The sequence below is a fragment of the Robertmurraya sp. DFI.2.37 genome (assembly GCF_029211245.1).
GTDB classification, from domain to species: Bacteria; Bacillota; Bacilli; order Bacillales; family Cytobacillaceae; genus Robertmurraya; species Robertmurraya methanolica_A.
On record NZ_JARGEJ010000001.1, the window covers coordinates 173,015 to 230,685 of the forward strand.

The window sequence follows — 57,671 nt, forward strand, 5'->3', positions numbered from 1 at the left end:
ATTAAAGGATCAATATCCCTATCGTAGAAATTATTGATGGCGCAGGAACCGGCAATAATAAGAGCTGAACCTATAAGTGTATAAAGAACAATATCAAGATTGGCTAAAAATCTTGCTTCGGTAAAATAAAGTGCCAACCAAAGACCAGTAAAAGTAGTAATCATATTTGAATTTACAATTCCGACTTTTATCAGCGCTAAAAAATCCTTCCATGCACTTGTTTTTGGTATCACCGCTTCTACATTACGCGATGGCACTTCATTTAAAGCCCTCAAATTACTCATTTTTCTTCCTCCTAATGACCTGTCACGAAGACATCTTAAAGATGTTCGGGCAACTATCAATAATCCCGTTCTTGATCAATGTATTTCCAACGGAGACGAGGGTATCCTTTCAAATTTTTTTCAGGATAATTTTTTCACTATTTACATAGTGTTAATGTTATTTAATAACCGTATTTAATAAGGTTTCCTGTCTCTTTATTAAACCATATTTTAGCATGAACTGTGAACTTTTTTTGAATATTTTTTGCCTAATTTGTGAACTTTGGATAAAACTTCTATTTTTACTTGTTATTTTCTTACAATAACAATGTAATAAACTTAAAAATAGTATCCTTAATATTATGTATGCATCCAAAAATGAATCGAGATTCTCCTGTTATAACACAAGTTAAACCAGTATGAAATTTACTCTTATATATTTCTAGCAAACTCTTATTCATTTTGCAACCTTTTTACTATAATAACCTTGTTTAATTTACATACCATTGTAAATTTCGTTATTTTTGTGTACTATCAAAAAAGTGGTGAAAAAAAAAGAGGTAAATCTGTTCTTTTGCTAAAATATTCGTTATATTGTTTACAAACAGTTTTCTTTGAAAGCAAAATGAATTTTTTATGATAGAACTTTTTCTTTTCTTTAATGAAAACCCCATAATTTATTATTTCTAAATGATAATAAAATTTCTTCAGAAATTCTTTTTTGTTTACTACTAAAAAAGCGTTCTCTTACAAATGACAAATTGATCTTAATTAAAGTAGGTGTTTTAAATTGAAAAGGTCACTAAAATGCTTTGCTGTGCTCACCACTATCGGAATGTTGTTCATTCTTCTTGGCGGTGCACTAGTGACAAAAACAGATTCTGGAATGGGCTGTGGTCGCTCATGGCCATTGTGCAATGGGCAACTCATTCCAACCGATATTACAATGGAGTTAGTGATCGAACTCGCCCATAGAGTAGTATCAGGAGTTGTCGGTTTAATGGTGCTTATTTTGTCCTATTGGTCCTGGAAAGCGATTGGGCATATTCGAGAAACTAAATTCCTATCTTTGCTTTCTTTCTCCTTTTTAGTATTACAAGGACTAATCGGTGCAGGGGCTGTCATATGGGGACAATCTGATTTCATTCTTGCGATTCATTTCGGAGTCTCGCTCATCTCATTTGCGGCAGTATTTCTTTTAACTTTGTTGATTTTTGAAGTCGATAAAAAGTTTGCAGCAGAAAAACTAGTATTAGACGAACGAATGCGCAAGCATATTATCGGAGTTACGTTATATAGCTTTATCGTCGTATACACTGGGGCATTAGTTCGCCATGTCAATGCTAGTCTAGTTTGTCGAGATTGGCCATTGTGCGTAAACACAGCGCCGAATATTCCTATTTCCTTTCATGAATGGGTACAAATGGGACACCGCTTTGCGGCAGCGTTAATATTTTTCTGGATTGCTTATATTACCTATATGGCAATTAAACATTATAAGCACCAAAAAGTAGTGTATTGGGGCTGGATCGTATCTTTTATTCTCGTTACTCTCCAAGTAATTGCCGGCGCACTCGTTGTATTGACGAAATTGAATTTATTTATCGCGCTATCACACGCATTTTTTATTTCTTGTCTCTTTGGTGTTTTAAGTTATTTTATTCTGCTAACATCAAGAAGCAAGAAAAACGAAATCTTATTAAAACAACAAAACTCTAATACTTCTCAAATTGAACAATAAAACGGCAGCGAGAGCATGTCTCTCGACTGTCGTTTTGTGTTTATAGATTTTTGATTAAACTAAAAGACAGTGGGCTACCACTGTCTTTTTCGTCACCTTTATCGTATTTCATTAGCGGTTTTTCTTTTCTTATTTGGTAAGCTCAATCAGCAAATCACCTGTTTGGATTGCCTCCCCATTGGAAACAAAGATGTCCTTGACAATACCGGAAAATGGAGCTTGTACCGTTGTTTCCATTTTCATTGCCTCCGTAATCATAAGATGATCGCCTCTTTCAACCTTCTCCCCTTTTTCCACAATAACTTTTATCACTGTTCCAGGCATGGAAGCGGCGATATGCTGCTCATTTTTCGGATCTGCTTTCACTTTTGAGACAACCGTTGATTTGATACTCTCATCTTTCACAATCACCTCTCGCGGCTGTCCGTTTAATTCAAAGTAAACAATTCTCGTTCCATCTGGTTGCGGTTGTCCCACAGAGACTAATTTTACAATTAACGTCTTTCCTTTTTCAATTTCAACCTCAATTTCTTCACCTAATCTCATTCCATAAAGGAAAGTAGGAGTGTCTAAAACAGAGACATCACCAAATTTATCTACTGTAGCAAGATATTCTTTAAAGACTTTTGGATATAAGGCGTATGCGATCGCTTCAAAGCTGGTTACCGGTCTTCCCAAGTCTTTATAAAGCTCAGCCTTAATTGCCTCAAAATCAACCGGCTCTAATAATTCACCAGGACGAACCGTAATTGGCTCTTTTCCTTTTAGAATGACCTTTTGCAGTTCTTTAGGAAATCCTCCTGTCGGCTGCCCTAAATAGCCTGAAAATAATTCGACAACTGAATCTGGGAAATCTAGGCTATCACCTTTTGCAAGAACATCCTCTTCGCTTAACTCATTTTGCAGCATGTATAAAGCCATATCACCTACGACTTTTGATGAAGGAGTAACCTTGACAATGTCACCAAACATTTGATTAACACGAGCATACATTTCCTTGACTTCGTCCCATTTATCACCTAATCCAACTGCTTTTGCCTGCTGCTGAAGGTTACTATATTGTCCTCCCGGCATCTCATGCTGATAGATCTCCGTATGTGGCGCCATCATTCCACTTTCAAAATCCTGATAAAATTTCCTTACATCCTCCCAATAATGGGATAACTGTTCGAGTGCAGAAATATTAATTTTTGGCTTTCTTTCGGTTTCTTCAAGAGCATAATATAATGAATTAGCACTTGGTTGTGAAGTTAAGCCTGCCATCGTGCTTAGAGCAACATCAACAATGTCAACACCTGCTTCGATTGCCTTCGCATACGTGATAATGCCATTTCCACTTGTGTCATGCGTATGGAGATGAATCGGAAGATCTACTGTTTCCTTCAACTCAGATATCAATCTATAAGCAGATTGCGGCTTCAGCAGGCCAGCCATATCTTTTATTCCAAGAATATGCGCACCTTGCTGCTCTAGTTCCCTCGCAAGATCTTTATAGTACTGCAAATTATACTTTGTCCTAGCTGGATCTGAAATATCTCCCGTATAACAAATTGATGCTTCAGCAATTTTTCCTGTTTGTCTAACGGCATCAATAGCTACTTCCATTCCTTTAACCCAGTTCAAACTATCAAAAATTCGGAAAACATCAATGCCGGCGAAAGCTGATTTTTCTACAAATTCGCGAATAACATTATCAGGATAGTTTTTATAACCGACTGCATTAGAAGCCCTGAGAAGCATTTGCAAAAGTACATTCGGCATTTGCTTTCTTACTGTTAGAAGCCGTTCCCAAGGATCTTCTTTTAAGAAACGATAAGCAACATCGAATGTTGCGCCGCCCCACATTTCAAAACTAAACATTTCTGGAAGAAGCTTTGCCGTCGGTTCAGCAATATGTTTAATATCCGTCGTTCGCACACGAGTTGCCAATAGGGATTGGTGAGCATCGCGAAATGTTGTATCTGTTAATAGCACTTTTTCCTGCTTTTTAACCCATTCGACCAGTCCTGCCGCACCTTTTTCATCTAAGATTTGCTTTGTACCACTTTGATAGGGAGCGGTTAATTTAAGTTTAGGAATTCTTGGTGTATCGAAAACTGGCCGTTTTTTCTTTTCGATGCCAGGAAAACCGTTCACTGTTACATTCGCTATATATGTCAGCATTTTAGTTCCCCGGTCTTTGCTTACAGGGAATAAAAACAGCTCTGGTGTCTTATCAATAAAAGAGGTATCATATTCACCCGAACGGAATTTTTTATGCTTTACTACATTGACTAAAAATGGAATATTCGTTTTAATGCCACGAATCCGAAATTCTTGAAGATTCCTGACCATTTTCGATGCTGCATGTTCAAAGCTCAATGCATGTGTCGAAAGCTTTACTAGCAATGAATCATAGTATGGAGTAATAATGGCGCCCGCGAAGCCGTTTCCTGCATCTAAACGTACACCGAAGCCTCCACCAGAACGATATGCATTAATTCTACCGGTATCAGGCATAAAGTTATTTAATGGATCTTCTGTAGTTACACGAGATTGGATCGCGTAACCATGGATTTTAATATCTTTTTGCTCAGGTATTGCTACTGTTTCAGAGTGGAGGGAATGACCTTCTGCCACCAAAATTTGCGACTGAACAATATCAATCCCCGTTATCATTTCGGTAATCGTATGTTCTACTTGAACGCGTGGATTTACTTCAATAAAATAGAATTCTTCATTGGCAACAAGAAACTCTACCGTTCCTGCATTCAAATAATTGACGTTCTTCATGAGATTAACCGCAGCAACACAAATTTCTTCTCGCAATGAATCAGAAATTGATACACAGGGAGCAACTTCTACCACCTTTTGATGACGGCGTTGGACCGAACAATCTCTTTCATATAGGTGGACAATATTACCTGCTTCATCTCCAATGATCTGCACTTCAATATGCTTCGGATTTTCAATAAACCTTTCCACGTAGACTTCATCATTCCCGAACGCCGCTTTCGCCTCAGACTTTGCCCGATCGTACGCTTGTTCTACCTCATCTATGCTTCTGACAATCCTCATGCCACGACCGCCGCCGCCAAGAGATGCCTTAATGATTATTGGAAAACCATATTTTTGCCCAAATTCGAGCACCTCTTGTACATTTGAAACCGGACCATCACTGCCAGGAATGACAGGTATTTCAGCTAGCTGCGCCTGAGTACGCGCTTTTACTTTGTCACCAAACATATCTAAATGATGCGATTTTGGACCGATAAAAATAATTCCCTCATCCTCGCACCGTTTAGCAAAATGAATATTCTCCGATAAAAAGCCATAGCCAGGATGAATCGCATCGACGTCACTAGCTTTTGCAATTTCAATAATTCCGTCTATATCTAGATAAGCATCGATAGGTTTTTTTCCTTCACCAACTAAATAAGCTTCATCCGCTTTGTAGCGGTGATAAGAACCGGAGTCTTCTTTTGAGTAAATAGCCACTGTACGAATATTTAATTCGGTGCAGGCTCTAAAAACACGAATTGCAATTTCTCCTCTATTTGCAACTAAAACCTTGTTAATCTTTCTAACCATAAGAACACCTCTTTTATCGATATTTTTCTTTTTCGGCTTTATAGCACACTAGCAATTTTTAATTGCAATTCTAGTCAGCTATTTCAATGATCTTACGTTCATAAAAGCGCAAATTTTGAAATTATTAAAATATATAAAATTTTATTATTATATTCTACTATAGTTAGATAGAATTGCACAACGCTATAAAAATGACTCGCCAGCAATTAGCTCATTTTATTCATAATTCAGCCATACTTCGCGCTCATTTGCTATTTTTCCATAAAAAGCTGCCATTAGTGTTGTGCAATTGTTATTTAATCAAAAAAACAATCATTACGCTTTAAATCCACTTTTTTTATTGGAGGTGACGGTGGCTCCTTCCATATTAACTTTGGATTTATATTTTGCTTCGTAATTAACAAACATAGAAACATTAACTAAAATCCCCATTGCAATTGATAATTGCAGTAGGGATGAACCGCCATAGCTTACAAATGGAAGAGGAATTCCCATAAGTGGAAAAATGCCTGAAATTCCAGCTAGGTTGATAAATGTTTGAATTCCGATCATACTCGCAATCCCAATCGCAAGAAGGCTTCCAAACGGATCTTTCCCCTTTAATCCGATAAAGAGTCCTTTTAATACGATATAACTTAATGAAAGAAGAACAAAACCGACACCAAACACACCAAGCTCTTCGGAAATGACAGCCATAATGAAGTCTGTATGCGGTTCAGGCAAGTATCCTAATTTTTGAATGCTTTGCCCTAAACCAAGTCCATCAACTCCTCCTCCTCCGATTGCATAGAAAGAATTGACAAGGTGATAACCACTATCGTCAGCAACACCTTCTGCAAAAGGATCGACAAGGACTTTAAATCTATCAAGGCGCGTGGCGGAGAAGATCTTATCGCTTAAAAACCACACAAGTGGAATAGACATCACACCGCCAAGTGCGCCAAGCTTGAGAATGCTTTTAAAATTCATTCCAGAAGAAATAATGATCGTCCCTGAAATTAAAAGAATAATCGCAATTGTTCCGTAATCCGGCTGTAAAGCAATTAAAAATGAAACAAGAATGATAAATACTAAAGGCGGTAGAACCCCTGTATTAAATTGATTTATGTATTGTTGCTTTTTAGCATAAACAGCGGCCAAATAGACAATGACTGCTACTTTCACAAATTCTGAAGGCTGCAGTCGTATTGGTCCAAAATCATACCAGCTTCGAGCATTCCCAGCAATCGTTCCAAATTTTAAAACCCCGATCAATAATATGAGGGAAATAAGAACCATAGGAATTAACACTTTATTATTTAAATAAAGCTTGTACGGAACTATGGCAAAAAATAAAAATACGACTAATCCGGCCAACAAAAATATTTTTTGCCTAATAAAGAAATGATCACTTTCAAACCCATACCTCTGCATCGCTGTGACCATACTAGCACTATAGACCATAACGAGACCGAACAAGGATAGTAAAATAACGACAATTATAAGTGAATAATCGTATGATTTTAGTACTTTTTTTAGCATCCTATCTCTTCCTTATCTCCATTTATTCTATTGTTTTTTAATAGAAGCAAGTGAACAAAAACATATGTAAAAAAACTCAAACGATCCTTCCGTAACGTTTGAGTTTTTTATATAGTCTTCTCGTGTAGATATTATTCAATGTTCTATCTACCGATTCCTGTAAGAAGGAATGACTTTATTTTTTTTGTGAAGCTTCATGCAAAGCTGAAAGTTCTCTTTCTAATTCATCCAAAATAGCTTTCCCTACTCTATCCTCAATTAAACCGAGGCGAACTGCAAAATCTATTTCTCGAGATAATCCAAACATCTGCGTGTCCAATACCTCTTCGTATAAAGGGCATTGCGGCATTGTAAGATTATCCATCTGCACTTTAATTAGCTTCAATATTTTATCAGCATCAGCCTTTAACAGAGCGTTTGCCTTTTCACGATGATCGATTATCATTTCTGACGCCAACTTGATCCCCCCGTTTCCGAGCGATTATCCTTCTATAAATTCTAACCTTATAAGAGGAAAAAAGCAAGTAGATTAGGATGATCACTGGATTTTCATCATGAAGATTCAGAAAAACTGAAAATATGACATTTTCATACATTATCGGTATACTATTAGGAAAGCGGAAGCCATTTCCTTTAGCACCAAATGCTAACCTAAACGGGCCGGCAACCTTTCATACTAGATATAGCCGACTGGCACAAAGTGAACAAAATAAGGATTTCAATGTTGCATAACCGCTTTAGGGATGCCCATTCACAACGACAAACACGGAAAGTTGAGGGATACAATGGAATCAATCGTTATGTTATCTGGAAATGTAAAATATACGATTACTTTAGATCCAACTGTTTGGATTTTCGATGATCGACGCCAAGACCTACTCACCTACTTCGAAAAACAACATGTTGAAAAAAATTCTCTTGAAGAGTATACAAAGGAAATTTCAAAACATTGGGATCGGGAAATTATGGAAGGCGCTACTTTACCTCCAACATTAAAAACCGAGAAAAAATACTTAAAAGAGGAACTGTTAACAGGTACTTTTTGCATTCCTTTTAAACCCTTCCTTTTAAACGCGGAAGTTCTTGAGCATGCTAAATCAGTGATGATCGAAACAGTTGACGATAGTGTCACCGTCCCTTTAGCAAAAGCGGAAGCAATGGTACTTGGATTTTCTAAAGACGGCAAACCATTGAGGGAGGACGGACCGATTCATTGCTATTTCGGGGATGGTTCAAATTATACAAATCCAATCAAAAATGTAAAGGCCTTCCGCGTGCTATAAAGCTTAGCTATATTTAAAATTTATGGAAGATTGATTTAAAAAAGCAAATGGAGAAGAAGCGTATCACAGCTCTTCTCCACTTGCTCTTTTATCTGAACATTAATCAGTGCACTAAAGCAAATCCGCAGCTAATTGCGCTAGCCCTGATCTCTCTCCTTTATATAGCTTAACGTGACCGGCGATAGCTTCACTTTTTAATTTTTCTACAACATATGTAAGCCCGTTGTTATAAGCATCTAAATACGGATGATCAATTTGCTCCGGGTCTCCCATTAACACAATCTTACTTCTTTCTCCAACCCTAGTAAGGATTGTTTTCACCTCATGCTTTGTCAAGTTTTGGGCCTCATCAATGATGATAAATTGATCTGGGATGCTCCTACCGCGAATATAGGTTAATGCCTCCACTTCGATCGAGCCCATGCCTGCTAAAATCGCATCCAACTCCCCAGGTTTTTTCACATTAAATAAATATTCAAGATTATCAAAAATCGGCTGCATCCATGGGCGTAGTTTTTCTTCTTTTTCGCCTGGCAAAAACCCTAAATCCTTTCCGACTGGAACGATCGGCCTTGCCACCAATAATTTTTTATAGTCTCCGTAATCCTCAGTCTGCATTAATCCTGCAGCTAATGCTAACAATGTTTTCCCCGTTCCGGCTTTCCCTATCAAAGTAACCAAAGGAATATCTTTCCGTAATAACAGTTCAATCGCCATTGTTTGTTGGACATTTCTCGATCGAATTCCCCATATATGATCATGATCAAAAACAAGCTTTTTAACAGTAGAACCTGTCTGATCAACCATTCCAAGCGCGGAAGTCGATGAACCTAAGGAATCCTTCATCAAGATAAACTGATTGGGATATAAGGATAAATTGCCAAGCTCTGATAATGGAAGTTCTTTTTTTTCATAAAAGCTATTTAATACCGTAATATCAACAAATTTCTCAATTACCCCTGTATAAATATGATCATTTTCAATCACTCGATCACTGAGAAAATCCTCCGAATATAAGCCGATCGCATCTGCCTTTACCCTGACAAGAGCGTCTTTGCTCACCAAAATCACTCGTTTACCATCTATCTTTGTTTCTTCTTCCAATGATAAATTTTTGGCAACCGCTAAAATGCGGTTATCATTTGTTTTTTCCACAAAAATATCTTGAAGCTGATGAAATGAGCGGTGATTTAACTCAATTCGTAACGCGCCGCCATTTTCAAGAGGAATTTTTTCATGTAGCTTTCCAGCTTGTCTTAAGCCGTCAATGAGTCTTGATACTTGTCTCGCGTTTCTTCCAATCTCGTCCATATTGCGTTTTTTCGAATCCACTTCTTCAAGTACAACTGCTGGGATTACTACCTCATTATCCTCAAATGAAAATATGGAATATGGGTCTTGCAACAAGACATTTGTATCTAACACATATATTTTTGTCAAATCTATGCCTCCTGCTCCTCATAGGTCTTTTTTTAGGCTTCAGATCCTGAGTTTAAGCCCGGTCTTCATCCGTTGATTAGGTAGAGCTTTGTAAAATATATGTTTTCTCGAATAAAGATAGAAGAAATTTTGCACAATAATCATAATGATTCTTTCAGTAATTGAAGCACATCAAGAACTTGTACATCACGCTCATTCTCAACCAATCTGGAGGTGCCATACATGATAAAAAATAAACTTTTCGTGCTCCTTCTCATATTTTTAATTACAGGCTGTGGAGCAAATCGAGATGAAGCAAATGAAACCAATCATCAACAGCAAGCTTTAAATGTACGAAATTCTACCATACAAAACGTTGACCGTAAAAGCGGTCAAGAAATTTCCCAACATCTTGTTGACTTAGCTGCAAGTATTCCAAATGTAAATGATGCCGCCGCCGTTGTCCTTGGAAATTATGCTATTGTCGGAATTGATGTAAATGAAGATCTAGAGCGTTCAGAAGTAGGCTCTATTAAGTACTCTGTAGCAGAGAGCTTAAAAAATGATCCTCATGGTGCACGCGCTGTGGTTGTCGCCGACCCAGATATGACGGCGAGAATAAGAGAAATTGGCAACGATATTCGCGACGGAAAACCAATTCAAGGAATTTTTAACGAACTTGCTGATATTTCTGGAAGATTAATGCCCGAGATACCAGCAGATATGGTTGATCCTGGTACAAAAGAAAACACCGTCGATAAACCGAAAGAGAATTTAAACAATCAACAATCGAAAAAATTAGAAGAAAAGCAAAAAGAACAATCCAATCGCCATTTAAATTAATTACGTAAGAAATGCGAACAACAAAGAGCTTAGCACAGAATGCTGCTAAGCTCTTTTCATCTCATCCATAACCTGACGATCTAGGTGTAATGCTGCTTCTTGATCGTAAGTTTTATCATATTGCGGTTCAACAATAATCTTCGAACCATAAAACATAACATCCCTTACTTCAAGAACATTAATCTTTACTAGCGCAAGCTTCAACGGAACATTTTCCATCAACTCAGCTTCTAGCGTCGCTTCTCCACTAATAGAATACGTACTTTCATTAACGATGACATTTAAAACGACCTGATTGTTTTCTTGAATATTTTGGACAATTCTGGAACGATTATCGACAGCAAAAAAGATCGTTTTCTCATCCTTTGCATAAATCCATGAAATAGCATTAACATTTGGTCCGCCTGTTTCATAGTCAACCGTTGCAATTGTGACAAAGCGCTCTTTTTTTAATTCATCAAGTAATGGTGTGATTAAAATGGGTTCCACTTGATTGGCCATTCCTATCCCTCCTACCATTCCATCCCAATATAATATTATAACCATGTTACCATAAATTTTAATGAAGGAATGTTAAAAAATATGCTTTTAATGATGATTTTTGTAAAAGCACATCCGTCAGGCCATATAGCGGCATGTATTATTTTGTTTACAAGCTAAGACTTTTTCTTTTGAGAATGGTATACTTGTAAGAATAAAACCAATATTGTCTAGTAAACTAAAGAGGTGTAATAATGAGAGTTAAATGTGTAATTTGTGATAATATAGAATCCATTGACGATCATTCTTTTCAAGCAAAAAAATTAAGAAATCGACCTATTCATACATTTATGTGCAAATCTTGTGAAACAAGAATTACCGAGCGAACGAACGAGAGAATTGCGACGGGAAATTTTAGACTGTATCGTTCCAACAACGAAGAAGAAGATTGGTGAACATAAGCAAAAATTATTGCTTGAGTGCTCTTAGAGCTACATTATTGGTGTGATTCTACACCAACTTTACGGCTCATTGCCTAAACAACAAAACTTGCTCAAAGCATTGAGCAGAGTTCAGACTATAGACAAACTTGATGAAATCAAGGCTGTCTATAGTCTTTTTTGCTTTAAAATATTCATCTTAGAGACGATAGAAAAGGCTGGCGAGAAACCTATTACAGAGCTAGACCCTTTAGAAATTCTAACAATAAGCCAGTTGGTACGTTAAGCTCAAATCTGCAATTGAACGAAGTTTTTAAGAAGTCTAAAGAAAAGGAGATAGGAGCTGGAAACCGTATGAGGGATTACAAGTCCATTGCAGACGATGCTTATTTTTAGTTCACGAACGCTTAATTGGAATTGATCACCTACTTGAGTAGGACTTAAGCTAGTTGATTGGAGTGGAAGAGGCTTGACTCCTAGGATATTAGAAGGTGTATTCGGACTAATTGAGTAAATCATGAAATGTTCGATAAAGCGGGCTATTCAACTGACTGAAACAAATGATGCTTGCAAGAGTTCAATCCGATGAAAAGCACCAATATAAAGCAAATAGCCGGAACAAGCAACTCTGGAGCGAAAATCAGCGCAAATTTAACCGCATTTCTATCCCAAAATGGCAAAAGACACCGAGAGGTAACCCTCACGATGCCTTTGTCGACAAACAAAACTCCGCTCAAAGCATTGAGCGGAGTTTCGTTATTGCGGATAATTGCGATACTTTTCTGGTTGTTGATTAATCTGATTTAACATGACCTCAATTAACTCTCGGGGAAACCTTTGCTTTTTTCTTTCTCCCTGTTCATCAAAGTGAACATAGTACATGTCTTCATCCTTGGAAACTTCGATATTCGAAAGCATATGCTTTTCTAACAAAATGTCATAAAACATTTTCTCTGTTTCAACTGCGGCTGTATCCTCCGGGCGTGCATCAATCACAATTTTGATCGTTAACCAATTATAGATTGCATCCTGAACTGAATTCATAGCTCTCCCCTTTACACTTCATGCTCTTTATGTTTTCTCTCTTGATGCAAGCGAATTTTATATATGATTAAAATCAGCGCTGCCACCACTAACCCTTCTGCAATCGGCAAAAATACAGCAAAAAAAGTTAAGATGGTACATCCGAATATTAAGAAAGCATAAATAATAATGTTTTGTAATAAAGGTAACTTTCTTGCAAATCCTAATTTAAAGACGATCACACAGAGAATAATGACAGTAATATAAAGCAGCCACATTCCCAATTTAGGATTCTCATCCACTTTAAACAGTGCGGCGAAAAAAGTCAGGCGTTCAGTAATATCCATTCTTCATTACTCCCCTTATAAAGCACTTTTTCTCTTAAACAGTTTTCTTTTTCTTCGCAACTCTTTCTCTTTCCCCTTTATCAAGGATCTTTTTGCGAAGTCTGATTGATTCAGGTGTCACTTCTAAATATTCATCTTCATTTAAATACTCTAATGCTTCTTCAAGCGACATAATACGCGGTTTTTTCATTGTAGTCGTTTGATCTTTTGTCGCTGAACGAACATTGGTTGCATGCTTAACCTTTGTGATATTAACCGTAATGTCGTTCTCACGGTTATGCTCTCCAACAATCATTCCTTCATAAATCTCAGTCCCAGCATTGACAAAGATGACGCCCCGATCTTCTACTTGCATTATACCATAAGTTGTTGCTTTGCCAGATTCCATTGAGACAAGAACTCCTTGACGTCTTCCTCCAACCTGTCCTTGGGCAATTGGCTGATAGCTGTCAAAGCTATGATTAATAATTCCATATCCACGAGTTAATGTTAAAAATTCAGTTGTATAACCGATCAGTCCGCGGGCTGGCACCATAAAGATTAGACGCACCTGACCAGAACCATTGTTGATCATATCAAGCATTTCACCTTTTCTTGCACCAATTGACTCCATTACCGCCCCTGTATGCTCTTCAGGCACATCAATCTGTACGCGTTCAACAGGCTCACAACGAACACCGTCAATTTCCCGCACGATTACCTCAGGCTTAGAAACTTGAAGTTCATAGCCTTCACGACGCATATTTTCAATAAGAATTGACAAATGAAGCTCACCTCGTCCTGACACAATCCAAGCATCCGGCGAATCGGTATTCTCAACCCTTAAGCTAACATCGGTTTGTAATTGCGCCCGTAACCGCTCTTCAATTTTTCTAGAAGTAATGAACTTTCCTTCTCTTCCCGCAAACGGACTATTGTTTACAAGAAACGTCATTTGCAATGTTGGTTCATCAATGCGTAATACAGGGAGTGCTTCCTGATGCTCAAATGGACAAACTGTTTCACCGACATTAATGTCCTCCATCCCAGAAACAGCGATTAAATCTCCAGCATATGCTTCCTGAACTTCCTGACGTTTCAATCCAAAAAAGCCAAATATCTTTGTTACGCGGAATTGCTTAACTGTCCCATCAAGCTTCATCAAGGCAACCTGTTGACCAACCTTCATCGTTCCACGGAAAACACGGCCAATTCCAATTCTTCCAACATAATCGTTGTAGTCAAGCAAAGCAACTTGAAACTGTAAGGGCTCTTCTCTATTATCAATTGGTGCTGGAATATGTTCAACAATCGTATCATATAAAACCTGCATATTTTCATCTTGCTGCTCTGGATCTGCGCTTGCAGTACCATTAATTGCCGAAGCATAAACTACAGGGAATTCCAATTGATCTTCATTTGCGTCCAACTCAATGAATAGATCCAAAACTTCATCAATAACTTCTTTCGGACGAGCAAAATCACGATCAATTTTATTGACAACAACAATGGGTGTTAAGTTTTGTTCTAATGCTTTCTTTAAAACAAAACGAGTTTGCGGCATACAGCCTTCATAGGCATCGACAACTAATAAAACACCATCAACCATTTTCATGATTCGCTCCACTTCACCGCCAAAGTCTGCGTGGCCCGGAGTATCTAAAATATTGATTCTAGTGTCCTTATATTGAATCGCAGTATTTTTCGCCAAAATCGTAATTCCACGTTCTCTCTCGATGTCGTTAGAATCCATCGCACGCTCTTCAACATGCTCATTTGTACGAAATGTCCCCGACTGTTTTAATAATTGATCGACTAGGGTTGTTTTCCCGTGGTCAACGTGTGCAATGATCGCAATGTTGCGAATATCTTCTCTTATTTTCAAAAATTCCACTCCTACCTTTATTCAACTTTACTCTATTTAATATTCTGTAGCCTAACTGAAATATTATAACATAAACAATGTAGAAACCTATACGCTTTTTATGTTAAATTAGATGAAGAAATGCAAAGGAAAGCGCCTTCGAAATGAGAAAAAAGAGATTAAGCCCATTTCCAAAGGACGCTTTCCTATACTTAAACGGGGGGAATTTATAGTGAGTAACATTAAATGGCCATTTTTATTTTTAGCGATAGCTGCAGTTGCTTGTATGGGGGGAGTAGGCATCGCTATTAGCTATCGAAGCATAATCGGAACTGTAATTTCCCTTATTGCATTTATAGCCGTAATGGGGTTCGGTTTTACTTTAAAACGAAAATATAGAAATGAAAACTGAGTTGATAGAATTCCTGTCAACTCCGTTTTCATTATTTGTAAAATTCACCACTCTCGATTTCCTAAATACTTCTTTAAAATCTCTTCATGAAGTCCTGGCTTAGAAATAAAAATGGAGTTTTCATCTAATAGTTGAATGGGTTCACCTTTTAATGTGCTGGCTACTCCTCCCACTTCCTCAATAAGAACTAAACCACCGGCAAAATCCCAAGGAGAAAGGCGGAGTGTCATGTATGCATCCAATCTTCCAGCAGCCACTTGGGCAATTTCAATTGCTGCAGAACCGTATGACCTTGTCCCACGAGCATCCTTTACTACAGCCCCTAAAATAACTGGATCAATTCTCCTATTCGGCGTAACCCAAGTCGCATTTATGCCAATAATCGCTTGTGAAACAGTAACTTCTCCAAGTGTATTTAAACGCATATCATTCACGTAAGCACCTTCACCTTTTATGGCATGGTAAAGCTCATCATGAACCACATCATAAATAAGGCCGATCTTTCCGACCCCGTTCTCATATATTCCAATAGAGATAGCAAAATTTCTCTGCTGATGAACAAAGTTCATGGTGCCATCGATCGGATCAATGATCCAGACAACTCCAGATAATTCTTTTAATGTGTCACCATTCCCTTCCTCTCCTAATACTTTGTGGTCTGGATACCGCTCTTTTATTTTTGTAATAAAAAAACGCTCTGTTTCTTTATCAATATTCGTGACAAGATCATTGGCATTCGATTTAGTCTCTATATTAAGAGTTGATTTGAAAGATTTCTTAATCCTCTCTCCAGCTTCTTTTATCCAGCTTGAGGCACTTGCAAAAATCTCATTATTATTCACCTAGATCGCTTCCCATCTTCTATAATTAGTTCTTTTCACTAGCGTAAATCAAATATGTGTACGGTTCAACTAATTTTACTTTTCCCCAATTAAAATTCATCCACCCATCTCAATCGTTTCAAAAAAGTAAAAACGAACACCTATTTTCTTATAGGAGTCCGTTTTTAACCCGAATGCTGTTCCATTTCTCTAACCATTTATTAGTTCCCCTTGCCCACTATAGAGCCTTTAAGCGTAATAGTTCTGCTCGAATTCTTTCAAGCTTTTGCTTTGATTTTTCCTTTTGATCATCATTATCTTCAGCCATCGCATCGAACAATGTCAATAGCTCATAATCCAGCTCCAACCTTAAAACAGCTTTCCTTTCCTTTTCTAAATCTCTCTTTTTTAACGTATTCATCAACTGCTTCATGAAACAGACACTCCTTTCAATTAAATTAAAATCGCTCTTTTAAAAAAGATTCGAAAATTATGAACTTCCCAAAGGTGTTTAATAGGCTATTTGTATTGCCTTTCTTTTTTCAAGTCGCTAAACATTCTAACTTTTTATATATGATATGAGGATTTGATTTTGGATGCAACTAATTTGTGTTATCGCCTAATTATGACGAGTTTCGATTTATTTCACCATATCTCAATGAAGGACTGCGAAAATAGATCGCAGAAGGCATGATATTTTTTGTTTTAAGGGTGATTATGCTACAATATTTGACAAAGGACTGAGGAGGGAAAGTATGAAATTATCTAGCTTTACCGATGCTGATTTTAATGTATTTAAAATAGATGGCTTTGAAGAAAGAATGGATGCTCTTAAGGAAAATATTAGACCAAAGCTTGAAGCATTAGGTGATCATTTTGCACCAACACTATCTGCGCTAACTGGCTCAGAAATGTATGCTCATGTTGCGAAGCACGCAAGGAGAACAGTGAATCCACCGAAAGATACATGGGTAGCATTTGCCAGCAATTCACGCGGTTATAAGATGCTACCGCATTTTCAAATTGGCTTGTGGGAAACACATGTTTTTGTTTGGTTCGCTGTAATATATGAAGCACCTAATAAGGCTGAGTTCGGAAAGACATTAGAGAAAAAGCTAACAGCGATTTATAAAGATACACCTAAAGATTTTGTTTGGTCTGGTGATCATACAAAGCCTGATGTAATTCCACATAAGAATCTGAAAAAAGAGGAATTAAAGGCATTGTTTGAGCGTTTACAAACCGTTAAAAAAGCTGAGATTCTCTGCGGCTATCAAATTCCAAGAGAAGAAGCGGTTGCAATGTCAAGCGATGACTTTGTTAAAAAGGTTGAACAAGTATTTAATCAATTATTACCCCTTTACAAACTGGCTTAAACGTGTAAGGTTGCCTAATTTAAAACGCAAATTAGGCCCCAGACTTCCTTACATTTCTGCTTTGTTAAATGGTATTATTAATGTCAATACCTACATATAACAAATTCTTAATGTAAAGGGAAGGACTACCGACCATTTTTTCTAATCAAAAATAGAGTTCATATAAAAAATAGCTGATGGAGTCACAATCCACCAGCTATTTTTTAACGTTCAACCTTTCGTAGCCACACTCAGCAATTTTCTGCCGAGAACTCCCTGTTACATTTTAATAATTTGTCCTCGTTCACTTTCCTTTGCTTTTTTTATAGTTCGATAAGAAGAATAACCGCTGCTCTCTTCAAATTCACCGCATAGCTTCTTTTCCTCTGACTTACTGGGAACAATCTCTTTAAATCTTCGGTACGATGCCATTAAAACATCCCGTTCAATTCCCCTTTCATATGCTGCTTCAATGTGTTCGAAAAATTTAACCACATCAACAATCTCTTCAGTAGACCAATGATAATCAATAGGATATTGATATTCCATGTTTACATCCGCTCGCTTTCTTTAACTAACAGTGATTTTAGCGCCTCTCTTCTAGAAAAGCAAGTTATCACCCTTTTCCTCAAAAAATGAACGTAGTTGCCAGCTACTTATTTTTTTTACGGTTATTTTCATGATTCCTTCGAAAACTATCAGTATTACATTAATTTTTCTTTGCACTAGTACGGATTAATGCTATAATTCATTTGTTTTCCTTCATTATGATAAAGAAAATAAATGCGAAATACTTATATTCTAATAAAGAGGTGTGGAAATACTTTGTCACAATTTGAAACACCGTTATTTAACGGACTACTTGAACACGCAAAAAAAAATCCAATCCAATTCCATATTCCTGGCCATAAAAAAGGGGTGGGAATGGATGCCGATTTTCGAGAATTTATCGGAGACAACGCTCTATCCATCGATTTAATTAATATTGGACCACTGGATGATTTACACGCACCAAAGGGAATTATTAAACAAGCTCAAGATTTAGCAGCAGAAGCATTCGGGGCAGATTATACTTTTTTCTCAGTCCAAGGGACAAGCGGTGCCATTATGACAATGGTGATGACTGTATGCGGACCTGGAGATAAAATTATCGTCCCTCGAAATGTGCATAAATCGGTGATGTCGGCGATTATCTTCTCTGGCGCCCTTCCTATTTTTATCCATCCAGAGGTTGATGAACAGCTCGGAATTTCTCATGGAATTACGACTGATTCTGTAACAAGAGCAATCGAACAAAATCCTGATGCAAAAGGATTACTTGTAATCAATCCAACCTATTTTGGTATATCTGCAGATTTGAAACAGATTGTGGAAATAGCTCACTCTTTTGACATCCCCGTGTTAGTCGATGAAGCACATGGAGTACATATTCATTTTCATGAAAAACTGCCAATGTCCGCAATGCAAGCAGGCGCAGATATGTCTGCTACAAGTGTTCATAAACTAGGCGGTTCTATGACACAAAGCTCCATTTTAAATGTTAAAGAAGGGCTTGTTTCCCCAAAAAGAGTTCAAACGATTTTAAGTATGCTAACGACTACATCGACTTCTTATTTGCTGCTGGCATCTTTAGACGTTGCTCGTAAACAATTAGCTGTAAAAGGGCATGAGCTCATTGAAGAAACCATCCAGTTGGCCCAATATATACGTCATGAAATTAATCAAATTGAACATCTGTACTGTGTTGGAGCGGAAATCCTCGGCTCCATGGCTACCTTTGACTATGATCCAACGAAATTAATCATTTCTGTGAAAGAACTTGGAATTACTGGTTACGAGGTCGAAAAATGGCTTCGAGGAATGTATAATATTGAAGTCGAATTATCTGATCTCTATAATATCCTTTGTATTGTGACCCCGGGAGACACAAAGAGGGAAGCTGATATTTTGCTCAAAGCCCTTAGAGAGCTCTCAAAAAACCGAATCAAGAGAACAGAACAAATAGAAAGTAAAGTATTATTGCCAGATATCCCTTTATTAGCATTAACTCCTCGAGATGCATTTTATGCTGAAACTGAGCTCGTACCCTTTGATCAATCTGAAGGAAGAATCATTGCGGAATTTATCATGGTCTATCCTCCTGGAATCCCAATTTTTATTCCTGGAGAGATTATCACTAAAGATAATCTCCTCTATATTAAGAAGAATATCGAAGTTGGTTTACCAGTACAAGGACCAGAGAATTTTGATGCACGGATGCTAAGAGTGATAAAAGAACATAAAGCAATCCAATAAAAAATCAAACCTGACATTAAGTCAGGTTTGATTTTTTATTGGATTCGTCTACAAATGGAAGCAATTTCTTTTAAAATGAATTTTTCAATTAAATATTGTCCTTATCTTTCACAATTTCCAACACCTTTTTTCATTTTTACATTCACCTGATCAACTTTTTTAAAATAATAAGATCACCATCCCATTCGAGAATATATAATTTGCCATCACAATAATCCATGCTGCATATTTTAAAGAGACTCACTTTTTTAGGGTCAACTTCATAGACATCATTTTTGATACTTTTTTTAACAAGTGGATTTCCAGCAATTGTATAAATATTATGATCTCTTGAATCAATCATACGAACGACATGATTTTGAGTATCTCCTATAAAAATATTATTATCTTCATCTATTGAAAGGGCCCAAGGACCATCAAAATATTCGTTCTGGTTACTGCCAAATGTTGCAAATTTTGCATTCTTTCCGTCGCCATCATAACCTGGCTTTCCATTTCCTGCTAAAGTTTCAATGGTTTTCGTTAAAACATTAACCCGCCTTAATGCGAAATTTTTACTATCTAACACACAAATATTTCCTCTTGCATCTCGACGAATGTCATATATCCAATTAAAACGTGCCTCTGAATAAGAAACTGTCTCAAGATTAAATCCAGGCTCAACACTTCCTATGATATTTTTCAATTGGCCATTTTCAGTAAACTGGAACAAACGACAGCCGGTAATGTCATTCACCCAAAGATCATGATTTACATCAAAAACGCAATTTCCGAGAGCTTTAATGCCATGGCTCTTCCCATCAATAAAGACCGTGTAGGAAAGCTTTTGAGGATTGAGCTTATAAATATAATTATTTCCATGACTGGAGACTATATATGCTCTTCATCCATATCAGTAATATAATGTGGATTCTCGAGGTCAACTAAAATATGCCTATCTCCCTTCACTTCTATTTGCTTTCCCGCTGTCCAAGCTAATTTTCCTGCTCCTTCATATTGGCCAATCCAATGTTCATCATAGCTTAAAGCATAACGATTCCCCCTGCCATCAAAAAATCCAAAAGGAGGCTCGTTATCTTTCCAAGTATCCTTTGAATCATACGAAATTATTTTCTCTACAGTCCAACGCAATATTTTCTCTCCTATCTTAAAGTTTATTTTCTTTTCTTTGAAGTACATTAACGAACAAAAATAGTTTAATGTGTCATACAATTTACACTTGAATAATTAATTATGTTATATTATTATTTAATTAACGCTATTAAACGCTTACATTTTTACGTTTTTTTACAATATTAATAAAAAAGGAGACTGGAAAATGGGTACAATCGTTTGCCAAACATGTGAATCAACTGTTGAGCATTTCGAGGATGAAAAGGTAACTATTCTGTACGCCAAATGCAACTGCTGTCAATCTTCAAAAGAAGAAAAATAATTTTTCTAATCCTTTTTTTCAATGAACGAGCATGTCCTGTTAACATTTCAGACATGTTCTTTTTTCTTTCTCATCAAGTTTAGATCACTGCAATAACGAAATTATCACCTTTTATAGTAGTGAAAACGTAAAAAAAAGACCAAACAGGTCTCATCTTATTCATATTGAGGTTCAAAAGGAAGATGTGGAATTGCAGTTTTAAAAAACTCAATTAAATCCGATGCTTGTTGTTCATCTTGAATGCGGAATGCGGATTGAATGTATTCAATATCAACGAGGTCTTTCGAGTCGAGGAGTGCTGAGCGGCCAGTTTGCATACAAACGACTAAGGGCTTACCGAAAAATTGATTCGTATAGACAATGCCAAAATCATAACGGGTTGTTTCCGTCACAAACCCAACAAATCGTACCTTGGCTTTTTCGTGCTCATCATATAGCTTATGAAAATATTCCATCATCGTTATCGCCTCCTTTTTGTTATAATATTTCCAATTTTATTATAGTTGATAAAAATATAGAAAACAACAATATTACCGAAGTGTCAAAATATCGTCAACATTCCTTTTTCTCTGTTGTCACTTATCTGAAAACTTTGCTAGAATAGAAGAGAAAAATGATCTACTTTATCTTTGGGATAATTAGGGGGATGGAACATGTCTAGTCACGCATACATAAGACTCGTGCCTTCATCAGAAAAGGAAAGCGTTACCACTGATGAAGTAATCGAACTATTCAATTATTATAAAAATATTACGAATAAAACTGGTGATCAGCTTAATTGGGAATACCGGGAAGCTGCCTTCCCGTATGAGATTGTCGAAAAACCTGAAGGAAAAGGAAAGTGGTTTTATCTAAAATCAGATGAAGCGAATTATAATATCATTTTAATCGGAGTTGATAAACAGACTTTTCATCAGGAAGAAGAAACACCGTCCGAACAAACGTATATTCAAATCACCTTACCAGAAACCTCAACATTTGGAGATAAAGGAAAAGCAAATGAATTTTGTAAATTTTTAGCAAAAAAACTCAAAGCTGAACTGCAATTATTTAATGGACGAGTCATGTATTTTTATCCACGAAAATAGGCAGGGACAAATCTTTGTCCTTGCCTTTTATTTATTCAGGGACTTTTATAAGATTGGGAGCGACTATTTCATAGCCCTTCTTCCGCAACCCTTGAACAATCCCTTCTAAAGCTTCACTTGTCCATTTTCGGTCATGCATTAACAAATTTGCTCCATTATTTAAATATGGACTATTAATCATTATTTCCCTCAACGCATCTTTCTCCTGAAAACCTTTTTCCCAATCATATCCGTACGTCCAATTCATCACAACCATTTTTTCATCTGCTGCTATTTTTTTAGACTCGTCAGTGTTTGCCCCGAATGGAGCTCGGAAAAATTTTGGTCGCTCACCTGTGATTTCCTCTACAAGATCATTTACAGCAATAATCTCCTGTAATTGTTTTTCAGGAGTAAGATTCGCTAAATTTTGATGAGAGTAGGTATGATTCCCAATTGGAAAACCTAAATCATAAATTTTTTTTAAAATTGCTGCTTTTTCTTGCGTATCAATAAAATGACCGTTTACAAAAAAAATTGCTTTAGCTCCTAAATTTTTTAATGTGTAAGCCATTTCCAACGCGTACTTATCTGGTGCATCGTCAATTGTTAATAAAACAACTTTTTCGTTTGCTTCCTCTATCGGTACAACTGTCCAAGTTTTGTCATCGATCTTATACAACGGTTCACTCTTTTCAGTACCATTTGTTTCCAGTTCCGCCTCTTTTAATCCTTGCTTCTCGTTTTCCTTTTTAGTCCATTCTGTCTGATCCTCATCGACGACCAACTGCTCATCAGTTTCTGCTAGAAAATCGTTCGGACTTTCATGACCACAGCCAACTAACAGAAGACCAGTTACCATAAACGCGAACCATCTTTTCAATACTGTCACCTCAAAATAATTACGAATTGTATTCCTGTCCCTACTATTTTATCCATTCCTTTTCAGCATTGCTAGAAAAGGCTCAAAAAAATGTGAATGGCACAATATACAGTTAAACTAACGAGGGTGACAAAGATCGTTTTTTTTGTAGACTTCAAAATCAAATTACTAGCGACCATCCCTAAATAGATAAATACGAAAAACATCGCGACATTATAGACAATTTGATCATATTTAGAAAGCGATTCAAATAAAGTATAAACGCTCCAAATCATAAGCTGAATTAATATGACAACATAATTTCTCAACTTATATCACCTACTTAAGTATACAATATTTACTAGCATTCTATGATTTCAATTCGAATGATATTTTTCAATTCTGTATCATTTACATGACATCCCCTATTTATTTTGGTCACTATGCTACTATATGGGTAATTAAGCGTATTTTCTGAACAGAATTTCTAATTTGAATGTGAGGCTATTTCAATGAAATTCGCACCTATAATTATGATCTTATTTATGTTGATACCTGCATGCCAAAAAAACGACGCTAAAAGCTTTGAGATTGATAGTAGCGATAAGCAAGTGCTCTTCTTTTCAAATGAAACAGAGCATGCTAATCTTCAAATAGAAGCTCCTTATTACGATGCGATTATTGAATTGCGACAACGCTTTCCTGAAGAATTCAATGAGATAAAAACTTTTGCTCCCACTACTGATAAAGCCATTTTCACAAAGCTTAAGGTAGAAGTTTGTCCAGCGATTATCGTTCTTCATAACGATAAAGTTTTAGTACAAGTAGCAGGAGAAAGCTCTAAAGAAGAAATTCTTCAACCCATCGAAGCTGCATTAATGAATTAATCATTTTGATATACTACTTTTAGAAAGCTCGTTTCCCAAAAGATTAGCAAATATTTTTTACACACTAAACATGAGATCGGCGAGCAATAGGAACCATTAGCGTAAGCTATTTTTCTTCGTGCTCGGCGGCTACCAACTATGAAACGAAAGCTCAATGGCGATTGGTTACCGGACACTTTCGTTTATAGGTTACACATCCCGGTATTGCACAACTTCAATAAGAAAATAATGACAAAAGAGGGTCCCAAAAGCCTAGCTTATAGGAGCCTCTCTTTTTTTAATTCCCTCTATCATAATAAAGAAAACCTTTCACTTTTGGTCTAATAAAATCCCCAAAACCAATTAAACCATTAAAAGGAGATGTTCTCATATACAAGAATGCTCCCATGACTAACCAACTAGTTCTATCAAAGGAGATTGAGTTCTCATTCCAGAGCCCGCCGATTCATTTAGCAGTAGAAAAATAAATCCAATTGACAACCAAAAATACCTAAAAGCTGGATACAAAAGAAAAAGCTGATCTCAAAAAGTCGTTTAACCCAGAGTATCGACAAAAGCCATCGAGAGGTTCCCTCTCGACGGCTTTTGTCATTTTTGGATAGTTGGCTGTAAAAATCCGTTAATTTCCGCTCCGGGCACTTGCTTTCCGGGGGGCAGGCGGTGAGCTTCCTCAGAGCTGTCGCTCCTGCGGGAAAAAGCGGCTCGGCTCCGCCCGCGGAAAGTGCCACCCTTCGTTATAATCAACCTATACTATCTATTCATAATTCTATTTTAAAAGAAAAAGACTGTAGCAAACTGAAATCCTTCAAGTTTGTCTACAGTCTGAGTCGTTTCTAACGACCTTTTGACATGGCTTTCCTTTATTGTTACCTTATTTAATAATGTGAATTGGGCTGCCAATTGCTACTTCTGCAGCTTCCATTGTAATTTCTCCTAATGTAGGGTGAGCATGAATTGTCATTGCTAAATCTTCAGCAGTCATTCCTGCTTCGATCGCTAAGCCAAGTTCCGCTATCATATCAGAAGCACTCGGTCCAGCGATTTGTGCTCCAATAACAAGTCCATCCTCTTTACGAGTGACAAGCTTTAAGAAGCCTTCTGCAGCATCTAAAGCTAGGGCACGACCATTTGCAGCAAATGGGAACTTCGAACCAACTACTTCGATTCCTTCATCTTTCGCTTGTTTTTCTGTATAACCTACAGAAGCAAGCTCAGGATCAGAGAATACAACTGCAGGGATTCCAAGATAATCGATTTGCGCATTATGTCCTGCAATCGCCTCAGCCGCAATTTTTCCTTCATAGGAAGCTTTATGAGCTAATTGTGGTCCAGGGACAATATCTCCTATCGCATAAATGTTAGGAATATTTGTACGGCATTGGACATCAATATTGATGATTCCACGATCAGTCATATCAATCCCAAGTTGATCAAGACCCATTTCGTCAGTATTTGGACGACGGCCTACTGTTACTAGTACATAATCAGCCTCAACTGTTTTTTCCTCACCTTTAGCTTCATACGTAACAACGACGCCATTTTCATTTTCAACGACGCCTTTGGCAAGTGCATTTGTAACGATGTCAGCGCCTTTTTTCTTTAAGTTACGAGCTACAATAGAAGACATTTGCTTTTCAAATGCTCCAGCAAATAGTTCATCACTACCTTCAAGAATCGTTACTTCTGTTCCAAAGTTCGCATACGCAGTTCCAAGCTCAACTCCAATTACTCCCCCACCAATAATAACGAGTTTCTTTGGAATTTCAGGTAGGTTTAAAGCACCTGTTGAGTTAATAACACGATTAGAATACTTAAATGTTGGAAGCTCAATCGGACGAGATCCTGTAGCGATTATTGCATTTTTAAAAGTATATGTTTGAGCTGAGTTATCATCCATCACACGAATTGTGTTAGCGTCAACGAAATAACCTTCGCCGCGAACGATTTCTACTTTATTCCCTTTTAATAAGCCCTCAACACCGGAAGTAAGCTTATTTACAACGCTACCTTTCCATTCTTGAACCTTTGAAAAATCAACTTTTACATTTTCAGCAGTAATCCCAATTGATTCAGAATGTAGGGCCGTTTCATAACGGTGACCTGCAGCGATTAATGCCTTAGAAGGAATACAACCAACATTCAGACATACGCCACCAAGATTTGCTTTTTCAACAATTGTAACTTTTTGTCCAAGTTGTGCCGCACGAATTGCTGCTACATAACCACCAGGACCTGCACCAAGGACAAGAGTATCTGTTTCGATAGGAAAATCTCCAACTACCATTTTATTACGCCTCCATTAACATTAATTCTGGATCATTTAATAAGCGTTTAATATGATTTAGGGCATTTTGCGCAGTAGCACCATCAATCATACGGTGGTCAAAGCTTAATGAAAGTGCGAGCACAGGTGCTGCAACAATTTCACCATCTTTAATCACAGGTTTTTCAGCAATACGTCCAATACCTAGAATGGCAACTTCTGGATGATTAATGACAGGAGTAAACCATTGTCCACCAGCAGAACCGATATTCGAAATTGTACAAGAAGCACCTTTCATTTCGTCTGGAGCTAATTTACCATCACGAGCTTTTCCTGCTAGTTCATTGATTTCTTGAGAAATATTGAATATAGACTTGCGGTCTGCATCCTTCACAACTGGTACTAATAAACCTTTTTCTGTATCTGCCGCAATTCCAATATTGTAATAGTGCTTATGAATAATCTCATTTGTAGCATCATCTAAAGAAGTATTTAAAGCAGGGTATTCACGCAATGCACTTGTTAATGCTTTTACTACATATGGAAGGAATGTAAGCTTAATTCCCTTGCTTGCAGCAACTTCTTTGTACTTCTTACGATTTGCTACAAGGTTCGTTACATCGACTTCATCCATAAGAGTTACATGTGGAGCAGTGTGTTTAGAATTCACCATTGCTTTTGCAATTGCCTTACGAATTCCACTCATTTTCTCACGAGTTTCTGGATATTGACCAGCTGGAATTGGTGCTGGTGTTGGTTTAGCCGATTCAGCTTGTGCTGCTGGTGCTTCTTCAGTTGCTGTTGAAGCTGGCACTGGTGCCCCACCATTTAAGAACGCATCAATATCATCTTTTAGTACACGGCCGTTATCACCCGAACCTGCTACTTGACGAATATCAACACCTTTATCACGAGCATACTTACGAACAGAAGGCATTGCAATAATGCGACGGTTTGGATCAGCAGGCTCTGCACTCGCTCCTGCCTCTGGTGTTGCTTCTGGCTGAGCAGCAGGTGCTTCTTTAGGAGCTTCTTCACTTTCATCGCCTTTAAATTTAAGATCTTCATATCCAGGTGCATCAAATGTGATTAATACCTGTCCTACTGTTGCCACTGTTCCTTCATCAACTAGAACTTCCTCAACTGTACCTTCTACTGGAGAGGGAATTTCAACAACAGCTTTATCGTTTTGTACTTCACAAAGCACATCATCTTCTTGCACTTTATCGCCTGGTTTCACGAACCATTTTACAATTTCACCTTCATGGATACCTTCACCAATATCAGGCAGTTTAAATTGGAATGACATGGGTTCATCCTCCTAAATATTCTTGTTTGTATGCCACTTGATCGAATTTAAGGGTAATGGACAACCCATCTCCCTTAAACACGGTCTATTTGTTCAATTTTTTTAGAAATTAAGTACTTTTTTGCTTGTCTCCATAATATCTTTAACGTTAGGAAGCCATACAGATTCAGCTTGTGGAAACGCAAATACTGTATCCGGTGCAGCAACACGTAAAACAGGTGCTTCAAGGCTAAGGATTGCACGATCGTTAATTTCAGCAACAACTTGCGCTGCAATACCAGCTTGTTTTTGCGCTTCTTGAACAACAATTGCACGACCTGTTTTTTCAACTGAAGCGATAATGGTTTCAATATCAAGTGGAGCTACTGTACGTAAGTCTACAACCTCAACAGAATGTCCTTCTTTTTCAAGTTCTTCTGCTGCTTTAATTGACTCATGAACCATTGCACCATAAGTGATGATTGAAAGATCAGTACCTTCACGCTTCACTTCAGCCTTGCCAAGCGGAATTGTATATTCTCCTTCAGGTACTTCTTGTCTGAATGAGCGATATAATTTCATATGCTCTAAATAAATTACTGGATCGTTATCACGAATAGCTGAAATTAATAATCCCTTTGCATCATAAGGTGTAGAAGGAATAACCACTTTCAATCCTGGTTGTTGTGCCATTAAGCCTTCAAGGCTGTCAGCATGCATTTCAGGTGTGTGCACTCCACCACCAAATGGTGAACGGATCGTAACTGGTGCATTATATCGACCACCAGAGCGGTAACGCATACGAGCTAATTGACCAGAAATAGAATCCATTACTTCATATACGAATCCAAAGAATTGGATTTCTGGAACAGGACGGAAGCCTTGTAAACTTAGACCAACTGCTAAACCACCAATACCAGACTCAGCTAATGGTGTATCAAACACACGATCTTCCCCAAATTCTGCTTGGAGTCCTTCAGTTGCACGGAAAACCCCACCGTTTACACCTACGTCTTCTCCGAACACTAATACATTCGGATCATTTTTTAATTCAGTGCGTAACGCATCCGTGATTGCTTGAATCATTGTCATTTGCGCCATGGCTTACTTCGACTCCTTCTCTTTATATATTTCATATTGCTCCTCTAGGTTATGCGGAAGCTCTTCATACATAATTGAGATCAAATCCGTTACCTTTTGCTTCGGAGTATTATCTGCTTCTTTAATCGCTACTTTAATATCTTCTTTTGCTTGTTCAATTGTTTCATTTTCCAACTCTTCGTTCCAAATTCCTTTTTTCTCTAAATATTTACGGAAACGAACAAGTGGGTCTTTCTTTTCCCATTCGTTATCTAAATCAGACGTACGGTAACGTGTTGGGTCATCCCCAGCCATTGTATGAGGACCGTAGCGATATGTCATTGTTTCAATTAATGTTGGCCCTTCTCCATTAATCGCACGCTCGCGAGCTTCTCTAACTGCACTGTAAACAGCTAATGGATCCATTCCATCAACAACAATTCCTGGAATACCAGCAGCAACTGCTTTTTGCGCTAGTGTCTTAGCAGCTGTTTGCTTTTCACGAGGAGTAGAAATCGCAAACTGGTTGTTCTGAATGATAAAAATCGCAGGAGATTTGTAAGCACCTGCAAAGTTGATTCCTTCATAGAAATCACCTTGTGAAGTCCCACCATCACCTGTATACGTAATAGCAACCGCTTTTTGACCACGCTTTTGCATTCCGAGAGCAACTCCAGCAGCCTGCACATATTGAGCACCAATGATGATTTGTGGAGAGATTACATTAACACCTTCAGGAATATCTCCACCTTTGAAATGTCCTCTTGACCATAGGAAGGCTTGTGATAACGGTAACCCATGCCAGATAAGCTGTGGAACATCACGGTAACCAGGAAGGATAAAGTCTTCCTTTTCTAAGGCAAATTGCGATGCTAGTTGTGAAGCCTCTTGACCAGCTGTTGGTGCATAGAAACCAAGACGTCCTTGACGATTTAATGAAATAGAGCGTTGGTCAAGTATTCTTGTATACACCATGCGTTTCATTAGTTCCTGTAGTTGTTCGTCACTTAAGTTCGGTACAGCCGCTTCATTTACGACTTCTCCCTCTTCGTTAAGTATTTGAAATGTTTCAAACTGCTCTTCTACCTTTTCAAGCTGCTTCTTTGCATCAAAACTAGCTTTATTTGTTTTAGAAGCCATTAAAAGTCACCCTTTCATACAAAATATATTAAAGTACAAATATTTTTGGTTCCCATTTTTGCTTCCATTTCAAGCTATGTATGGGAAAGAAAACAATATTATAGTACCCAAATCTATCTCATCTTAGAAATAATACACTTATCTGAGACTGATAAAGCGCTTTAAACACACATGATTACGAATAGTTTTCCTCAATCTGTTTGAATTAAAACGCTCCCTTTAAAACCAGTTGGCGGCAAAAGCTGTACTATAATTTTAGAGAGATAAATTGATACAACTACAAACTTCGTTTTTAGTGTACACTAATCAAATCAACCACGTCAATTACTAAGCTTCAAGTTTTTTAATCTATTCACGTTTTTAATGTGTTAAATATTTTTCAAACTGTATCACAAATAAACAATTTCTGTACTATAAAAAATAACACAATGATAGCGCTGTTATAATAAAGAAAATTATATAATAATAATTATAATCAAATCATAACAGTAATTGAAACCAAAATAAAAGGAACCGACTTTTTTTCGATTCCTTTATCTCTCTTGCTCTTCACTTATTTCAATTCCAGCGGCTTTATAAAAACCAAGTTTAATCTCATTATATTGTTTCGTATATTCGTTAAACTCTTCATTGGAATCAAGAACGAGCTTATACGTATCGTTTATTTTTGTAATTTGTTCTTCGAGCTCGTCAATCGATAATCCCTCTTTCTGAAACATTTGGTACAGCTCTTTATCATGTTCAATCCCTTTCATATAATTGTCAAAAAGGGTATCATGAGTAGCAAATCGTTTTTGCATTGTATCGTATAGCTCATTCGCTTTTGTTTTTAATTCCCCTTCATCTAGTTTTTCAATCAACGGAGCAAATTTTTCAAATTCCTGTTTCGACGCTTGGATACTTTCTTCTTCCTTTTGCATATGCTCTTGCCTTTTATCAACAATTGTTAAGGCTTTTTCAGAAAGAGATACAATTTGCTCAAATTCCTTCATCCCTAATCCGATGATCTCACTGTATATTTCCTTTTCTTCTTTCTCTAGTTCTACTAAAGGCTGTTGCTGTTTTTCAAAGTCTTGCTCTAGATCAACGACATTTTCTAGCACGGTATACATTTCATCCGTAGTGGTGGTTCGATTAAAACAGCCTGTTATAACGAACATACTTATGAGAATAAAAAATAATAACGGCTTCTTCCAATTTAAAATTGACACTTTGTAACCCCCTTCATATGACAATTATTACTATATAGTTTGTTGCAAATATTTACAATAGCACATAAGAAAAACCGAGAAAAAATCAGCAATGACGATTCCATAAGTCGTTTAAGTGTATTAAAAATGAGCTTCATTACAATGATATATCTAGATATATTACCTGCTAAACATGCATAATGGGAAAATTGATACGATTAATAGATCCTATTCAAATCTATTATTAATTATGTCTCTTACTAGTAAAATGTTGCAACTATACGGTCAATATAAATTCTGTTAAAATAATGCACGAGAGAATTACGTGGGAGTGAAATACATGCTTACGATGGAAGACATTATTAAAGACGGTCATCCTACTTTGCGTTCCGTTGCAAAAGAGGTCCCGCTTCCAGCATCAGAGGAAGATAAAGATACATTAAGAGCTCTGCTAGAATATGTAATCGCAAGTCAAAATCCTGAAATCGCCAAAGAAAAAGGCTTAAGACCCGGAATTGGTCTAGCAGCACCTCAAATCAATATTTCAAAAAGAATGATCGCCATCCATGTAACCGACGATAAAGAAAACCTGTACAGTTATGCCCTTTTTAATCCAAAGATTATCAGCCATTCTGTGGAGAAAGCATACTTAACGAGTGGCGAAGGCTGCCTTTCCGTGGATGAATCAATTCCAGGTTATGTCCCAAGATATGCAAGAGTAACGGTGAAAGCGACGACATTAGAAGGTGAAGAGATTAAGCTTAGACTGAAAGGTTTACCGGCCATTTGTATCCAGCATGAGATCGATCATCTTAATGGAATAATGTTTTATGATCATATTAACAAAGACGATCCATTCGCACCAATTGAAAATGCAACACCAATCGAAAGATAAGAATAATTCAGTTAAAACGCAAAGGGGTTCCGCAAAGCACCTTTGCGTTTTTTTGTGGACGCGAAGGAGCTCAAATTCTAACAAATATGTTACTACCATGTTTAACCATGAGAAAAATACCTATTACTTCATATAATAAAGATAAGAAATATATAACAGGAGATATTTATCTTTACTTTGGACAAGGATCGTATAATATAGGAAGTAAGGAGATGATCCGCAATGTTAAAGAAGCTGAAAAAAAAGCTTGTTGAACATTGGAAAGATTTGCTTCGAAAAAAATCCATCGCGTAAATTAATGATGAGCCCTTCATGCTTGCGAAGGGCTCCTTCTTTATAGTAAATTTGAAAACGATACTTCAAAAAAACAATTCAAATAAAAGGACAAACATCACTTCAAAAGAAAATGAATGAAATTACTTCCTATTTTATATATAATAGAAAAAGTTACTATCGGAAATACTTGGGAGATAATTAATATTTTCCCCTTGCTCTTGATTTGACTCAAATTCCCTATTACATGAATCAATTTCATAATGACGATGGTTAAAAACGGGTTTTTTAGAAAATCTATACATATTAGATACGTACTACAGCATTAGTAAAATTTCGTTTTTATTGACAACTATTGATCATGAAATTGAATCACATATTTTAAATTTTTTATAACAAAGGAGAGAAACAGGATGATTTTTAAAGTTTATTTTCAAGAATTAAAAACAGAAGCGCCAGTGCGTGAAAAAACAAAGACCATTTTTGTAAAAGCGGACTCTGTACGCGAGGTACGTGCAAAATTGGCAGAGCATCCGTACAACATTGAGTTTATTACTCCAGTAGATGGAGCATTCTTAGAGTATGAACAGAAAAATGAAAATTACAAAGTATTGGAGATTGGATAATTTATGAAATTTGTTAAAAATGATCAAACCGCTGTTTTTGCTTTAGGCGGCTTGGGTGAAATAGGTAAAAATACGTACGGTGTTCAGTTTCAAGACGAAATTATTTTAATTGATGCTGGAATCAAATTTCCTGAAGATGAATTACTTGGCATTGACTATGTCATCCCGGATTACACTTACTTAGTCAAAAATGTCGATAAAATAAAAGGACTATTTGTCACACACGGACATGAGGATCACATTGGGGGCATCCCTTATTTATTGAGGGAAATCAATATTCCGATTTACGGAGGAAAGCTTGCTTTAGGTCTTATTCGCAATAAATTAGAAGAGCACGGTTTATTAAGACAAGCAAAGCTTCATGAAATTCAAGAAGACGATATCATTAAATTTAGAAAGACATCTGTCACGTTTTTCCGAACAACTCACAGCATCCCTGATTCGTACGGTATTGTTGTAAAGACGCCTCCCGGACAAATTGTTCATACAGGAGACTTCAAATTTGATTTCACCCCTGTTGGTGAACCTGCTAATTTAACAAAAATGGCTGAAATCGGCAAGGAAGGAGTCTTATGCCTCCTCTCAGACAGTACGAACAGTGAGGTCCCTGATTTCACCATGTCTGAACGAAGAGTTGGCGATAATATCCACGATATTTTCAGAAAGGTCGATGGCCGCATTATTTTTGCAACTTTCGCCTCAAATATTCATCGTCTGCAACAAGTAACAGAAGCCGCAGTCGCAAACGGAAGAAAAATTGCTGTGTTTGGTAGGAGTATGGAAGCAGCGATCAATATCGGACAAGAATTAGGCTATATTCGGGCGCCTAAAGATACATTTATTGATGCGCAATCGATTAATCGTCTACCAGCAAATCAAGTAACGATTTTATGTACCGGTAGTCAAGGAGAACCAATGGCTGCATTATCTCGTATTGCCAATGGTACACATCGGCAAATTCAGATCATTCCTGGAGATACAGTCGTGTTCTCTTCCTCTCCAATCCCAGGAAATACAATAAGTGTTAGTAGAACAATTAATATGCTCTTCCGTGCAGGGGCGGACGTTATTCACGGAAAACTAAGTGATATTCATACATCAGGACATGGTGGTCAAGAAGAACAAAAACTAATGCTTCGCCTTATTAAACCAAAGTTTTTTATGCCGATTCATGGAGAATATCGCATGCAAAGAATGCATATGAAACTTGCTGTTGACTGCGGAGTAGAGGAAGACAACTGCTTTATTATGGACAATGGAGAAGTTCTCGCTCTTAGTGAGGATTCTGCCCAGATAGCTGGTAAAATACCTTCCGGCAACGTCTATATTGATGGTAGTGGCGTAGGCGACATTGGCAATATCGTTCTTCGTGACCGCCGTATTCTTTCAGAGGAAGGATTAGTAGTCGTTGTTATAAGCATTAATATGAAAGATTTCAAAATCGCAGCTGGTCCGGACATTATCTCCCGTGGTTTTGTCTATATGAGAGAGTCAGGTGATTTAATTAGCGATGCCCAAAGTCTTATTTCTAAACACTTAAATAAAGTAATGGAAAGAAAAACGACTCAATGGTCAGAAATTAAAAATGAGATTACGGATACACTCGCACCATTTTTATATGAAAAAACTAAGCGTCGACCAATGATTTTACCGATCATTATGGAAGTTTAAGAACAAAAGCGCAAGACGCCGTCGGAACAATCAAAAAGCAGATTGTTCCGACGATATTTATTTTCGAAGCCTTTCCTCCTGTACACTGGAAGGTTCTGATCTTTCAATAAAGTCATCCTACGGTGCTACACCTCCGGTTGACTTATCGTAGGGAGGTAATCTGAAGTTTTGTAGGCAATTGGCGCTGGAGCTAGACGTGGAGACACTCACAAAAGTGTTCTTTACAGCAATTGAAAACTATAATTTCCAAGACCATTAAAAAACCAAGCATGCGACTTAATGTCAACTGCTTGGTTTTTTTCCTTAATCGTTCATCACTTTTTTCTCAAATCGACTGATATCTGAATCAGCACCGATAACAATTAATATGTCGTTTTGAAGAATCACTTCGTTGGCTTGAGGAGAAACATTAATATCATTTCCTCTTTTAATAGCCACTATGTTTATTCCATATTTTGCGCGTATGTCGAGTTCTAATATCGTGTGTCCAATCATCGCCCCACCAGCAACAATCTCAACAATACTATGTTCATCTGAAAGCTCTAAATAGTCTAACACACTGTTTGAAACCATTTTATGTGCAATTCTTTTGCCCATATCCCTTTCAGGATGGACTACAGTGTCGGCTCCTATTTTTAATAGCACCTTTTCATGATAATCATTTTGCGCTTTCACTGTTATATGTTTGACCCCAAGTTCCTTTAACATTAAAGTCGTCAATATACTTGCTTGAATATTATCACCGATTGCTACAATAACATGATCAAAATTTCGAATCCCTAACCCCTTTAAAACGGACTCATCTGTAGTATCTCCCATTACTGCATGTGAAGCAATCATAGAAAATTCATTCACTCGCTCCTCTTTCGTGTCAATCGCCATTACTTCCATGCCTTGCTCTGCTAATTCGCGAACAATGCTGCCACCAAAACGACCTAACCCTATAACTGCAAATTCTTTTTTCACATTCATTCCCCCGAAGCAGATGCTTGTCAAATTTCTAAACAGCCAAAAAAGTATGTCCTCATTTTAGCATATTATTTGAAAAAGAACATGTACGAAATGATAGTTGGGTTCATTCTCTTGCGATCTTAGCTCATTATTTAGAATGAGCACCACATTGAAGTGGTGCTCTCATTTATACAGCATTAAGCATATTAAATTGTGCTTTTATCAGTTGATAATATACGCCCTGTAAAGTCATGAGCTCTTCATGATTACCCTGCTCAATAATTTCCCCATGATCAAGAACAATGATGTTATCTGCTTCACGAATTGTAGAAAGTCGATGTGCGATAATGACTGCGGTTCTCCCTTCCAACAACGTTTTCAATGCTGTTTGGATTTTAATTTCTGTTTCCGTATCAATACTTGCCGTCGCTTCATCCAAAATGATAATGCGCGGATCTGCCAATAAAGCTCGGGCAAACGATATGAGCTGTCGTTGACCAACCGAAAGAACATTCCCTCTTTCCTCCACCTCAGTTTGATAACCGTTCGGCAAGTTTTCAATAAATGAGTGTGCTCCAATCGCCTCGGCTGCTCTTTGAACTTCTTCATCTGTAGCAAAAGGATTACCAAAGCGGATGTTATCAGCAATGGTCCCAGAAAAGATAAATGTCTCTTGAAGAACAACACTTATTCTTTGACGTAAATCCTTTAATGAAATATCTTTTAAATCGTGTCCATCTAATAAAATTTCGCCACTTGTGGGATCATAAAAACGGCTGATTAAATTGGCAATCGTCGTTTTTCCAGAGCCCGTATGACCCACTAAGGCCACCGTTTGACCTGCTTTCATTTCCAGATTAACGCCTTTTAAGGCTGTTCTTTTTTCATCATACGAAAAAACCACATCTTTGAACTGAATATGCCCTTTTACTTCATCCAAGTGGAGCGCTTCTTTCTTTTCAGAAACAATCGGTTTTTCATCTAAAAATTCAAAAATACGTTCAGACGAAGCCATTCCCATAAGCAATTGATTGTATACTTGGCCAAGTCTTGAGATTGGTTCCCAGAACATACCTAAATAGAAAGCGAAGGAGACAAAGATCCCAATAGTCAGCGTTTCATTTTGAATTAAGGAAGCCCCAAACCATATTAACACCGCTGTTCCTACCGCATTTGTAAGCTCAACCAATGGTCTAAACATTGCGTTTTTTTGCGATGCGACACGCCAGCTTTCAAAGGTCTCTGTATTGACTCCATCAAAGAAACTCATATTCTCCTTCTCTTGGGTAAAAGCCTGTGTAACTCGAATTCCCTGAATGCTTTCATTTAGATGCGAATTTAACTTGGATTGAAAGAGTCGAACTGTTTGCCAAGAACGACGGATATTTCTTCTAAGACTAGTCGAGATAAAGAACATTATCGGCAAAATAACCATGACCGCTAATGTTAATTCTGGACTTAAGCTAAACAATATAGCAAATATTCCTATAAGCAGGATAATATCCATTAATAAGTTAATAACACCGTTAGTAAATAATTCTTGCAGTGAATTAATATCATTCATAATTCTAACGAGAATCGAACCTGCAGATCTCTGATCAAAAAAACGATGGGAGAGATTTTGAACATGTGTAAAAAGATGCTTTCTTAAATCAAAGATCACACTTTGACCCAGCTGATTCATCCATCTAATTCTCAAAAAGTTTGCCACATAGGATAAAGTATACAATCCAGCAATTGCAGCAATTAATATCGTAAGTAAGCCCGTATCCTTATCAACAATCGCCTTATCGAGCACGTAAACGCCGATAAGGATTGGAATAATCAGGCGAACAGCTGTCGTGATTAAGACCATTAAAATTGCTAAGGGAAGCAAAGTCTTTCGATAAGGTTTCATATAGCTAAAGAGCCTGAGCATTTGCTTCCAGTTAAACGGTTTTTCAATGACTTGTTCAGTAGAATAATGAAACCTCTTTAGCGTATTTTCACTAATCGGGCGTTTTTCATTCTTCATTTCTCTCCCCCCTACCCAATTTGTTTTTTCAAAATCTTGTCTTTATCTTGATATTGAATATCATATATCCGTTGATAAGGACCTTTATTCTTCAGTAATTGTTCATGCGTTCCGCTTTCCACTATTCTTCCTTTTTCAAGAACGAGAATTTCATCTGCATGTTTGAGCGAGGAAATACGATGAGCAATAATAAAGGTTGTTCGTCCTCTCATAACCTCTTTCAATGCCTTTTGTATCTTAAACTCTGTTTCCATATCGACTGCGCTTGTTGCATCATCAAGTATGAGTATACTTGGATCTACACAGATGGAGCGGGCTATCGCAATTCTTTGTTTCTGCCCTCCAGAAAGCCCCATTCCTCTTTCTCCAAGCATCGTATCATAGCCATCTGGCAGTTCCATAATAAAATCATGTGCCTGTGCCCTTTTCGCCGCATCGATAATGTCATCCATCGTGGCACTAGGTCTCCCATACGAAATATTCGCCTTGATCGACGAAGAAAATAAGAACGATTCCTGCAAGACAAAACCAATATGGCTTCTAATGGATTGCAACGAGTATTCTTGTACATCAACGCCATCAATAAAAACTTGACCCTTTTGCGGTTCATAAAACCTTGTCATCAACTGGGTTAAACTTGTTTTCCCAGAGCCGGTTGAACCAATTAAGCCTACTACTTTTCCCGGATGGGCATGGAAGGAGATATCATATAAAGCGTCTTTATCCTCCACTCCATAGCGAAGAGTTACATCCTTAAATCGAACATCACCGGTAAGCTTTTCAGAATAATATGGCTTCTCTTTTTCAGTAATTTCATTTTCTGCTTCTAAAATTTCCAATAATCTTTCGCCAGAGGCTTTTGATTGTGAAAAAAGATTAATGACAAAACCTAAATTCATAATTGGCCACATAATATAACCAACCAAACTGTAAAATGCAACAAGCTCTCCCGGGCGAAGGCTTCCATCGATAACTAAATAGCCTCCAAATGAAAGAAGGAGAACCACACTCAAATTCCCCAAATACTCCATTAACGGAAAATATTTTGCCCATATTGCTGAAGTAAAGAGATATTTATCTTTGTAATCGCCATTTGAAGAGTTAAATTTGTCAATGACATAGTCTTCACGCGATAAAGATTTTACAGTATTAATTCCGCTTATATTTTCCTGAACATTTGTATTTAGCTTCCCAAACGACTTGCGAATTGCCCGAAATGCCGGATGAACTGACCTCTCAAATTTATAGACGACAACTACTAAAAAAGGCAATGTTATTAATGTGACAATTGTCAATGCAGGTGAATAATAGAACATCACCGTGAACGTCGACATTACAAGGATGATTAATCGTAGCAATTCAGAGAACCCAAATGAAAGAAAAAATCGAAACCCTTCCACATCCGCTGTCAATCTAGACATCAAATCCCCTGTTTTCGCATTATCATAATAGCGAAAAGGTAAGTATTGTAGCTTCTCATATAAAGAATTTCTTAATTTATAGACAGAAGTAATTCCAAACAAATCCCCTGTATATTGATGTATGTAAGTACCTATACCTTTTACAATCATTATGGCAATGAAACCTAATGCTAAATAAGGAATCCAATTGCTTTTTCCACCAATGACCACTTCATCGATGGTAATTTGAAGGATGATTGGATAAACTACCGTGATTCCAGTTATTAATAACATAAATACAACCGACCATATAAAATAGCTTTTATACGGCCAATAAAAATCCTTTAATTTCTTAAAAGTTTCCACTGCTCATTCCCCCCATCTGCTTCCCACTTATACAAACTATTTTCTCTCTAATTTATTTAGAATGTAAGAAAATGGATTTTATTCACAAGAAAAATATGAACGTATTTACAAATATAACGGAAATCGAAATATTTTACCACTGTTTTTTTTGAATTATGTATCTTTTTTAAAATTTCATGCAAATGATTCAATTTATTAAGATTAAAACAAGAGCGGGTTGCCACCTTCTTATGAGTTTAAGCTTTCAAGGATGATCGAGGATCTCTTCCTTTCATGTCAGAACATTAAGGAAAACAAACAAGCGCTTGCCGCGCAATGTCACTGTGTAAAAAGTTCACCAGAGCAATGATGAATTTAAGCCTCTTCCTAAACAAAAAAGGAACTAGGTCTCTTTACCTAGTTCCTTCTTAAGTTCACTATTCACTTTGAGTCCCTTTATAATAAATGTATTTTGATAGCATCGAAATCGCTACGTCAATTGCCTCTTCATTCGGATTCAATTTTGAATGGTGCAAACCGTACTGTGAATCGACCCCAAGCCAAAACATGAATCCTGGGATTTCTTTCAGCATATAGCCGAAATCTTCTCCAGTCATTGCTTTATCACATTCAATAACTTGAACACTTCTATCATTACGGACATATTCCATGAACTCTCTTGTTAATTTCTCTTCATTATAAACTTGATAGTAGCTGCTGCCAAAATCAATTTGGGCTTCACATTCATAACCAACTTCGACACCTCTCACCATCGATAGTATTCTTTTTTTTACTTTTTCCATCGATTCTACGGAAAGGGTACGAATTGTCCCCTCAATACGCGCTTTTTCGGCGATAATATTTTGTACAGTACCACCGCTTATTTTTCCAATTGTTACAACTGCACTATCTAAAGGATTAACATTCCTTGCTACAATAGTTTGTAACTGAGTAACTAAAGAACACGCAGCAACTACCATATCATTCGTTTGGTGTGGGTATGCCGCATGCCCTCCCGTACCTGTTAGATCAATAAAAAGCTCAGATGTATTGGCAAATAGAAGTCCTTCCTTAACCGCAATTGAGCCAACTGGATATTCAGGAGCTATATGTAGAGCTAAAATCATATCCGGCTTCCAGTCATTCATAATTTCTGATTGGAGCATCGGTTCTGCTCCACCAGGCCCTTCTTCAGCCGGCTGAAAAATAAATAAAAGATTGTCATCAATTGGTTCATTGAGGAAATGAGTGACAAGCCCCAAAGCAATGCTCATATGAAAATCATGTCCACAAGCGTGCATTTTTTCTGGATGTTCAGAAAGAAAAGGAAGTCCTGTTTCTTCAACGATTGGTAAACCATCCATATCTGCTCTATAGCCAATCGTTTTCCTCGGGTTGCGACCTTCGATCCTCACAAATATACCAGTTTTCCATGTTTCTATTCGCATTCGTTCCTGCGGAAGCGATTTTAAATAGTTCAGCAAATACGATTGTGTTTTGTATTCTTGAAAGCCTAATTCAGGGATTTTATGTAAATCTCTTCTAATTTGAACAAAAGACATTATGACCTCTCTCCTTTTACTAAAAAAAGCAAAAAGCAGCCTCAAAAAATCGTTTCTTCGCATCTTCTTTGAGTGCCTTCCTCGTGCTCTCGCCAGCAAAAAATCTATTGAAATCGGCAAGCATACACCTGCATTTGACTTGTTGTCTTGCAGACTCATGTACAAGCAATTTCATTTTTCTTTAAAAAAAGTGCGGATAAAAAATCCACACTTTTTTTCACTATTAAAGATTGCGTAATGCTTGCATAATTTCTGTTTTTGAAAGAGTTTTTTCGTCAATCTCTTTAATTACTCGTGCTGGAACACCTGCAACCAACGTGTTTGCCGGAACATCCTCAATAACAATTGCTCCCGCTGCAACACGAGCACCTTTTCCAACTGTCACACCTTCAAGGACTACAACATTGGCACCAATTAGAACATCATCTTCAATGACAACTGGCTTCGCAGAAGGTGGCTCAATCACCCCAGCTAACACCGAACCAGCACCAATATGGCAATTCTTTCCGACCGTGGCTCTCCCACCTAGAACTACGTTCATATCAATCATCGTACCTTCACCAATCACTGCACCAATATTAATGGATGCGCCCATCATGATCACAGCATTTTCACCAATTTCAACTTGATCACGAATAATAGCTCCTGGCTCAATTCTTGCTTTGATCCCCTTCATATCTAGTAACGGAATCGCCGAATTTCTACGGTCATTCTCGACCAAATAATCTTCAATTTTTGCCTGATTTGCTTCAATTGCTGGACCAATTTCGCTCCATTCCCCAAATATCGTTCCCGTATTGCCTGAAATGAACGTTTTTGAGGTAGGTCCAAAATCAATTCCAGATAAATCACCTTTTATGTAAACCTTTACAGGTGTTGACTTTTTACTATTCGCGATAAACGAAATAATTTCGTTTGCATCCATCATTTTGCTCATTTACTAATACCTCCACTCAATTCTATTATGTACATTATGAATTTTACTTTAGCAAATTAAAAAGAGCAAGACAAGCATTAACTATTCTCTCTTTTTCACTCTTTCTTCATCCTCCTTAACATGTTCCTTAATTAAATCAACAAATGCTTGGACTTGCTTTAATTTAAAAGCGGAATCATAGCCAATTAATGAAGTATCCCTTTTTAATGGCTCATCATTCTCATCAAGTAGGGGAATCTTAAAAATATCTTGTTCCCCACCATTAAGAGTGATTGCAGGCAATATCGCATAGCCAATCCCATTGAAAGCCATTTGCTTGCATGTTTCAATTTGATCAACAACAATGGTCCGTTTAGGCATCGTTTGAAATTGTCGATGCCACCAATCTTGTATTTCTTGATAATAATTGGAATCACTTTTAAATTGAATAAACGGCCGATCTGTTTTCAACACTTGTTCTGGAGAAGTGATTTCTTTATCAACTAAATAAAGATGATCTTCAAATAGGGGAATTTTTATCCCTTTCCAATCAGGAGTCCCACGGACAATTCCAATATGTACATGATCTTCGTACATCGAGCGAAGGATTTCACTACTCCAGCCTGTTACTAATGAGACTTTTGCGTGGGGATAGCGTTCAACGAACTTCTTCAATACTTTAGGAAGCCAGTTTTGACTGACTATATTGGCAACGGCTATTTTTAAAGTCCCATAAACCTCTGAATTCATGGCACTAATCGATTCTTTTACTTTCTCCTCTTTTTCCAAAACTTCATTAACAAATTTAATCACCATTTCCCCCGCTGGTGTTAACGTTAGTCCTTTTTGTGAGCGAATGAAAAGCTTCGTTCCCCATTCCGCCTCAATCGTTTGCAGCCTTTGACTAAGAGCAGGTTGAGAGACAAATAGGCGCTCCGATGCTTTTCGCATATTCATTTCTGCTGCTAAGACGGAGAGAAGATGAAATGCTGATAATGTTGACATGAACTCACCTCTTTCATTACTTGATCTTTAATTGGATGTTTCTCTCTCCTTCTTTGGTAAAAAAAGAATGAGCGCAAAACTAAGCAACGCAAAGATAAGTACTGTGATATAAACCGTATGGATGGAAAAGGTCAAGCCTTCCTGTAAAACGGATTTAACCCCTGGAGAGAGGGCGCTTCTTTGTTCTTCATTTAATAATATATTCGCGGCATCGAGAGAAAGCTCCTCTGAAACTGTATCACCTTGTTTTTTAATATACGAAAGCAACTGACTATTAAGAATTCCTCCTAAGAGAGCAGCTCCAATGGTATTTCCTAAATTACGCATAAACATATTTGCTGCTGTGGCAACACCGCGTTGCTCCCAGCCGACCGTACTTTGGATTGAAACAATAAAGGAAGTTGTCGTCATTCCCATGCCAACACCAACAAAGAATGATGCCAAAGCTGCCCAGACAGGACCCATCTCCGGAGATAAGAAAACAAACATGAGACCACCAATGACAAGGGAAGCTCCACCTATAATCGCAGTAATACGAAATCCAATTTTCAAAAGGAGATTCCCCGCCACCGTGGCCGCGATTGGCCATCCGATCGACATTGTTGTTAGCGTGAAGCCAGCCACGATCGGCGGTTGTTCCATCACACCTTGAACAAAAGCAGGCAAAAAGCTAGAAATGCCAATCAGCATAACCCCTGTTGTTAGCGAGGTCATATTGGCAATGAAAATCGAACGTTCTTTCCAAATGGAAAAGGGCATCATCGGTTCAGACGCACGTCGCTCTTGAAAGACAAAGAGTGGAAAAGCAATAAGCGTGACAGCGAGCAAACTTAACACTTGAGGTGAATTCCAAGCCCAATTTGTACCACCTTCAACTAAAAGAATCATTAATGCTGAGATGGCAACCGTTAATAAAAAAGCCCCTTGAAAATCAATTTGATGTTTTTTCTTTTCTACTTTTTCATGTAAGAATAAACTGATTCCGATAATGGCTAAAATTCCTAATGGAACATTAATCCAAAAAACATATTGCCAACTGACATATTGAACTAGAATTCCCCCGATCGCCGGACCTAAAATTGCCGAGATCCCCCATACGCTTGATAAATATCCTTGAATTTTTGCTCTTTCTTCCATTGTGTAAATGTCACCAACAATAGTACTGGCAATCGGCATAACAGCTCCTGCACCAAATCCTTGTATAAAACGAAAAACGATGAGCATTGTCATTGATTCAGCAAAACCACAAAGGATAGAACCGATTAAAAAAATAATGATGCCAATCGTTAAGATCGGTTTTCTTCCGTATAGATCTGATAGCTTTCCATAAATTAAAACTGTCACTGCATTCATTAATAGGTATGATGAAAAGACCCAGCTATATCGCGTAAAACCACCTAGATCACCAACGATTGCAGGCATAGCAGTGGCGACAATCGTCGCTTCAATAGCTGCCATAAACATCGCCAACATAACTGCAGCTAATACAAATGGTTTTTTTGTTTGTTGTTTGTGATTAATTGGACTATGTACTGCGTCCCCCATAACGACACCTCATATACAAAAATTGAGCCTCCTAATGTTAGGAGGCTGTAGACTATACGTATTCATTGCTTCACTTATCCACTCATCATTATGCTCCTTCATTGAAAAAACAAGGAAAAGAGCTTTAACATGTTAAAAGTTATGGTATTAAAGCGAAAAGACTCATTTACCTCGCTTACCCTTTACACTGTTCTGGGAGAAGTATGTTGATTTAATTGAATTAACACCGATCTTCTTGTTAAAATCCCCTCAAAAAATCCTTCTTCACTTTCCACACACAGAAAAGGATGATCAATCAACAACGTCAAACAGGATTTGATATCTGAATCAATTGAAATTCTTGGGATTTCCCGATTCATAACACCTTCTACACGTTGCTTCTCCAATAGTTCGAATTCAATTCTTTCAAGCCCAAGTATTGACTCCATAATTAAGGGGGTACTAATAAGACCCTGCAGTTTGTATTGCGGATCTAATACAGGTATAGCCGAATACCCACTTTTAGTAAGCACTAATAAAGCGTGTTCCAAGCTATTTTTCACCTGTACATGGGCAACCCGTTCAGAAGGAATCATCAAATCTTTAATATTAATCTCCAAAAACTCTCCACTGTGAAGATCTATCATAGTCGAAAACTCCCCGTAAATGTTTTCATTCTATTTTATTCTATCACAGTTTCAGCAGTGATGCTTCATAGAACATCTTGGAACACAATAAAATGCAAAAAATTCAATCAACCTTTACTCGTATGAATATTTCGCACTTCATAATGACACTGCGGACACTTATAGATGACGTTTTGATTCGATTGCGCTGTTAAAACATGATCCATTTCTGCAATGTAAGAACATTTTGGGCATTTAACTGTTGGCAACAAACGTGATCGCTCCTCTTCAAGTTGATCATTTTCATCATTTTCAATGAGTCAATTTCAATTACTGTATCAGGTCAAAAATTTCAATTGTAATCATATCAATATTATCAAACTGATATCGCTTAGGTTTTTCTTTCTCATTATATACCTCGAGCTCAAACGTTTCTGTCTTTGGGTGATATGTAACCTGACACTTTCTTTCGCCATTTACTTCAAAGAAACGTTGCGCCGACTCTCCAGCGCCACCTTGTTCTTGAAGACTTTTTAAACGTGTGATGATACCTTGTAGCTGTGACATGTTTCCTCTCCTTTCACAAAAACCATGTATGATGTGCATTACGCTTTATCCTTAGGTTTCTCTTTTGGCATGTTTCTATCCATAAGTAATAATTTCAGAAAATTCAAGTTATTATCTTTACATGCCAATATTAACAGCATAAAATAAGACATAGGTTTGTACAAGAAAAAGGTATGAAATGGAGGAATTTTTTTGAGCACTGTTAAAAAGCTTTTTGAGAACCTATACTTAATTGACGGGCTTGATCTAAATATAAAAGAGAGGACAGGCTCCTATGTTTTGCATGAACAAGAATTAACAATTATTGAAACAAGTGCCAGTCCTTCTGTTCCACATATTATCAACGGTTTGAAAAGTCTAGGGCTTTCTCCAAAAGATCTTAAATACATCATTGTAACTCATATTCATCTTGATCACGCAGGTGGTGCGGGTCTCCTTTTACAGCAGTGTCCAGATGCGAAAGTAATTGTCCACCCTAAAGGTAAAAGACATTTAGCTGATCCTTCCCGTTTAATCGCTGGCGCAAAAGCAGTCTACCGTGAAAAGTTCGATACCTTATTTCATCCGATTATCCCAATTCCTGAAGAACAATTACTTTCGATGGACGATGGAGACAAATTACAAATTGGCGAGGATTGTACCTTAACGTTCTACCATACTCCAGGACACGCAAATCACCACTTTAGCATTTATCATCCAAAATTAAACGGAATGTTCACTGGAGATACAGCGGGAATTTATTATCAACTTAAAGATGAAGTGGAATTCTATCTTCCAACTACGACTCCTTCAAATTTTGACCCTGATAAAATGGAACATTCGATTGGATTATACAAATCAATGAACTTAGACTATATCTTTTTTGGCCATTATGGAATGTCAGATAACCCAAAGGAAGTTTATAAACAAGTGCTTAGTTGGATTAAACCGTTCGTTGATGTGGCCGCTGCGGCCTTTAAAAATGAGGACACTACTGAGGAGATGATAAATGTAACAAAAGCAGGACTCTTTCAATTAGTTTCCTCTCATTTAGATGCTTTAAAAATATCTAGAGAACATGAAATATACGATATTCTCGCACTTGATCTTGAGGTATGTGCAATGGGATTAATTGATTATCTCCACAAAAAGAACAGATGAAAGCATGGCTCCTATGTTCCATGCTTTTCTCAATTGATCGTAACCTTTTGCTTATTTAACAACACTCACTTGTCATTTTTTCCTGAAAATAATTCGCTGCTTCTTTCATTTTGGCACCATACCAGAACATTTCTCCATCAACAATTATTGGCACTACATCTGGTAAAAACTCTAAAAATTCTTGTTTATGTTTCTCCTTAAAATGAAACGGCTCTGTGGCTAGAAAAATGTAATCTAACTGACTTTCTTGGAACTCTTCTTTTGTAATGGAAGGATATCTTTGAGAAGAAATTGCAAATGGATTTTGAAATCCCATCTCTTCCAATATAGAGTTTATATATGTGTTGCTTCCGACAACCATATATGGATTTCTCCAAATAACATATGCCGCTTTTTTCCCAGTAATCTTCGGCAGTGTCATAAACTCTTTTTTAATGGAGTCTATAAGGCATTGCGCAGCATTTTCGTGATTTGTTAATACCCCCATATCTTTTATCATCTTGTATGATTCAGTAATCGAGCGCACCTCTGCAACAAATACGGGAAAGTTGTGCTCCAATAGCTCAACAATCTCCTTCGTGTTCTCTTCTTTTTCTGCAATGATTAGATCGGGATTTAAACTTTTTATACTCTCCATCTTAATATCTTTTGTACCTCCGACAATCATTGCTTGCTCTACTTTGCTTTTTGGAAAAATACAATAGCGGGTTCGCCCTACTATCTCACTATCTAATCCTAGAGCATAGAGAGTTTCCGTGATTGCAGGACAAAGCGACACAATTCTTTTAGGAGGATACTCAAATTCAAGCTTCCTTTGAAGATGATCTTCCACACTTCTTAGCATCATAACCCCCCTTTCCAATTCATAGACTCTTTTTACGTTGTTATTTTTTGACTTATTCCAGCAAAGCTGAAATAAGTCAAAATGTTTAGCAATGACAGCAGTTCATTTAAATCTATTATACAACTAATCCGCCATCCACACTTAAAATTGTACCGTTAACATAATTCGCTTGATCTGAGGCTAAAAACAAATAGGCATTAGCAATATCTTCTGGCTTGCCAAGCTTTTTTAACGGTGTTTTGTCCTCCATCATTTTTAATATTTTCTCAGGCACCTTTGCAGTCATGTCTGTGATGATAAACCCTGGAGCAACTGCATTAACTCGAATTCCTTTCGGTCCTAATTCTTTTGCCCAACTTTTCGTCAAGCCAATAACTCCAGCTTTTGTTGCTGCATAATTCGTTTGCCCAACATTTCCATATAGACCAACTACAGATGAAGCATTGAGAATAACCCCTGAGCCTTGTTCTAACATAATAGGCAAAACCGCTTTCGAACATTTATATACGCCAGTCAAATTAACCTCCAATACCTTATCCCAAGAAGAATCGTCCATTTTCGCAAGCAAGCCGTCAATTGTAATGCCAGCATTATTAATTAATATATCGACTTTTCCAAATCTCGTAACTGCTGCATTGACCATGTTTGCAACCTGATCACGTTCTGAAACATTGGCTTGAAAAAAAAGGACATCGTCACTAATTGCAGAAAGCTCAGTAACCGCTTTTGCTCCTGCCTCCTTATTAACATCCGTAATGACAACCTTTGCCCCTTCTCTTAAAAAAAGATTTGCTGTTTCCTTTCCGATTCCATTTGCACCACCTGTAATCACTGCTACTTTATCTTTCAGTTTCATTGTTTTTCCTCCAAACGATCATTCATTTCGTTCTCCCTGTTTAAATGCAAAAGCTTTGTTATACGGAAATGTGGGAAATACAATTTTGGGATTGATTATGCATGAAAACTTTGTTTCTCACTCTTATTACGACAACTGAGAGATTTAGGAGATAATGAGCCGAAAATCAACACCGACACATACAATACCAAATAAAACAGAAACATTAATAAACTAAAGCTTTTGATTCATTAGGTAATTACACATAAATGTACACCTTGCCCAATTAACTTTTAAAATCTCTTTTATCGATAACCCTTTTAGCTTTAAACTGTGTTCTTTCTAAACTACCTACTGGTAAAAGGATAATTTTAAAAGAAACTCCCGTCTCTCTTTTTAATTCCTTTCCTAAAAAGGCACTCAATTCTTGATCATCTCGAGTACCCATTGTTTCACATTGAATTGTAACTTCGTCCATAATATTGTCACGGGTTACAATCATTACAAACTCTTCACTTAACCCGTCTACTCTTCTGACCACATTTTCAATCAAACTAGCATACACATTTACACCTCGAACCGTAACCATATCATCAATACGACCGTAAATTCCCTTTGGTAACCGAGGGTAGCTACGTCCACATGGACAAGGTTCATCGGTCCAGGTCGTTAAATCCCCAGACCAATAGCGAATCACCGGCTGTGAAGTTCTTTCAAGCGGTGTATAAACCGGTACTCCTTCTCCACCATAAGGAACCAATTGTTTTGAATACTGATCGATCACCTCTGTGTAAACCACATCCTGCCACAAATGAACCCCGGTTCTATGTTCACATTCTGTATTGCTCATCCACGGAGTTACCTCCGCCATCGTTCCTGAATCAATACAGATTCCACCAAAAGTCTCCTCAATTTTTTTCTTTGTAGCAGGAACTCCTGCACCCGGCTCTCCTGAGAAAAATAAAATTCTAAATCCAAACGCTTTCGGATCTACTCCTAATTCTTTCGCCTTTTCTGCTAAATAAAGCGCATATGAAGGTGTTCCGTAAAAAACGGTTGGTTGAAGCTCCTTCAGCCATGACACAGCTTTCTCAGTTTGCCCAGCCTGACCAGCTCCGAATGGGAACGTCTTCGCGCCCAGTCTTTCAGCTCCAATTAAAGCCCCCCAGCTTCCTATATATAAACTCAAGGGGGAAGCAATAAATACTAAATCATTTGGTCGCATCCCAAAGCTCCACATAATGCGGGCATGTTGATGAGCAATGCGCTCCCAGTCATCCTTTCCAAAGGAAAAAACGGTTGGTTTCCCAGTGGTTCCTGAAGTTCCTTGGATGCGATGGACATCTGAATAGGGGATACATACATTCGAACCAAATGGTGGATATTGCATTAGATCTTCCCTTAATTCTTGTTTTGTTGTAAAAGGAACTTGGGCGAAATCCTTTAACGTCTTTATATCATTAGGATGGAGATCAGCTTTTTTCCATTTTCTTTGATAAAACCCTGAATTTACATAAGCATATTCCATCACATTTTTAAGCTTGAAAAAAATAAGATCCTCCAATTCCTCACGAGAAGCTGTCTCAATTTCTTTATACCAATATTTCTCATTAGCATCAGGAATATAATTCAAATCGTATTTTGGCGGCCATTGCTTTAAAAGCTCTGTCTTTAACATGTCTGTCTCCTTTCTTTCTAACTCATTTAGCATATATGCTCCTTTAGTATAAAACTGCGGAATAGGCATACCATCATTTGCCTATTCCTTATCACCATTATCCTATTGTTTTTCCTACATGCTCACGAATAAAGGTAGCGATTGATTCCACTTTCGTCTCCGGCCCAAATACTTCGGCAATGCCCGCCTCTTTTAATAACGGAATATCATCCTCAGGAATTACACCACCCATAATCACTAGTGCATCCACTCCTTTTTCTCTCGCTAACTTGACCACTTTAGGACCTAATGTAAGATGATTGCCTCCAAGGGTGCTTAAGCCAATGACATCAGCCCCCTCTTGAATAGCCGCCTCTACAATTTGTTCTGGAAACTGATTACCTAAATAAACAACTTCCATCCCTTCATCCCTTAACATCCTTGATACGACCAATGCACCGCGCCAATGAATATCCAAGCCTAACTTTGCCATCACCACTTTAATTTGCATCCTTAATTCCTCCATTTTTAAAAGTTTTTATGCTAATGGAAATTGCCATAATCCAAATTCTTCTCTAAACACCTCTTCAATTTCACCTAATGTTGCATACTCCAACACAGCATCCTTTATATAAGGCATTAAATTAACGTCTTTATGACACATTTCTCTAATCACATTTAGTTTCTCTTCTACTTTTTTCGCATCTCTTTTCTGACGAAGGCGCTTCAACTTTTCTTTTTGCTTTGCTTCAGCAGTTTCTGGATATCTAAAGACCTCTACCTTTTGTCCAGCGTGCTCTTCACTCGGGAAATAATTTAAACCAACAATTTTTCTTGTCCCATTTTCAATATCCTTCTGTGTTTGATAGGCAAAATCTGCAATTTCACGATGGAGCCAACCAGAATCAACACAAGCAACTAAGCCACCTCTCGACTCTATTTCAGAAATGTAATCACGAATCCTTTGAGCCATTTCCTTCGTTAAATATTCAACAAAATATGAACCAGCTAACGGGTCAACTGTGTTTACTACATTCGTTTCAGTTTGAATGATTTGCTGTGTTCTTATCGAGATTAAAGCAGATTCTTCCGTTGGTGCAGAGTAAGCCTCATCGTACGAATCAACATGTAAGGATTGCGCTCCACCAAGTACTGCCGCTAAACCTTGAATCGCAGAACGGGCAATATTATTAAGGGGCTCAACTTTAGTTAAAGTGATACCAGCAGTTTGCACATGAAATCTCATTAACTGAGATTTCATTTCTTCAGCTTTAAAACGCTCCTTCATAATTTCTTGGTAAACAACCCTCGATGCGCGACATTTTGCAATTTCTTCAAAGAAGTCATTATATAGATTCCAGAAGAATGAAAGCCGCTTAGCAAAATCATCAATTTTATTTCCCCTTCTGATCAATTCCTCCGATGTAGCAATCGCGTTTGCTAAAGCACACGCTACTTCTGCAACAGCATCCGTCCCTGCTTCACGGAGGTTATAGCCGTTATAACTAACTGGATTCCATCTTGGTAAATTCTTACTAGCAAATTCAATCGCATCGCATTGCAAACGGAAAGATGCTTTAGGAGGTAATACTTCTAATGAGCTTCCTATCGCTGTTTCCATTAAAAAGTCATTTTGGTTCGTACCTGACAATTTTTCGAAAGGAATTCCTTTCTTCTCTGCCATTGCTGCAAACATAGCCATAATAACAACCGTTGTACTTGGCAAATGCGTAACAATATTACTCGAAATCTCATCAATGGGAATCCCATCGTATAGTGCTTCGATATCTTCTAATGAATCAATCGCAACCCCTGCCGCTCCTACGTGACCTTCTGCTTCTGGATCATCTGAATCATAACCACGAATTGTTGGTAAATCTAAAACAACACTTGTTCCCGTTGCACCATTTTTTAATAGAAACTTAAAGCGATCATTCGTATCTTCTGGAGTTCCATAACCTGCAATTTGGCGAACAGTAAATAATCGTCCACGATACATATTAGGATATACACCGCGGACATATGGTGCTTCCCCAGATAACCCGATATCCTTCATATAATTAAGCTCTTTTATATCATCTGGAGTATAGAGCAAATTTACGGGAATGCCTGAGTCAGAAAAATATTCCCCATCACCTGTCTTTCCTTTTACCGTTTCCTTCTTCCATCTCTCCTTTTGAGCCTCAATTTCTCTTACAACCTCTTGATTAAAAAGTTTTGCTCCCTGATTTACATTTGTTTTGGTCATCGTTACATACCTCCGTGTTTTTTGATTAATTGCTCAACAATATGGTCAGATAGAGTGTAAGGATCTAGCTTTCCTTCTTTAACTTGTTGTATTTTTATTTGTATACCTTGTTTTCTACGAATATAGCTGTCTACTTCATTGTTAAGTGATTGAATCATTAAATGATTTAGCCTAGTGAGATTTCGAGTTTTTCGCTTTTCATCCCAACGATTTGAATGAAGCAAGAACTCCTTATGTCTCTGAATTTGGTCGATTAATTCAATCATTCCTTCATTGTTTGTAGCAATTGTTTTCAATACTGGCTGTTCCCAATTTTCCTGTAATTTTTCTCTCACCATCATCTTTAAATCTCTTACACTTTCATCAGCACCAGGCCGATCTGCTTGATTGACTACATATATATCTGCAATTTCCATAATTCCCGCTTTCAGGGTTTGTAATGAATCTCCTAATCCTGGAACATTTACTAAAACGACCGTGTCTGCAATTTCAAGAACATCAAATTCTATCTGGCCAACCCCAACAGTTTCAATGATAATAAGCTCTTTCCCATAAGCATCTAATACTTGAACAATATCTGCTGTTGTCGGAGCTAATCCTCCCAAATTCCCTCTAGTTGCCAAACTTTTAATAAAAACATTAGATAAGCCTGATAATTCTTGCATCCTTGTACGATCACCTAAAAGAGCACCTTTCGTAAAAGGACTTGTTGGATCCACAGCTACAATCCCTATCTCAATACCTGACTTTGCTAATGTTTTACAAAGTTTATTGACTAAAGTACTCTTCCCTGATCCCGGTGGTCCCGTAATTCCAACAATATGAGCAGTTCCTTTTCTTGCAGAGCTTTCCCTTAAAATTTCAATACTGTTAGCAGTCTGATTTTCAACTTCTTTCAGTAATTTCCCTAAAATGACATCACTTTTCTTTTCAAAATATGACGATGCCTCATTCAACTGAATAGCCCCCCTTACCTCATAAGTCAGATTCTAATCCGTGAAACTCTTGACGGGATTTCTCTAAATGAGAAGAAATCAGTTGCTCTGCCTCTTCTGAATTTTTTGATTTTATTGCATAGAAGATTCCCCAATGCTCCTTTTGAAATCTTTTTAATATTTCTGGCGAGGTCGAATATCGTCTTCTCGTTGTTCTAATCTGCTCTCCTAGTAAGTCTGAAATAACTTCAGTTAACAAAAGTAACATTTTATTGTTCGAGGCGAGGACAATGGAACGGTGGAATAAATAATCAAGCTGCGAATTCTCTTCTTCATGATCTGAAATATAGTTTTTATCTAACTCTTCCAAAATGGCCTGAATGTTATTTAAATCCTCATCACTTCTTCTTATAGCAGCGAGTCTAACAGCGGCCATTTCAAGAATCACCCTTGCTTCAAAAAGTTCAAATGTATCCAATCCTCTTGAGATAGCTACGAGAGACATAATATTTTTCAGATTTTCCGGATCTGCCTTTTTCACAACGGTTCCTTCTCCTGACTTACTTTCGACAATCCCAATCATACTTAAAACCTTTAAAGCCTCTCTTAAGGAGGAGCGACTTATTCCCATAGAATCGGACAGCTCAATTTCGTTCGGAAGCTTTTGACCAACCTTTAATTTTTTTGTAATGAGCAAGGTTTTAATTTGCTCAAGTACTTCCTCAAACTTTTTCTTTTTCTTAATTGTTTTGAACATTAAACCACCTTCGTTCTTCATATTGTTTTAAGGTCAGATTGTCTGACTTATAAAAATCTCGGGAAAACATTTTCCCGTTAAAAAATTGGCTCCAATACTTTTTATCTATCTCAGCAAAAATCAGAAAAGCCTTCAATTAAGCAACAAATTAGGCAGAAATAAAGTGATTTCTGGAACATAAGTAACCAATACTAAAACAACAATGGAAACAAATAAATAGGGTAACAAAGGCTTCGTTGCCTTCATAACAGAGACGTTCGCAATCTTTGACGCCATTAAGAGATTTAATGCCATCGGTGGAGTGATCAATCCAATGCATAAATTTGTTGTTTGAATGATGCCAAAGTGGACTAAATCGATTCCTATCATTTGCACCAATGGTAAAAAAATCGGTGTTGTAATAATAATCGCTGTAATCGTTTCCATAAACGTGCCTAATATGAGATAAATAATATTTAGAAGCAGTAATATCACCATCATGTTATTTGTCCAAGCTAGAATCGTTTCCGCTAAAAATGATGGGAGTCGTTCCACTGTAATAATGTACCCGAACACTCCCGCTAAGCTAACCATGATTAAGATCACAGCACTCGTAACTGCAGAACGTCCTGCTATTTGTAATAATTTTTTCCCAGTAATACTTTTATAGTAAAAGAATGCTGCTAAAATCCCATATACTACGGCAATTGCACCAGATTCTGTCGGTGTAAAGATACCTGAGTATATCCCGCCTAATATAACCAACGGCATTAAAATGGCTGGGATCGCTGGAAAAATCAATGAAGTGTTTTTCCTTTTTTTCTGCTTTGATTGTTCATTCTCTATTTCATCGTTAGCTAGCTCATCAATATTATCAGTAAGCTTATATTTTTTTATAGAAAAGTGATTAACTAACATAAAACCTAATGCCATTAACAAGCCTGGGACAATTCCTCCTAAAAATAATCGGGAGACTGAAACTTCGGCATTTAACCCATAGACAATTAACGGGACACTTGGTGGAATTAATATTCCTAAAAATCCAGAAGCAGCTGCAATCGCAACGGCAAAGTTACGATCGTAACCTTTTTTCACCATTTCAGGAATCATCACCCCACCGATTGCGGCAACTGTTGCAGCAGAAGAACCTGATATGGCGCCAAAAAATGTACTCGCAATCACCGTAAGATGGCTGAGTGCTCCTTTAATTTTTCTTGTAAAAATAGACAAAAAGTTTATTAAATGATTTGAAATCTTCGCTTCCTTCATGATGTCACCGGCAAATATGAAGAATGGAATCGCCATTAAAGCAAAGGAATCAATTGCCCCAAAACTTCTTGTAATAAGCACGCTGCTATTTTCCGCTAACACAACAAATATATAAATTAACGAGGAGAATCCGAAACTATATGCAACAGGAACTCCTATTATAACGAGAGTAAAAAAGAATAGAAGTATGAGAAGTGCGCTCACAATGTTCCCCCCTCCTTAACAGCTTCTTTTGATTTGAAAATCATATAAAAAAGGTAGATCCCATTTATAATCATTAATAGGCTGCCAAGAAATAGAGCTGACATTGGCCACGCCATTGAAATTTGCAAGGCTGGGGTTATTTGCCCCGATGCAATTAATTGAATGACCACTTGAAATGAGACATATCCAAACACAACCCCAAAAACAACGATGACAAACTGACGCAATAAATCTACATAGCGGAACGAAGATTTCTTTAGAAGTTGATCGAAAATTTCTACATTCAAATGGGCTTTCTGCTTGACAGCAACGGCGGAACCCACATATACCGTAAACACCATTAAATAACGGATAACCTCTTCAAGCCAAGGAAAGGACATTTCCAATACATACCGTGTAACTACTTGCGATAAAGCAATTACCGTCATCACTAATAAAAATGCGCCACAGAGTCCCTCTAAAAATGAATTTAGTTTTTTCATCGCAATGCACCTAATCTCTATACTGGAGCATTTCATTAATTAAATCTTGACCTAATTCTGGAGCAAGTGCATCGTACGTTTCTTCAGCGCTCTCCTGAAAACTCTTAATTGCTTCATCACTTAATTCAGTTACTTCAACTCCCGCCGCCTTCATTTCTTCACCAAGTTGTTTTGCTGTATCACGGCTATACTGCCTTTGTTCAGATGCTAATCTTTCGGCTGTCTCTTCTAAGATCGTTTTTAAATCATCAGGAATTTTATTCCATATACTTTCACTGATCATGACGGCTAATGGTGCATAAATATGATTGGTGAAGGTAAAGTACGGTTGGACTTCATAAAATTTTGAGCCAAAAGTTAAAAGAGTTCCATTGTCCTGTGCATCGATGGTTCTTTGTTGCAATGCGGTATACACTTCACTGAATGCCATCGGAGTCGGAATCGCCCCTACCCTTTCAAACCAATGTAAAGATGGTTTGTTCTCCACTACTCTTATTTTGACTCCCTTTAAGTCTTCAACACTTTCAATCGGACCTTTAGAATTTGACATTGCACGCCAATCATTTTCCCAAAATGATAAGGCAATCATTTGCTTCTGTGATACAGCATCCTTCATCTTATCTCCAATTGAACCATCGAGAATCTCATCAACTTTTGCATTGTCAGTAGGAAAAATATAAGGTAAATCCCATATTTGCAATTCGGGCACAAAGTTCCCCATTGCAATGGTACTGATTAAGCCCATTTCAAGCGTTCCTTGTTGTAGTGCTTCTGTCATTTCTCGATCGGCCCCTAGCTGGCTAGCCGGATAAGTCTCAATCTTAATTCTTCCATCTGATTCTCTCTCTACTTCCTCAGCAAAGGTTCGTGCATATTTTTCCCACGGATGCTCAGCATCGGCCGGACCAACATGACCAAGTTTAAACGTGAATTGTTCATCATTTTCTCCTGCTGTACTTCCACTAGAAGAGCTACAAGCGGTTAGAAAAATACCGAGAACTAGAATTAACAGCCATAATGTTTTGTTCATAATCAATCTCCTCTTTTTGATTATTTTTTTCTATCTATTACTGGCTACTGTTTGCGGCATTACAGATAGCTTTGTTAAACAATATTGATGTTCAAATGACTTTTAGTTCATCTCGTCCTCTAATTCTATGAAGTGATGTAAGAAAACACAATTTCTCTCCATCATTCCATGGAATCAAAGAATTAAATGGTCAAAAATCAAGTACCGACATATAATCATGACTTACAAATATGTCTCTAACAAGTACAGCAATGCTGTAATCGAAATAACACTTGCAATCGTGTTGATAAACGTTGCATTAGCAACTAACGATGACTGGGCTTTATATTCTTCAGCAATCATTGTCATCAAAACAGCAGTCGGCATTGCATTCTGCAAAATGAGTACTTTTGCTGTTAACGGTTCAACTGTGAACAAAGCTAAAATTCCAAGTGTAATGACTGGGCCCCCGATTAAACGAATCCCTGTTATGAAAGCAATATTTATCGAGTAACGTCCTTTCATACTCATTGATTCACTTTGTATATTTGTTCTTGAAAGTTGGATCCCAAGTATTAGCAATACAACCGGAACCATTGCGTCTCCCATCAGTTTAATAGGATCATAAATAAAATCCGGCACTGGAATTTGTAATGTAAGAACAAGAACTGCTAATAATGTCGCATAAGTGGTGGGAAGCTTGAGAATATTTCTGATCCCCTTCGCCCAACTCTCCCCTTCTAATGAGGCAAAATACACTCCCAATGAGTACATTAAGACAAAATTAACCACAACAATAATAACCCCAATTGAAAAAGCCTCTTCCCCATAAGCAAACAACAAAATGGGTAAACCAAAATTTCCGGTATTAGGAAACACGGTTGAAAGTAGGGCGGGATTTATTATTTCTTTATTATCGGTAATCTTCATAACGAATACTGTTACAGCCGCAATCATAATAGTAAAAACGAGAATTACTACGACCACTTGAAAAATACTCGAAGGTGAAAGATTACTTCTAATAAGAAAGCTAAAGATTAATGCCGGACTTAAAACGATCATGGAAAAC

At 37.4% G+C, this 57,671-nt stretch carries 55 protein-coding genes (2 of these 55 running past the window's edge); 14 read left to right on the forward strand and 41 right to left on the reverse strand.

Annotated features, from left to right (window positions below; all coding sequences use genetic code 11):
* A protein-coding gene (gene cyoE / locus PZE06_RS00870; protein ID WP_150913235.1) for a heme o synthase crosses the window boundary here: on the reverse strand, positions 1–284 show its beginning. It extends 643 nt beyond the left edge of the window; the window shows 284 of its 927 coding nt (coding positions 1–284); the start codon lies at positions 282–284; its stop codon lies beyond the left edge, outside the window.
* Positions 285–1,053: 769 nt separating this feature from the next.
* Between cyoE and PZE06_RS00875 the strand changes: the two genes are divergently transcribed.
* Positions 1,054–2,004 carry a COX15/CtaA family protein gene (locus PZE06_RS00875; protein WP_150913233.1) on the forward strand — a complete coding sequence of 317 codons (951 nt, stop codon included), beginning with the start codon at positions 1,054–1,056 and terminating at the stop codon, positions 2,002–2,004.
* Positions 2,005–2,133: 129 nt separating this feature from the next.
* Here the strand turns inward: PZE06_RS00875 and pyc are convergent, their stop codons facing one another.
* The 3 genes from pyc to PZE06_RS00890 all read right to left on the reverse strand — a co-directional run bounded on the left by pyc (position 2,134) and on the right by PZE06_RS00890 (position 7,552).
* Positions 2,134–5,574 (reverse strand): pyruvate carboxylase, encoded by a 3,441-nt coding sequence (gene pyc / locus PZE06_RS00880; protein ID WP_150913231.1) that lies wholly within the window; start codon positions 5,572–5,574, stop codon positions 2,134–2,136.
* A gap of 315 nt (positions 5,575–5,889) precedes the next feature.
* A complete protein-coding gene (locus tag PZE06_RS00885) occupies positions 5,890–7,095 on the reverse strand; it encodes an FtsW/RodA/SpoVE family cell cycle protein (protein WP_150913229.1) in 1,206 nt (401 codons plus the stop codon).
* 175 nt (positions 7,096–7,270) lie between these two features.
* Entirely contained in the window at positions 7,271–7,552 is a 282-nt protein-coding gene (locus PZE06_RS00890; RefSeq protein ID WP_095313178.1) for an Fpa/YlaN family protein, read from the reverse strand.
* 328 nt (positions 7,553–7,880) lie between these two features.
* On the opposite strand from PZE06_RS00890, the gene PZE06_RS00895 reads away from it, so the two are divergent.
* A complete protein-coding gene (locus tag PZE06_RS00895) occupies positions 7,881–8,378 on the forward strand; it encodes a peptidyl-prolyl cis-trans isomerase (RefSeq protein WP_150913226.1) in 498 nt (165 codons plus the stop codon).
* A 111-nt stretch (positions 8,379–8,489) separates the two neighbouring features.
* Here the strand turns inward: PZE06_RS00895 and PZE06_RS00900 are convergent, their stop codons facing one another.
* Complete coding sequence (locus tag PZE06_RS00900) at positions 8,490–9,818, reverse strand: PhoH family protein (protein ID WP_150913224.1); 1,329 nt, start codon at positions 9,816–9,818, stop codon at positions 8,490–8,492.
* A 222-nt stretch (positions 9,819–10,040) separates the two neighbouring features.
* Here PZE06_RS00900 and PZE06_RS00905 point away from each other — a divergent pair, with 222 nt between their 5' ends.
* The gene (locus PZE06_RS00905) at positions 10,041–10,640 is read left to right on the forward strand and encodes a YhcN/YlaJ family sporulation lipoprotein (RefSeq protein ID WP_150913222.1); all 600 of its coding nucleotides are present in this window, start codon (positions 10,041–10,043) and stop codon (positions 10,638–10,640) included.
* Between the two features lie 45 nt (positions 10,641–10,685).
* On the opposite strand, the gene PZE06_RS00910 is transcribed toward PZE06_RS00905, so the two are convergent.
* Positions 10,686–11,141 (reverse strand): pyridoxamine 5'-phosphate oxidase family protein, encoded by a 456-nt coding sequence (locus PZE06_RS00910; protein WP_150913220.1) that lies wholly within the window; start codon positions 11,139–11,141, stop codon positions 10,686–10,688.
* Between the two features lie 233 nt (positions 11,142–11,374).
* Between PZE06_RS00910 and PZE06_RS00915 the strand changes: the two genes are divergently transcribed.
* Entirely contained in the window at positions 11,375–11,575 is a 201-nt protein-coding gene (locus PZE06_RS00915) for a YlaI family protein (protein ID WP_095313188.1), read from the forward strand.
* A 741-nt stretch (positions 11,576–12,316) separates the two neighbouring features.
* Here the strand turns inward: PZE06_RS00915 and PZE06_RS00920 are convergent.
* Genes PZE06_RS00920 through typA form a run of 3 tightly spaced genes read right to left on the reverse strand, consistent with a single transcriptional unit; the run spans position 12,317 to position 14,794 of the window.
* Positions 12,317–12,604, reverse strand: a complete 288-nt coding sequence (locus PZE06_RS00920; protein ID WP_150913218.1) for a hypothetical protein — start codon at positions 12,602–12,604, stop codon at positions 12,317–12,319.
* Positions 12,605–12,615: 11 nt separating this feature from the next.
* Positions 12,616–12,930 carry a YlaH-like family protein gene (locus tag PZE06_RS00925; protein WP_095313192.1) on the reverse strand — a complete coding sequence of 105 codons (315 nt, stop codon included), beginning with the start codon at positions 12,928–12,930 and terminating at the stop codon, positions 12,616–12,618.
* A 34-nt stretch (positions 12,931–12,964) separates the two neighbouring features.
* A complete protein-coding gene (typA, locus tag PZE06_RS00930) occupies positions 12,965–14,794 on the reverse strand; it encodes a translational GTPase TypA (RefSeq protein WP_150913216.1) in 1,830 nt (609 codons plus the stop codon).
* 211 nt (positions 14,795–15,005) lie between these two features.
* Between typA and PZE06_RS29825 the strand changes: the two genes are divergently transcribed.
* Positions 15,006–15,185 carry a YlaF family protein gene (locus PZE06_RS29825; protein WP_150913214.1) on the forward strand — a complete coding sequence of 60 codons (180 nt, stop codon included), beginning with the start codon at positions 15,006–15,008 and terminating at the stop codon, positions 15,183–15,185.
* Positions 15,186–15,229: 44 nt separating this feature from the next.
* On the opposite strand, the gene PZE06_RS00940 is transcribed toward PZE06_RS29825, so the two are convergent.
* Together PZE06_RS00940 and PZE06_RS00945 are read right to left on the reverse strand one after the other, a co-directional pair.
* Positions 15,230–16,027, reverse strand: coding sequence for an inositol monophosphatase family protein (locus tag PZE06_RS00940; protein ID WP_150913212.1), 798 nt, complete (start codon positions 16,025–16,027; stop codon positions 15,230–15,232).
* A 217-nt stretch (positions 16,028–16,244) separates the two neighbouring features.
* Positions 16,245–16,439 carry a hypothetical protein gene (locus tag PZE06_RS00945; RefSeq protein ID WP_095313200.1) on the reverse strand — a complete coding sequence of 65 codons (195 nt, stop codon included), beginning with the start codon at positions 16,437–16,439 and terminating at the stop codon, positions 16,245–16,247.
* 322 nt (positions 16,440–16,761) lie between these two features.
* Between PZE06_RS00945 and PZE06_RS00950 the strand changes: the two genes are divergently transcribed.
* Positions 16,762–17,382: a DUF1054 domain-containing protein gene (locus PZE06_RS00950; RefSeq protein WP_150913210.1), complete on the forward strand. Its 621-nt coding sequence runs from the start codon at positions 16,762–16,764 to the stop codon at positions 17,380–17,382.
* A 258-nt stretch (positions 17,383–17,640) separates the two neighbouring features.
* Here the strand turns inward: PZE06_RS00950 and PZE06_RS00955 are convergent, their stop codons facing one another.
* Positions 17,641–17,910: a UPF0223 family protein gene (locus PZE06_RS00955; RefSeq protein ID WP_150913207.1), complete on the reverse strand. Its 270-nt coding sequence runs from the start codon at positions 17,908–17,910 to the stop codon at positions 17,641–17,643.
* A gap of 276 nt (positions 17,911–18,186) precedes the next feature.
* On the opposite strand from PZE06_RS00955, the gene PZE06_RS00960 reads away from it, so the two are divergent.
* Positions 18,187–19,656 carry an aminotransferase class I/II-fold pyridoxal phosphate-dependent enzyme gene (locus PZE06_RS00960; protein WP_150913205.1) on the forward strand — a complete coding sequence of 490 codons (1,470 nt, stop codon included), beginning with the start codon at positions 18,187–18,189 and terminating at the stop codon, positions 19,654–19,656.
* A 142-nt stretch (positions 19,657–19,798) separates the two neighbouring features.
* On the opposite strand, the gene PZE06_RS00965 is transcribed toward PZE06_RS00960, so the two are convergent.
* The gene (locus PZE06_RS00965) at positions 19,799–20,392 is read right to left on the reverse strand and encodes an NHL repeat-containing protein (protein WP_150913203.1); all 594 of its coding nucleotides are present in this window, start codon (positions 20,390–20,392) and stop codon (positions 19,799–19,801) included.
* Positions 20,393–20,526: 134 nt separating this feature from the next.
* Positions 20,527–20,787 carry a hypothetical protein gene (locus tag PZE06_RS00970; protein WP_150913201.1) on the reverse strand — a complete coding sequence of 87 codons (261 nt, stop codon included), beginning with the start codon at positions 20,785–20,787 and terminating at the stop codon, positions 20,527–20,529.
* Positions 20,788–20,974: 187 nt separating this feature from the next.
* Here PZE06_RS00970 and PZE06_RS00975 point away from each other — a divergent pair, with 187 nt between their 5' ends.
* The gene (locus PZE06_RS00975; protein ID WP_095313445.1) at positions 20,975–21,091 is read left to right on the forward strand and encodes a GapA-binding peptide SR1P; all 117 of its coding nucleotides are present in this window, start codon (positions 20,975–20,977) and stop codon (positions 21,089–21,091) included.
* 155 nt (positions 21,092–21,246) lie between these two features.
* On the opposite strand, the gene PZE06_RS00980 is transcribed toward PZE06_RS00975, so the two are convergent.
* A complete protein-coding gene (locus tag PZE06_RS00980; protein ID WP_150913552.1) occupies positions 21,247–21,546 on the reverse strand; it encodes a DUF3055 domain-containing protein in 300 nt (99 codons plus the stop codon).
* 198 nt (positions 21,547–21,744) lie between these two features.
* On the opposite strand from PZE06_RS00980, the gene PZE06_RS00985 reads away from it, so the two are divergent.
* Entirely contained in the window at positions 21,745–22,179 is a 435-nt protein-coding gene (locus PZE06_RS00985; protein WP_150913199.1) for a DUF1885 family protein, read from the forward strand.
* 31 nt (positions 22,180–22,210) lie between these two features.
* On the opposite strand, the gene PZE06_RS00990 is transcribed toward PZE06_RS00985, so the two are convergent.
* The gene (locus PZE06_RS00990) at positions 22,211–23,041 is read right to left on the reverse strand and encodes a polysaccharide deacetylase family protein (protein ID WP_225310568.1); all 831 of its coding nucleotides are present in this window, start codon (positions 23,039–23,041) and stop codon (positions 22,211–22,213) included.
* Between the two features lie 491 nt (positions 23,042–23,532).
* On the opposite strand from PZE06_RS00990, the gene PZE06_RS00995 reads away from it, so the two are divergent.
* Positions 23,533–23,907, forward strand: coding sequence for a small peptidoglycan-associated lipoprotein (locus tag PZE06_RS00995; protein WP_150913195.1), 375 nt, complete (start codon positions 23,533–23,535; stop codon positions 23,905–23,907).
* Positions 23,908–24,778: 871 nt separating this feature from the next.
* Here PZE06_RS00995 and lpdA read toward each other — a convergent pair.
* The 5 genes from lpdA to PZE06_RS01020 all read right to left on the reverse strand — a co-directional run bounded on the left by lpdA (position 24,779) and on the right by PZE06_RS01020 (position 30,889).
* Positions 24,779–26,191 carry a dihydrolipoyl dehydrogenase gene (lpdA, locus tag PZE06_RS01000; RefSeq protein ID WP_150913193.1) on the reverse strand — a complete coding sequence of 471 codons (1,413 nt, stop codon included), beginning with the start codon at positions 26,189–26,191 and terminating at the stop codon, positions 24,779–24,781.
* 4 nt (positions 26,192–26,195) lie between these two features.
* Complete coding sequence (locus PZE06_RS01005; protein ID WP_150913191.1) at positions 26,196–27,479, reverse strand: dihydrolipoamide acetyltransferase family protein; 1,284 nt, start codon at positions 27,477–27,479, stop codon at positions 26,196–26,198.
* A gap of 102 nt (positions 27,480–27,581) precedes the next feature.
* Positions 27,582–28,559 carry an alpha-ketoacid dehydrogenase subunit beta gene (locus tag PZE06_RS01010; protein ID WP_150913189.1) on the reverse strand — a complete coding sequence of 326 codons (978 nt, stop codon included), beginning with the start codon at positions 28,557–28,559 and terminating at the stop codon, positions 27,582–27,584.
* 3 nt (positions 28,560–28,562) lie between these two features.
* Positions 28,563–29,678, reverse strand: a complete 1,116-nt coding sequence (gene pdhA / locus PZE06_RS01015; protein WP_095313459.1) for a pyruvate dehydrogenase (acetyl-transferring) E1 component subunit alpha — start codon at positions 29,676–29,678, stop codon at positions 28,563–28,565.
* A gap of 533 nt (positions 29,679–30,211) precedes the next feature.
* The gene (locus PZE06_RS01020) at positions 30,212–30,889 is read right to left on the reverse strand and encodes a YkyA family protein (RefSeq protein WP_150913187.1); all 678 of its coding nucleotides are present in this window, start codon (positions 30,887–30,889) and stop codon (positions 30,212–30,214) included.
* Between the two features lie 319 nt (positions 30,890–31,208).
* Between PZE06_RS01020 and def the strand changes: the two genes are divergently transcribed.
* The 3 genes from def (at position 31,209) to rnjA (ending at position 34,333) form a co-directional block, all read left to right on the forward strand.
* Positions 31,209–31,763: a peptide deformylase gene (gene def / locus PZE06_RS01025; protein ID WP_150913185.1), complete on the forward strand. Its 555-nt coding sequence runs from the start codon at positions 31,209–31,211 to the stop codon at positions 31,761–31,763.
* A 686-nt stretch (positions 31,764–32,449) separates the two neighbouring features.
* Positions 32,450–32,662: a DNA-dependent RNA polymerase subunit epsilon gene (locus PZE06_RS01030; protein ID WP_150913183.1), complete on the forward strand. Its 213-nt coding sequence runs from the start codon at positions 32,450–32,452 to the stop codon at positions 32,660–32,662.
* Positions 32,663–32,665: 3 nt separating this feature from the next.
* Positions 32,666–34,333 (forward strand): ribonuclease J1, encoded by a 1,668-nt coding sequence (rnjA, locus tag PZE06_RS01035; RefSeq protein ID WP_150913181.1) that lies wholly within the window; start codon positions 32,666–32,668, stop codon positions 34,331–34,333.
* 303 nt (positions 34,334–34,636) lie between these two features.
* Here the strand turns inward: rnjA and PZE06_RS01040 are convergent, their stop codons facing one another.
* The 9 genes from PZE06_RS01040 to PZE06_RS01080 form a co-directional block, all read right to left on the reverse strand.
* Positions 34,637–35,305, reverse strand: coding sequence for a potassium channel family protein (locus PZE06_RS01040; protein ID WP_275791625.1), 669 nt, complete (start codon positions 35,303–35,305; stop codon positions 34,637–34,639).
* A 166-nt stretch (positions 35,306–35,471) separates the two neighbouring features.
* Entirely contained in the window at positions 35,472–37,298 is a 1,827-nt protein-coding gene (locus PZE06_RS01045) for an ABC transporter ATP-binding protein (RefSeq protein WP_150913177.1), read from the reverse strand.
* Between the two features lie 11 nt (positions 37,299–37,309).
* On the reverse strand, positions 37,310–39,064 hold the full coding sequence (locus tag PZE06_RS01050) for an ABC transporter ATP-binding protein (RefSeq protein ID WP_150913174.1): 1,755 nt from the start codon (positions 39,062–39,064) through the stop codon (positions 37,310–37,312).
* A gap of 416 nt (positions 39,065–39,480) precedes the next feature.
* Entirely contained in the window at positions 39,481–40,605 is a 1,125-nt protein-coding gene (locus tag PZE06_RS01055; protein WP_150913172.1) for an N-acetyldiaminopimelate deacetylase, read from the reverse strand.
* Positions 40,606–40,828: 223 nt separating this feature from the next.
* Positions 40,829–41,542 (reverse strand): 2,3,4,5-tetrahydropyridine-2,6-dicarboxylate N-acetyltransferase, encoded by a 714-nt coding sequence (dapD, locus tag PZE06_RS01060; RefSeq protein WP_150913170.1) that lies wholly within the window; start codon positions 41,540–41,542, stop codon positions 40,829–40,831.
* A gap of 81 nt (positions 41,543–41,623) precedes the next feature.
* A complete protein-coding gene (locus PZE06_RS01065) occupies positions 41,624–42,526 on the reverse strand; it encodes a transcriptional regulator CcpC (RefSeq protein ID WP_150913168.1) in 903 nt (300 codons plus the stop codon).
* Between the two features lie 27 nt (positions 42,527–42,553).
* A complete protein-coding gene (locus PZE06_RS01070) occupies positions 42,554–44,071 on the reverse strand; it encodes an MDR family MFS transporter (RefSeq protein WP_150913166.1) in 1,518 nt (505 codons plus the stop codon).
* A 182-nt stretch (positions 44,072–44,253) separates the two neighbouring features.
* Entirely contained in the window at positions 44,254–44,697 is a 444-nt protein-coding gene (gene cbpB, locus PZE06_RS01075) for a cyclic-di-AMP-binding protein CbpB (RefSeq protein WP_150913164.1), read from the reverse strand.
* Positions 44,698–45,006: 309 nt separating this feature from the next.
* Positions 45,007–45,243 carry a YkuJ family protein gene (locus tag PZE06_RS01080; protein WP_095313495.1) on the reverse strand — a complete coding sequence of 79 codons (237 nt, stop codon included), beginning with the start codon at positions 45,241–45,243 and terminating at the stop codon, positions 45,007–45,009.
* A gap of 192 nt (positions 45,244–45,435) precedes the next feature.
* Here PZE06_RS01080 and PZE06_RS01085 point away from each other — a divergent pair, with 192 nt between their 5' ends.
* Positions 45,436–46,383 (forward strand): MBL fold metallo-hydrolase, encoded by a 948-nt coding sequence (locus tag PZE06_RS01085; protein WP_150913162.1) that lies wholly within the window; start codon positions 45,436–45,438, stop codon positions 46,381–46,383.
* Between the two features lie 55 nt (positions 46,384–46,438).
* Here the strand turns inward: PZE06_RS01085 and PZE06_RS01090 are convergent, their stop codons facing one another.
* From PZE06_RS01090 to PZE06_RS01140, 11 genes are all read right to left on the reverse strand, one after another.
* Positions 46,439–47,227, reverse strand: a complete 789-nt coding sequence (locus PZE06_RS01090; protein ID WP_150913160.1) for an ABC transporter substrate-binding protein — start codon at positions 47,225–47,227, stop codon at positions 46,439–46,441.
* A 115-nt stretch (positions 47,228–47,342) separates the two neighbouring features.
* On the reverse strand, positions 47,343–48,083 hold the full coding sequence (gene fabG, locus PZE06_RS01095) for a 3-oxoacyl-ACP reductase FabG (RefSeq protein WP_150913158.1): 741 nt from the start codon (positions 48,081–48,083) through the stop codon (positions 47,343–47,345).
* Between the two features lie 265 nt (positions 48,084–48,348).
* On the reverse strand, positions 48,349–49,773 hold the full coding sequence (locus tag PZE06_RS01100) for a phenylacetate--CoA ligase family protein (protein ID WP_225310569.1): 1,425 nt from the start codon (positions 49,771–49,773) through the stop codon (positions 48,349–48,351).
* A 64-nt stretch (positions 49,774–49,837) separates the two neighbouring features.
* Positions 49,838–50,230 carry a cobalamin B12-binding domain-containing protein gene (locus PZE06_RS01105; protein ID WP_225310570.1) on the reverse strand — a complete coding sequence of 131 codons (393 nt, stop codon included), beginning with the start codon at positions 50,228–50,230 and terminating at the stop codon, positions 49,838–49,840.
* Positions 50,231–50,257: 27 nt separating this feature from the next.
* Positions 50,258–51,967, reverse strand: a complete 1,710-nt coding sequence (locus PZE06_RS01110; protein ID WP_150913154.1) for an acyl-CoA mutase large subunit family protein — start codon at positions 51,965–51,967, stop codon at positions 50,258–50,260.
* Between the two features lie 2 nt (positions 51,968–51,969).
* Positions 51,970–52,923 carry a methylmalonyl Co-A mutase-associated GTPase MeaB gene (gene meaB / locus PZE06_RS01115; protein ID WP_150913152.1) on the reverse strand — a complete coding sequence of 318 codons (954 nt, stop codon included), beginning with the start codon at positions 52,921–52,923 and terminating at the stop codon, positions 51,970–51,972.
* 19 nt (positions 52,924–52,942) lie between these two features.
* Positions 52,943–53,659 carry a FadR/GntR family transcriptional regulator gene (locus PZE06_RS01120; protein WP_150913149.1) on the reverse strand — a complete coding sequence of 239 codons (717 nt, stop codon included), beginning with the start codon at positions 53,657–53,659 and terminating at the stop codon, positions 52,943–52,945.
* A 132-nt stretch (positions 53,660–53,791) separates the two neighbouring features.
* Entirely contained in the window at positions 53,792–55,111 is a 1,320-nt protein-coding gene (locus PZE06_RS01125; protein WP_191963112.1) for a TRAP transporter large permease, read from the reverse strand.
* Positions 55,108–55,593 (reverse strand): TRAP transporter small permease, encoded by a 486-nt coding sequence (locus tag PZE06_RS01130; RefSeq protein WP_191963113.1) that lies wholly within the window; start codon positions 55,591–55,593, stop codon positions 55,108–55,110. Before PZE06_RS01130 ends, PZE06_RS01125 begins: the two co-directional genes overlap by 4 nt.
* Before the next feature lie 10 nt (positions 55,594–55,603).
* Positions 55,604–56,623, reverse strand: a complete 1,020-nt coding sequence (locus PZE06_RS01135) for a TRAP transporter substrate-binding protein (protein WP_150913143.1) — start codon at positions 56,621–56,623, stop codon at positions 55,604–55,606.
* Positions 56,624–56,845: 222 nt separating this feature from the next.
* Positions 56,846–57,671: the 3' portion of an AEC family transporter gene (locus PZE06_RS01140; RefSeq protein WP_150913140.1), read on the reverse strand. The gene runs 95 nt beyond the window's last position; the window shows 826 of its 921 coding nt (coding positions 96–921); its start codon lies off the right edge, out of view — the gene reads right to left on this strand; it ends in the stop codon at positions 56,846–56,848.

Coding starts and splice junctions, on each gene's coding strand:
- pyc (WP_150913231.1), bottom strand. CDS start 5,574: ATGGTTAGAAAGATTAACAAGGTTTTAGTTGCAAATAGAGGAGAAATT.
- PZE06_RS00885 (WP_150913229.1), bottom strand. CDS start 7,095: ATGCTAAAAAAAGTACTAAAATCATACGATTATTCACTTATAATTGTC.
- PZE06_RS00895 (WP_150913226.1), top strand. CDS start 7,881: ATGGAATCAATCGTTATGTTATCTGGAAATGTAAAATATACGATTACT.
- PZE06_RS00905 (WP_150913222.1), top strand. CDS start 10,041: ATGATAAAAAATAAACTTTTCGTGCTCCTTCTCATATTTTTAATTACA.
- PZE06_RS00910 (WP_150913220.1), bottom strand. CDS start 11,141: ATGGCCAATCAAGTGGAACCCATTTTAATCACACCATTACTTGATGAA.
- PZE06_RS00915 (WP_095313188.1), top strand. CDS start 11,375: ATGAGAGTTAAATGTGTAATTTGTGATAATATAGAATCCATTGACGAT.
- PZE06_RS00920 (WP_150913218.1), bottom strand. CDS start 12,604: ATGAATTCAGTTCAGGATGCAATCTATAATTGGTTAACGATCAAAATT.
- PZE06_RS00925 (WP_095313192.1), bottom strand. CDS start 12,930: ATGGATATTACTGAACGCCTGACTTTTTTCGCCGCACTGTTTAAAGTG.
- PZE06_RS00945 (WP_095313200.1), bottom strand. CDS start 16,439: ATGAAGCAGTTGATGAATACGTTAAAAAAGAGAGATTTAGAAAAGGAA.
- PZE06_RS00950 (WP_150913210.1), top strand. CDS start 16,762: ATGAAATTATCTAGCTTTACCGATGCTGATTTTAATGTATTTAAAATA.
- PZE06_RS00955 (WP_150913207.1), bottom strand. CDS start 17,910: ATGGAATATCAATATCCTATTGATTATCATTGGTCTACTGAAGAGATT.
- PZE06_RS00975 (WP_095313445.1), top strand. CDS start 20,975: ATGGGTACAATCGTTTGCCAAACATGTGAATCAACTGTTGAGCATTTC.
- PZE06_RS00980 (WP_150913552.1), bottom strand. CDS start 21,546: ATGGAATATTTTCATAAGCTATATGATGAGCACGAAAAAGCCAAGGTA.
- PZE06_RS00985 (WP_150913199.1), top strand. CDS start 21,745: ATGTCTAGTCACGCATACATAAGACTCGTGCCTTCATCAGAAAAGGAA.
- PZE06_RS00995 (WP_150913195.1), top strand. CDS start 23,533: ATGAAATTCGCACCTATAATTATGATCTTATTTATGTTGATACCTGCA.
- lpdA (WP_150913193.1), bottom strand. CDS start 26,191: ATGGTAGTTGGAGATTTTCCTATCGAAACAGATACTCTTGTCCTTGGT.
- PZE06_RS01005 (WP_150913191.1), bottom strand. CDS start 27,479: ATGTCATTCCAATTTAAACTGCCTGATATTGGTGAAGGTATCCATGAA.
- PZE06_RS01010 (WP_150913189.1), bottom strand. CDS start 28,559: ATGGCGCAAATGACAATGATTCAAGCAATCACGGATGCGTTACGCACT.
- pdhA (WP_095313459.1), bottom strand. CDS start 29,678: ATGGCTTCTAAAACAAATAAAGCTAGTTTTGATGCAAAGAAGCAGCTT.
- def (WP_150913185.1), top strand. CDS start 31,209: ATGCTTACGATGGAAGACATTATTAAAGACGGTCATCCTACTTTGCGT.
- PZE06_RS01030 (WP_150913183.1), top strand. CDS start 32,450: ATGATTTTTAAAGTTTATTTTCAAGAATTAAAAACAGAAGCGCCAGTG.
- rnjA (WP_150913181.1), top strand. CDS start 32,666: ATGAAATTTGTTAAAAATGATCAAACCGCTGTTTTTGCTTTAGGCGGC.
- PZE06_RS01040 (WP_275791625.1), bottom strand. CDS start 35,305: ATGAATGTGAAAAAAGAATTTGCAGTTATAGGGTTAGGTCGTTTTGGT.
- PZE06_RS01045 (WP_150913177.1), bottom strand. CDS start 37,298: ATGAAGAATGAAAAACGCCCGATTAGTGAAAATACGCTAAAGAGGTTT.
- PZE06_RS01055 (WP_150913172.1), bottom strand. CDS start 40,605: ATGTCTTTTGTTCAAATTAGAAGAGATTTACATAAAATCCCTGAATTA.
- dapD (WP_150913170.1), bottom strand. CDS start 41,542: ATGAGCAAAATGATGGATGCAAACGAAATTATTTCGTTTATCGCGAAT.
- PZE06_RS01065 (WP_150913168.1), bottom strand. CDS start 42,526: ATGTCAACATTATCAGCATTTCATCTTCTCTCCGTCTTAGCAGCAGAA.
- PZE06_RS01070 (WP_150913166.1), bottom strand. CDS start 44,071: ATGGGGGACGCAGTACATAGTCCAATTAATCACAAACAACAAACAAAA.
- cbpB (WP_150913164.1), bottom strand. CDS start 44,697: ATGATAGATCTTCACAGTGGAGAGTTTTTGGAGATTAATATTAAAGAT.
- PZE06_RS01080 (WP_095313495.1), bottom strand. CDS start 45,243: ATGTCACAGCTACAAGGTATCATCACACGTTTAAAAAGTCTTCAAGAA.
- PZE06_RS01090 (WP_150913160.1), bottom strand. CDS start 47,227: ATGCTAAGAAGTGTGGAAGATCATCTTCAAAGGAAGCTTGAATTTGAG.
- fabG (WP_150913158.1), bottom strand. CDS start 48,083: ATGAAACTGAAAGATAAAGTAGCAGTGATTACAGGTGGTGCAAATGGA.
- PZE06_RS01100 (WP_225310569.1), bottom strand. CDS start 49,773: ATGCTAAATGAGTTAGAAAGAAAGGAGACAGACATGTTAAAGACAGAG.
- PZE06_RS01105 (WP_225310570.1), bottom strand. CDS start 50,230: ATGCAAATTAAAGTGGTGATGGCAAAGTTAGGCTTGGATATTCATTGG.
- PZE06_RS01110 (WP_150913154.1), bottom strand. CDS start 51,967: ATGACCAAAACAAATGTAAATCAGGGAGCAAAACTTTTTAATCAAGAG.
- PZE06_RS01120 (WP_150913149.1), bottom strand. CDS start 53,659: ATGTTCAAAACAATTAAGAAAAAGAAAAAGTTTGAGGAAGTACTTGAG.
- PZE06_RS01130 (WP_191963113.1), bottom strand. CDS start 55,593: ATGAAAAAACTAAATTCATTTTTAGAGGGACTCTGTGGCGCATTTTTA.
- PZE06_RS01135 (WP_150913143.1), bottom strand. CDS start 56,623: ATGAACAAAACATTATGGCTGTTAATTCTAGTTCTCGGTATTTTTCTA.